Below are 55,201 nucleotides of genomic sequence, written 5' to 3'. Positions count from 1 at the left end.
TTCAGTAAGAATATGCGCCAGGGTCTGCAGGGTTTTGCCCAGGCCCATGTCATCCGCAAGAATTCCGCCGACATCCAGCTGGCGCAGTGACTGCATCCAGCTCAAGCCTTCCAGCTGATAAGGCCGCAGCGTGGCGTTCAACCCTGCAGGCGCGACGCTGGTGAAGTCCTTGATGTCGCGCAGGCGCTGGGCAAAGTTGCGGATCTTCTCACCGCCTTGCCACTGCAGCGGCAGGTCATCCAGCGGGTTGAGGCGGATCGCATCGGCCTTGGCCAGGCGCAGCGTGGTGGTGCCGGGTTCCTGCAGATAAAACTCGCCGAGGGTGGCCAGGACCGGTTTCAACCGGCCATAGGGCAATGCCACTTGCAGTGGGCCATGGCCGCCATTCGGCAAACCGGGGATATTCACCAGGATCAGTTCATCATCGCGGCGCCGCGCGAGTTTCTCCGGGTTGAGGATTTCGGTGTGGGAGCGCATCAGGTTGAGCAGGATCGGCAGCAGGCTCAGGCGCTCGCCATTGACGATGATCCCCAGTTCGAGATCGAACCAATCGCGCTCGGGGCCTTCGTCGACGGTGGCATACCAGTCGTCCACCGGGCTCAGGTCGAAGCCGAAATCCTCATCGATCTGCAGCTCCCAGCCCTCGGCGCGCAGGGTGGGCGAGGCGTTGAGGGTGAAGTTCAGCCAGGCGCTGTCATTGACCATCTCGAACAGTTCGCCGGCGCTTTCCGGCAAGGCCTTGCTCTGGCGCGTGGCGATCTTGAAGCCCAGCAGGCGCAATTGCTCGCGATAGGGCTGCTCCAGCTCGGGATGGCGCTTGATGCGCAGGCTCTGGGTTTCCTGGCGCACGATGATGTCGGCGTTCTTCTGCCCGCTGACATAGTTGCCCAGGTAATTGAACGACAGCGCCGCGCGGTGCTGGATATAGCGCTGCATTTTGCCGTTGCGCGGTTCAAACGCGCTGAACTCGACACTCGCCAGCCACAGGCGTGGCACCGGCGGCACGTCTTCCATCACCACCTGCGGTACCACCACGCGGTTATCCAGCACGGCCTGCAGCTTCTCGAGCAGCTCGGCATCCTGGGCGGCGGCCGGGTAGGCGAGGGTTTCCTGGACCTTGAGCAGTACTGCCGCGATGTGTTTGCAATTGGTGTGCACCGGGCAGGTACAGCGGCTGTCGACCAGGATCAACGTACCCTTGGCCGATTCGCGCAACGAGATGGTCTGCCGATACACGTTGCCGCCCGAGCCTTCGCAACTGGCCACGATGGTGCTGTCGCCGGACTCGACGATGCGCACGCGGTTCTCCAGCGCATAACGCCGCCCGCGCTCCAGGCTCTGCTCTTTGAAGCGGTTGGCCCACGAAGGGGCCAGGGGTTTGGTCAACGACGACGTCAGGGGCATGGCGCTGGATCAGTCCTGAATGTCGGGCGGCGGCGCGCTGGGGGGCTTGGCGGTCAGCGAGGTGATCTTGATCAGCAGCGCCAGGTGGCCGCCGTCGAGGTAGTTGAGTTGGTTGTTCTTGGTGCGTACGTCGTGCTGGCTCAGGTGTTCGCTGGCAATCACGCTGCCGTTGGCGTCGAATTGATTGATCCAGAAATCCGCGTCTATATCGGTGAAACGCCCCAGTTGCAGGTTCAGCACGCCCTCGATGGGAAACTGGCCGAACTGCTCCTGGCCGTCGCTGATCGCGATCTTCACGGGCTGCTCGCCGAGGTTCTGCTCCCAGGCCTTGTGCGCGAGCACGGTGTAGCTAGAGTCGGCGCTGAGCTTGTCGACGATATTGCCCAGGCGTGGCGGGCTCATCCGCTCACCCAGCCGCGCGGCGCCAGCATCCCAGTTTTCCGGCGCGGGGCGGCTGTTGATCACCGGCTCGGCGTTCTGTCGCACCAGGATCATTTCCACCAGGTACGGGCTGTCGGCAAACGCCGAAGGTGCGAGTACCACCAACAACAGGCTCAGAATGCGGAACAGGCGCATGGGGGCGTCCTTCAAGCAGATTTCGGGATGAGGCGCTCAAACAGCGCCTCCAGGGTATTGAAGCGTTCTTCGGCACGTTCCATCGGCACCATGAACTTGAACAGCGTAGCCCCTTCGAACTTGTAGCGGTTGGGCTGGCCCTGGATCAGCTTGATCAGTACCAGCGGGTCGACCGGCGTCTGCGCCTCGAACTCGATACGCCCGCCCTGCGGCCCGGCGTCAACCTTCTTGATACCCAACTGCTCAGCCTGCAATTTGAGCAAGGTCAGGCGCACCAGGTTCTTGGTCGGTTCGGGCAACAGGCCGAAGCGGTCGATCATCTCTACCTGCAGGTCCTTGAGGCCTTCTTCGTCGGTCGCCGAAGCGATGCGCTTGTACAGGATCAGCCGTGCATGCACATCCGGCAGGTAGTCCTCGGGAATCAGCGCCGGTAAGCGCAGGTTGATTTCCGGACCGCCGCCCAGGGGTTGGTCGAGGTTCGGTTGTTCGCCTTTGCGGATGGCTTTCACCGCGCGCTCGAGCATCTCCATATAGAGGGTGAAGCCCACGGCCTGGATCTGCCCGCTCTGGCCGTCGCCGAGCAATTCACCGGCGCCTCGGATTTCCAGGTCGTTGGTCGCGAGCACAAAGCCGGCGCCGAGGTCCTGGGTGTTGGCGATGGCTTCCAGGCGCTTTTCGGCGTCGCCGGTAATTTGCTGGCGCGGTGGCGTCAGCAAGTAGGCATAGGCCTGGTGGTGACTACGCCCGACCCGGCCGCGCAACTGGTGCAGCTGCGCCAGGCCGAACTTGTCGGCACGCTCGATGATGATGGTGTTGGCGCTCGGGACGTCGATGCCGGTCTCGATGATGGTCGAGGCAATCAGCACGTTGAAGCGCTTGTGGTAGAAGTCGCTCATCACCTGTTCGAGTTCGCGTTCGCGCATCTGCCCGTGGCCGATGGCGATACGCGCCTCGGGCACCAGTTCGGCGAGGTCGGCGGCGCATTTCTCGATGGTCTTCACGTCGTTGTGCAGGTAGTACACCTGGCCGCCGCGGAGCAATTCGCGCAGCAGTGCTTCCTTGACCGTGCTTTTGTTCTGCTCCATCACGAAGGTGCGCACCGACAGTCGGCGCGCCGGCGGCGTGGCGATGATCGACAGGTCGCGCATGCCCGACACGGCCATGTTCAGCGTGCGCGGAATCGGCGTGGCGGTGAGGGTGAGGATGTCGACTTCACTGCGCAGGGCCTTCAGCTGTTCTTTCTGGCGCACGCCGAAGCGGTGTTCTTCGTCGATGATCACCAGGCCCAGGTTCTTGATCTTCACATCGTCGGACAGCAGCTTGTGCGTTCCGATCACGATGTCGATCTTGCCTTCGGCGAGGTCGGCGACGGCGGCATTCACTTCCTTGGCGGACTTGAAGCGGCTCATCACCTCCACGGTCACCGGCCAGTCGGCAAAGCGGTCGCGGAAGCTGTTGTAGTGTTGCTGGGCGAGCAGGGTGGTCGGCACCAGGATCGCCACTTGCTTGCCGCCGTGCACCGCGATGAAGGCGGCGCGCATCGCCACTTCGGTCTTGCCGAAGCCGACGTCGCCGCACACCAGGCGGTCCATCGGCTTGGGCGCGAGCATGTCGGCGCGCACCGCTTCGATGGTGGTTTGCTGGTCCGGGGTTTCTTCGAAGGCGAAGCCGGCGCTGAAGGTGGCGTAGTCGGCCTTTGGATCGGCGAAGGCGTAGCCCTCGCGTGCGGCGCGGCGTGCATAGATGTCGAGCAACTCGGCGGCGACATCGCGCACCTGTTCGGCGGCCTTGCGCTTGGCTTTCTGCCATGTCTCGGAGCCCAGGCGGTGCAACGGCGCCAGCGCGTCGTCGCTGCCGGTGTAGCGCGCGATCAGGTGCAGGTTGGCCACCGGCACGTAGAGCTTGGCGCCCTCGGCGTATTCCAGGGTGAGGAACTCAGCTGCCTGGTTGTCGATCTCCAGCGTCTGCAGGCCCAGGTAGCGGCCGACACCGTGGTCGATATGCACCACCGGCGCGCCTTCACGCAGCTCGGTGAGGTTCTTGATCACGGCGTCGTTGTTGGCGTCGGCGCGTTTTTCACGGCGCCGACGCTGCATCACGCGCTGGCCGAACAGTGGGCTCTCGGCGATCAGTGCCAGGGCTGGGTCATCCAGCAGCAAGCCTTCATCCAGCGGGGCGATGGTGATTGCGAGGCGGTCTTTGCCGGCGACGAAGTCTGGCCAGCTGTCGACGGTTTTCGGCCGCAGTTTCAAGCGTTCCAGCAGCTCCAGCAGCACTTCGCGGCGCCCGGCGGATTCGGCGGTGAACAGCACGCGGCCGGGGAAATCACCGAGGAAGTTGGACAGCGCCTCCAGCGGTTGCGTGGCTTTGGCCTGGATCGCCAGATCCGGCAGCGTGCCTGCAGGGAAACGCTCGCGGCCACTGCCGGCGTCCACGTCCTGTTGGCTGGCGACCACACGCGGCCAGTTTTTCAGGCGCGCGAAGCAGTCTTCTACCGGCAGGAACAGTTCGGCAGGCGGTAATAAAGGACGGGAAGGGTCGACGCGACGCTCTTCATAGCGGTTGCGCACGTCGTTCCAGAAATTCTCGGCCGCCTGCTCGATGCCGGGCAGCGAGAACACTTGAGTGTCCTGGGGCAGGTAATCGAACAGGGTCGAGGTTTCGTCGAAGAACAACGGCAGGTAGTACTCGATACCCGCCGGGGTAATCCCGCTGCTCAGGTCCTGGAAGATCGGGCAGCGGCGGAAGTCGACGTCGAAGCGTTCACGAAAGCGCGCCTTGAAGCGCGTGACCGCATCTTTTTGCAACGGGAATTCACGCGCCGGCAGCAGCTTGATCGACTCGACTTTATCGATAGAGCGCTGGTTTTCCGGATCGAAGGTGCGCAGGGTTTCGATTTCGTCATCGAACAGGTCGATGCGATACGGCAACTTGCTGCCCATCGGGAACAGGTCGATCAGCGCGCCCCGCACGGCAAACTCACCGTGCTCGTACACCGTATCGACGCAGCGGTAGCCGCTGGCTTCCAGGCGCGTGCGCATCTGCTCGACATCGAGCTTCTGGCCGATATCCAGCACCAGGCTGCTGCCCAGCAGGAACTTGGTCGGCGCCAGGCGATGCAGGGCCGTGGTGATCGGCACCACCAGCACGCCGTGGGCCAGTTCCGGCAGGCGGTACAGGCTGGCGATGCGCTGGGAAATGATGTCCTGGTGCGGCGAGAACAGATCGTAGGGCAGGGTTTCCCAGTCGGGAAAATGCAGCACCGGCAAATCGGGGGCGAAGAAGCTCAGCTCCTGCTCGAGTCGCTCGGCACTTTGGCTGTCGGCGGTGAGCAGCAGGGTAAAGCGCTTGGCTGCGCTGGCAGCCTCGGCAATGGCCAGGCTCAGGGCGGCACCGGGCAGGTTGCCCCAGTGCTGTTTACCTGCCGCGGCAGGGAGAAGCGGTAGACGCAGAACGGGCACGGAAGGTTGAGCTCCAAGCGTTGCGACAAAGTCGTTAATTGTAACGGCCCGAGGTGCCGCCTGTCAGTTGCTGACTGAGCCTATTACGGTTTGTAGGAAATGTAGTGGCTAAGACAAACAATGGCGTGTTTTGACTCAATATGTAGTGCCATTTCGCGCGTATGTTTCGGAGGGTTACGGACAAGTCGGCGTTACCGGCGAATAGGTGGCCTTCTGGAACCCGCGTATTTACTGGGCTGCAGCGCGGTGTTGGTTTTTGGCAAGCACTTTTTGTTGCCGGGCGCGCATTGCTCCGAGGGCGGTCGGGCGGCATAATGTAGCCCCTTTTTTCTGCCCCTACATGTGGAAGGTTCCCGTGACTCAGAAGCCCGACCAGTGTCTTGGTGAATGGATCGACCGTGAAGCACTCGCTGAAGCGATGATTCCGCTTATCGGTCAGCTGTACCGCAATAACAATGTGGTGAGCTCGATCTATGGCCGCAGCCTGATCAACCAATCAGTCATCGCGATTCTCAAGGCGCATCGCTTTGCTCGCCATCGCTCTGCCGACGACAGCGAACTCTCCGTCCACGAAACATTCCCCCTGCTCAAGGCCATGAGCGAGCTCAAGCTCGGCGCGGCTTCGGTAGACCTGGGCAAGCTGGCCTATAAATTCCGCAAGGAAGGTGCCGGCCGCAGCGCCGAGCAGTTCGTGCGTGAAGAAATGGCCGAAGTGGTTGGCCAGCAAAACGCCGCAGCCCGCAAAGGCACCGACGTCGTGCTGTACGGCTTCGGTCGTATCGGCCGCCTGCTGGCGCGCATCCTGATCGAAAAAACCGGTGGCGGCGACGGCCTGCGCCTGCGTGCCATCGTCGTGCGCAAAGGCGCCGAGAACGACCTGACCAAGCGCGCAAGCCTGTTGCGTCGTGATTCGGTACACGGTCCGTTCAACGGCACCATCGTCATCGACGAAGAAAACAACACCATCACCGCCAACGGTAACCTGATCCAGGTGATCTACGCGAAGAACCCGTCCGAGGTGGATTACACCCAGTACGGCATCAAGGACGCCCTGCTGGTGGACAACACCGGTGTCTGGCGTGATGCCGAGGGCCTGGGCCAGCACCTGGCCTGCCCGGGTATCGATCGCGTTGTCCTGACCGCTCCGGGCAAGGGCAAGCTGAAGAACATCGTTCACGGCATCAACCACGCTGAAATCACCGCTGACGACAAGATCGTGTCCGCCGCTTCCTGCACCACCAACGCCATCGTGCCGGTGCTGAAGGCTGTGAACGACAAGTTCGGCATCGTCAACGGTCACGTCGAAACCGTTCACTCGTACACCAACGACCAGAACCTGATCGACAACTTTCACAAGGGCGATCGCCGTGGCCGTAGCGCCGCGTTGAACATGGTGATCACCGAGACCGGTGCTGCTACCGCTGCTGCCAAGGCCCTGCCTGAGCTGGCCGGCAAGCTGACCGGTAACGCGATCCGTGTGCCGACGCCGAACGTGTCGATGGCGATTCTCAACCTGAACCTTGAGAAAGCCGCCACCCGTGAAGAGATGAACGAGTACCTGCGCTACATGGCGCTGCACTCCGACCTGCATAAGCAGATCGACTTCGTCAATTCGCAGGAAGTGGTGTCCACCGACTTCGTCGGCTCGCGCCACGCCGGTGTGGTGGACGCGGAAGCGACCATTACCCAGGACAACCGCGTTGTGCTGTACGTGTGGTACGACAACGAGTTCGGCTACAGCTGCCAGGTGGTTCGCGTGATGGAAGACATGGCTGGGGTCAACCCGCCTGCATTCCCGCGCTAAGCCTGTGCGCTGAATGAAAAAGCCCCGACTGGTTCGGGGCTTTTTTGTGCCTGCGAGGGCCTCTTCGCGAGCAAGCCCGCTCGCACATTCGACCGGGTGTCTTCAGGGCGCGCGCGGTTAAATGTGAGAGCGGACTTGCTCGCGAAGGCGGTCGTTCAGCCAGCGCAAATCTTCAATTGAGCAACTGGGTACGCAAGCGCTCGGACAGCCCATTGGGCGCCAGCCAGAGGCTCAGGTAGGTCCTGGCAAGCTCATCGTCACCACTGCTGAACACCACCTGCCCATTGATCTCCAGGTTCAAGCCCCGCCCCGGACGAAAATCCAGGGCATACCGGTCGCCGCTGCGGATATCGCGAAAACTGGCGTGCAGTTTGTCTATCTCGGGCTTCAGTCGGGCGCTGGCCTGCTGGCGCTGCAGCGTGGCAGTCGCGGCTTTGATCACATCGTTGCGGTCGATGTCACGGAAGTAGTACAGCGTCAGGCGCAACGCTTTTTGTTGCGACCAAGCCTGCTTGGCGCTCAGGTCGGACGGGGCATACAGCGCCGCCGCGTAGACATCCGCCCACAGGTAGGTAAGCACCGTCTGGTTTTTCAGCGCCAGTTCATGGGATTGCGCCGCAAAATCGGCTTGCCGGAGCCGATCCGCCTCACTCGCCTGCGCCGCCAGCGAAAAAATCATCATTAAACAGAAAACGACATGCCGCATAATGGCTCGTCCTGCAAAGGTGCGTGCCAGCAGTGTAATGCCTGTTTCGTGTTTCTGTAGTAAAGGCAAGACTGGCCTACGACGCGACCAAGGGTTAATGTGCGCGGCGTTGAGCCTTATATAGACTGTGCCCCGGTTCACACACTTGAGCCAAATTGTCCTTCATGACCGCTGGCCGCGGCATGATTTAGCCAGGCGTTCAACCGTGCGCCTGGCCTGTTCTGAGGAGTACGCATGGCTGTCTACAACTACGACGTGGTGGTACTGGGTTCCGGCCCGGCTGGAGAAGGTGCGGCGATGAACGCCGCGAAGGCAGGGCGCAAGGTGGCGATGGTCGATAGCCGTCGCCAGGTCGGCGGTAACTGCACCCACCTGGGTACCATCCCGTCCAAGGCCTTGCGTCACTCGGTGCGCCAGATCATGCAGTTCAACACCAACCCGATGTTCCGGGCGATTGGTGAGCCGCGCTGGTTCTCGTTCCCGGACGTGCTGAAAAGCGCCGAGAAGGTGATCTCCAAGCAAGTGGCTTCGCGCACCGGTTACTACGCCCGCAACCGTGTCGACCTGTTCTTCGGTACCGGCAGCTTCGCCGACGAGCAAACCATCGAGGTGGTATGCCCCAACGGCGTGGTCGAGAAGCTGGTGGCCAAGCACATCATCATCGCCACCGGTTCGCGTCCGTATCGCCCGGCGGATATCGATTTCCACCACCCGCGTATCTACGATAGCGACACCATCCTCAGCCTGGGCCACACCCCGCGCAAATTGATCATCTACGGCGCCGGCGTGATCGGCTGTGAATACGCCTCGATCTTCAGCGGCCTGGGTGTACTGGTAGAGCTGGTCGACAACCGCGACCAACTGCTGAGCTTCCTCGACTCGGAAATTTCCCAGGCGTTGAGCTACCACTTCAGCAACAACAACATCACTGTGCGTCACAACGAAGAGTACGAGCGGGTCGAAGGCCTGGACAACGGGGTGATCCTGCACCTCAAGTCCGGCAAGAAGATCAAGGCCGACGCCTTGCTGTGGTGCAACGGCCGTACCGGCAACACCGACAAGCTGGGCATGGAAAACATCGGGGTCAAGGTCAACAGCCGTGGCCAGATCGAGGTGGACGAGAACTACCGTACCTGCGTGGCGAACATCTATGGCGCCGGTGACGTGATCGGCTGGCCAAGCCTGGCCAGTGCCGCGCACGACCAGGGCCGTTCGGCCGCTGGCAGCATCGTCGACAATGGCAGCTGGCGTTATGTGAACGACGTGCCGACCGGGATCTACACGATTCCCGAGATCAGCTCGATCGGCAAGAACGAACATGAGCTGACCAAGGCCAAGGTGCCTTACGAAGTGGGCAAGGCGTTCTTCAAGAGCATGGCGCGTGCGCAGATCGCCGGTGAGCCGCAAGGCATGCTGAAGATCCTGTTCCACCGCGAGACCCTTGAGGTGCTCGGCGTGCACTGCTTCGGCTATCAGGCGTCGGAGATCGTCCACATTGGCCAGGCCATCATGAACCAGCCGGGTGAACTCAATACCCTCAAGTATTTCGTCAACACCACGTTCAACTACCCGACCATGGCCGAAGCCTATCGGGTAGCGGCCTACGACGGCCTCAACCGGCTTTTTTGAGCGGCTCCGGCCGGTGGCCTGAGCCGGCCGGGGAGACCGATTTCAGTAATTCTCGAGGGTGGCAGTGGCCAAACCGGGAAAGTCTGTAATCAGGCTATCTACGCCGAAGTCGGCGAGCCTGCGCATCAGCGCGGGTTCGTTGACTGTCCACACGGACACGTGCAAGCCCTGGCGCTGGGCTTTTTCCAGACGCTCAGGGGTGCACAACGTCCAGTTCAATGCCAGAAACTCACAGCCATAGTTCTGCGCGACCTTCAGCGGGTCGAGCCAGGCGTATTCGGCGACCAGGCCGCGTGACAGGTCCGGGGTCAGTTCAACCGCTGCCTTCAGCACTTCCCGCGAGCTTGAGGTCACGGTGACCTTGTCCATCAGGCCAAAGCGCACCGCCATTTCGCGGATGGCCAGTACGGTGGTTGCGGCGCGGGTGCGCGAGGCGCTTTTGACTTCCAGTTGCCAGTGATCGAAGTCGCACTGCTCGAACAGCTCTTCCAGGCGTGGGATCGGGCACGGCTTGACCCAGCCGGGGCCGCCTTTGCGCGCGTCCATCTTCACCAGGTCCGCCGCCGAATACTCGACGACCTTGCCGCGCCGGTCAGTGGTGCGCTTGAGCGTCGGGTCGTGGATGACCATCAGCTCGCCGTCCATGGACAGGTGCAAATCCAGTTCGCAGCGGCGTACACCGTGCTTGAGGCACTCCTGGAAGCTGGTCAGGGTGTTTTCCGGTGCTTCGCCTTTGGCACCGCGGTGGCCGTAAATCAGGGTCACAGTTGCTCCTATGCGCCAGGTCTGCTGGCGGGGTGATACGAATTCAGGTGTCTTGGGCGTCGCTCTGTTCCCGCGCCAGGCGCCGTTCCTGGGCTTGTTTCTGCAGGATATAGCGCGCGAGCAGCTGGCGTTGGGCATCGGTCATGGATTCGAATTCCGTGCCCACATCAAAACCTGCGCCCTTGGGATCGCAGTGGGTGACCCGCGCGCGCAGCAACAGGCCGAGCGCCTGGGGCATCAGCACCAGCTTGACCGCCAGGTGCGCGCCGGTCGGCAGGGGCGTGGGGTGCTGGAAGTCGATGCCGCCTTCGGAAATGATCACCGGCTGCGGCGCGCCGACTTCATCCAGCAGGCCGCGCGCCATGATCTGGCTGAGCAGGTCCAGGCGTTTGTTCTGCACGCGCAGGAAGGCGGCGAGGGTGCGGTCTTTCTCGCTGAGCTGGCGTAACAGGTGCTGGGCTTCGAACTCGCTCAGGTGCAGTTCACTGAGCAGATTGAACAGCGGGGAATCATCCAGCAACACTTCTTTGCTCGCCGCTTCCGGGGCAGACAGGCTTTTGATTTGAAGTGCGATCATGTCGTCGATACGGTAGTATTCGCGGCGCTCTTCTTCATCTAATGTCGACATGGCGAACCCCAGGTAACGGTAATGGTCTGAGTGTAAAGCTGCTTACCAGACCCCGCCACCGGGACGTCTTCTTTTCCTCCGAACAAGCCCCGACATGTTCAGACCTCTCTTCGTATTTATCGGCACGCGTTATACCCGTGCAAAGCGTCGCAATCATTTTGTGTCGTTCATTTCCCTGACCTCGATGATCGGGCTCGCCTTGGGCGTGGTCGTGATGATCGTGGTGTTGTCGGTGATGAACGGCTTCGATCATGAGATGCGCACCCGCGTGCTGGGCATGGTGCCCCACGCGACCATCGAGGGCGATGCGCCCATCAGCGACTGGCAAAGCCTGGCCGCGAAGGTCAAGCAGAACCCCAAGGTGGTGGCCGTCGCGCCCTTTACCCAGATGCAGGGGCTGCTGACCAATGACGGCAAGGTGCAGAAAATCCTGCTCAATGCCATCGACCCGGTCCAGGAGCGCAACGTCTCGATCATCGACAAGTTCATGCTGCAGGGCAAACTCGACGACCTCGCGCCCGGCAGCTTCGGCATCGTCATCGGTGACAAGGCCGCGGCGAAGCTCGGCGTGGGCCTCGGGGACAAACTGACCTTCGTCGCCCCGGAAGTCACCGTGACCCCGGCCGGGATGTTCCCGCGCATGAAGCGCTTCACCGTGGTCGGCACCTTCCACGTCGGCGCCGGCGAGATCGACGGCTACCTCGGCCTGACCAACCTCACCGACCTGGCGCGCCTGCACCGCTGGCAGCCGGACCAGGTGCAGGGCCTGCGCCTGAAGTTCAACGACCTGTTCGACGCCCCGCGCGGCGCCTGGGAAATTGCCCAGCACCTGGGCGAATCCCAGTACTACGCCCGCGACTGGACTCGCACCCACGGCAACCTGTACCAGGCCATCCGCATGGAAAAAGCCATGATCGGCCTGCTGTTGCTGCTGATCGTCGCCGTCGCCGCCTTCAACATCATCTCCACGCTGGTGATGGTGGTGAATGACAAGAAAGGCGATATCGCTATCCTGCGCACCCTGGGCGCCACGCCGGGGCAGATCATGGCGATTTTCATGGTGCAGGGCACCGTGATCGGCGTGGTCGGCACCTTGATCGGCACGGCTGTGGGAATCCTGGCCGCACTGAATGTGAGTGCGGCGATCGCCGGCCTCGAAACCCTGATCGGCCACAAGTTTCTCAACGCCGACGTCTACTTCATCGATTACCTGCCGTCCCAGGTGCAAACCCAGGACGTGCTGATGGTGGGTGGCGCCGCGTTGGTCCTGAGTTTCCTTGCCACCCTGTATCCAGCCTGGCGCGCGGCACGTACCCAGCCAGCACAGGCCTTACGTTATGAGTGAATCGGGCATGAGTGAAAAAGCAATCCTGAGCTGCCGCAACCTGGGCAAATCCTATGAGGAAGGCCCGGAATCGGTGGTGGTGCTGTCCAACCTGCAACTTGAACTGCATCCGGGCGAGCGCGTGGCGATCGTCGGCAGTTCCGGCTCCGGCAAAAGTACCTTGCTCAACCTGCTGGGCGGCCTCGATACGCCGTCCCAGGGCAGCGTCTGGCTGGCCGGTGAAGAGCTGTCGGCCCTGGGTGAAAAAGCCCGTGGCCAGTTGCGCAACCGTTCGCTGGGCTTTGTGTACCAGTTTCACCACCTGTTGCCGGAATTCACTGCGCTGGAAAACGTGTGCATGCCGCTGTTGATCGGCAAGACTGCGATCCCGCAGGCGCGCGAGCGTGCCAAGGCGTTGCTGGAGCGCGTCGGCCTTGGCCATCGCCTGGAGCACAAGCCGGCCGAATTGTCCGGCGGCGAGCGCCAGCGTGTGGCGATTGCCCGTGCCCTGGTGAACAACCCGGGCCTGGTGATGCTCGATGAGCCGACCGGCAACCTCGACTCCCACACCGCCCAGGGCATCAAGGACTTGATGCTGGAACTGAGCACCCAGATGCGCACCGCGTTCCTGGTGGTGACCCATGACATGAGCATGGCCCGCCAGATGGACCGTGTGCTGCACCTGCAGGAAGGTCACTTGGTCGCCATCTGACCCGTTTCAAGCCCGGTGCCTATAGCGCCGGGTTTTTTCATTTTTTCAACGGTGCCCGCGAATGTTCAGACCGTTATCGATTTTCATCGGCACGCGCTATACCCGCGCCAAGCGCCGCAACCGTTTTGTTTCGTTTATCTCGATGACCTCGATGATCGGCCTCGCCCTGGGCGTGCTGGCAATGATTGTGGTGCTGTCGGTGATGAACGGCTTCCAGCGCGAAATGAGCTCGCGCATCCTCGGCATGGTGCCCCACGCGACCATCGTCGGCGTGAACCCGATCGATGATTGGCAGCCGGTAGCTGCGGCGGCGATGAAAAATCCAGAAGTCACCGCCGCTGTTCCGTTCACGCAGATGGACGGCATGTTCTCCTACAAGGGCGCGATGCAGCCGATCGAGATCAGCGGCGTCGATCCGGCGCAGGAAGGCAAGGTGTCGATCGTGGCCCAGCACATCGTGCAGGGCAAACTCGACGACCTGAAGCCCGGCGAGTTCGGCGTGGTCGTCGGTGAAATCACCGCGCGGCGTTTTCGCCTGAGTGTGGGCGACAAGCTGACCCTGATCGTGCCGGAAATCAGCAGCGCTCCGGGCGGTATCACCCCACGCATGCAGCGCTTGAATGTGGTCGGCATCTTCAAGGTCGGCGCCGAGCTGGATGGCTCCATGGCCCTGATCCATATGGCCGACGCTGCCGAGATACAGCATTGGCAGCCGAACCAGGTGCAGAGCGTGCGCCTGGCGGTGAAGGACCTGTACGCAGCGCCCAAGGTCTCGACGGACATCGCCGGCAGCCTCGGTGCAGCCTACAAGGCGGACGACTGGACCCACACCCAGGGCAGCCTGTTCAGCGCGATGAAGATGGAAAAGACCATGATCGGCCTGCTGTTGCTGATGATCGTCGCCGTGGCCGCGTTCAACATCATCGCGACCTTGATCATGGTGGTGAATGACAAGGGCGCAGACATCGCGATCCTGCGCACCATCGGCGCCACGCCTCGGCAGATCATGGCGATCTTCATGGTGCAGGGCACGGTGATCGGCATCGTCGGCACCTTGATCGGCGGGGTGCTGGGGGTGATTGCGGCGCTGAATGTCAGTGAGCTGGTGGGCTGGCTGGAGCGCGTGACCGGGCAGCATATCTTCAGTTCGGATGTGTATTTTGTCAGCAACCTGCCGTCGGAGCTGCAGGGTGGGGATGTGTTGTTGATTTGCTCGGCGGGGTTTGTGTTGAGCTTCTTGGCGACCATTTACCCGGCGTATCGCGCGGCGAAGATTGAGCCGGCGCATGCCCTCAGATATTCGTAGCCGTTAACACCGCTATCGCAGGCTAGCCAGCCCACATTTGAATGTATTCACAAGCTGGCTTGCCTGCGATAGGGCCCGCCAGCTTGCCTCAATCCTCCTTCGGCAACTCAATCACAAACCGCGTCCATCCTGCCTGCGACTCACAATAAATCCTTCCGCCATGCGCTCGCACGATCGACTGGGTAATCGCCAGGCCCAGCCCCGCATGCTCGCTGCTGCCTTCGCGGCGCGCCGGGTCGACTCGATAGAAGCGATCAAACAGGCGCGGTAACAGCGCCGGTGCAATACCTTCACCGTTGTTCTCTACAGTCAGCGTCACCCCGCGGGCACCTTCTGTCATCCGTACCCGCACTTCGCCACCCGCCGGGGTAAACCGCAGCGCGTTATCCAGCAGGTTCGACAAGGCCCGGCGCAGCATGCTGCGATCGCCGCGTGTATGGGCAGCGCCTGCGCACACCAGGCTGACCTGCGCGTCTTCGGCCAGCAGCGTGAAGAACTCCAGCAACGCGTCGACTTCCTCCGCCAGCGCCAGCGGTTCGCGCGTGGGCACCAGCAAGCCGTGGTCGGCCTTGGCCAGGTAGAGCATGTCGTTGACCAGTTGCGCCATCCATTGCAACTCTTCCAGGTTGCTGTGCAGCGCCTCGCGGTAGTCCTCCAGCGGGCGCGGCTGGGTGAGGATGACTTGGGTGTGGGTCAACAGGTTCGACAGCGGCGTGCGCAGTTCGTGGGCGATATCGGCGGAGAAAGCCGAAAGGCGCTGGAACGCGTCATCCAGGCGACCGAGCATCGCGTTGAAGACCTGGGCCAGTTCCGCCAGCTCTGGTGGCATGTGCTGCTCGGGCAGGCGCTGGGTCAGGGAATGCGCGGAGACGCTGGCCGCCACATCGCCCATGCGTCGCAAGGGTCGCAACCCACTGCGCGCGGCCCAGGCGCCGAGCAATGCGGTGGCCAGGGCCGAGAGGCCGACGGTCAACCAGATCAGGTGCTGCATGCGCTGCAGGAAGTGTTGGTGGTGAGTGATGTCGAGTATCAGGCTCAGTTGCGGCGAGTCCGGCTGGCTTGGCGCCAGTGGCACGTTGTACACGCGGTAGTCGGTGCCGGCGTTCTGCAGGCGGTGCAAGCCCGGTGCCTCGGGCAAGCTCATGCCCGCCGCGCCGTCAAACCAGCGCTGGCCAGCGGCGCTGATGCGCAGCGTCAGGTCGGGTTGGCGAGCGAGTTCGGTGCGCAGTTGCGCTTCGCGCTGGGCAAACAGCTGCGGTGTGTCGACGCCCTGCAAGGTACTGCGCAAGGCGACTAGTTTGCCGTCGAGCAGTTGCTGGTCCAGCTCGATAAAGTGCGTTTCGCTGGCATGATTGAACAGCACGCCTGCCAGCAGCGACACCACCGCAGTACAGCCGGCAAACAGCAAGGCCAGGCGGCTGGCCAGGGACAGGCGCGAGATCAATTGCACCGCGCCTCCAGCACATAACCCATGCCGCGCACGGTGTGGATCAGCTTGGTGGGGTAGTTGTCGTCGACTTTCAGGCGCAACCGGCGGATCGCCACTTCGATGATGTTGGTGTCGCTGTCGAAATTCATGTCCCAGACCTGGGAGGCAATCAGCGACTTGGGCAGCACTTCGCCCTGGCGGCGCAGCAACAGTTCCAGCAGCGAGAACTCCTTGGCGGTGAGGTCGATGCGCTGGCCGTCCCGTTCGACACGGCGGCGAATCAAATCCAGGCGCAGGTCGGCCAACTGCAAGGCGGTTTCCTGCGGGGCACTGCTGCCACGGCGCAACAGGCTGCGCACGCGTGCCAGCAGTTCGGAAAAGGCGAAGGGTTTGACCAGGTAGTCGTCGGCGCCGAGTTCCAGGCCGTGCACGCGGTCTTCCACGGCGTCCCGGGCGGTCAGGAACAGCACCGGAATATCCAGGCCGGCGCCGCGCACCGCTTGCAGGATTTGCCAGCCGTCGCGGCCGGGCAGCATCACGTCGAGGATCAGCAGGTCGTAGTCGCCGGTCAACGCCAGGTGCTGGCCGCTGGCGCCGTCGGCCACCCATTCGGTGGTAAAGCCAGCCTCGGCCAGGCCCTGGCGCAGGTATTGGCCGGTTTTGGCTTGGTCTTCGACAATCAACAGTTTCATGGGCAGCTCTTGGCAAACAGGGCACGACCGGCTTTATACCGTGGAGGCCGGGGTAAGGGCGCAACCTGACAAAGTTGTAATCTAGCAGTCAGCTGGCTGGCAGCGGCGTCATCTTAGAGTGCTGATCCTACGGTTTACATAGTTTCGGAGAAGAGAGATGGCGTTGCGTACTCCCCTGATGTTGGCAGGCTGCCTGTTGGCGCTGAGTTTCGGTGCGGCGGCTGACACGGCTCACACATACGCGTTCGGCCAGCCGGCGCCGGCGAACCAGGCCACGCGCACCGTGCAAGTCACGCTGCAGGACATTTCCTTTTCACCCAAGTCCTTGGACGTCAAGGCTGGTGAGACGGTGCGCTTTGTACTCGTCAACAAAGGCCAGTTGCTCCATGAATTCAACCTGGGTGACGCGGCGATGCATGCCGAGCACCAGAAGGAAATGTTGCAGATGCAAGCGAGCGGCATGCTTACCGCCACCGGTATGGGCAAGATGGACCACAGTGCGATGGGCCATGGCGACATGGGCGGCATGAAGCACGACGACCCCAACAGTGTGCTGGTGGGGCCGGGCAAAACCGCCGAGCTGACCTGGACCTTTACCAAGGCCACCGGGCTTGAGTTCGCATGCAACCTGCCGGGGCATTACCAGGCGGGGATGGTCGGCAAGCTGACCGTCGAGTAAGGCGGTTCTTAGAGGCGCGATCAAAGGCTGGTAGACTGGCGGGGTTTATTTAGCCAGGTTTCCGCCATGCATCCCGCAGCCGAACATTCGCCGCTGGGCAAGTCCAGTGAATACATCTCCACCTACACCCCCTCGTTGTTGTTCCCGATTCCGCGCGCCGCCAAATGGGCCGAGCTGGGCCTGAGCGCCGAGACCCTGCCTTATAAAGGCGTGGATTTCTGGAATTGCTTCGAATTGTCCTGGTTGTTGCCATCGGGCAAGCCGGTGGTGGCCATCGGTGAATTCAGCATTCCGGCCGATTCGCCGAACATCATCGAATCCAAGTCATTCAAGCTGTACCTCAATTCGCTCAACCAGAGCGCGTTTGCCGACGTACACAGTCTGGAAGCCACCCTGCGCACCGACCTCAGCGCGGCTGCCGGCAAGCCTGTGAGCGTGCGCGTGCGCAGTCTGGCCGAGGTTGAAGCCGAAGGCGTGCAGGCTTTGCCGGGTGTGTGCATCGACGATCTGGATATCAGCGTCAGCAACTACGAACACCCGCGCCCCGAACTCTTGCGCTGCGATGCTTCGCGTGTGGTCGAGGAGAGCGTGCACAGCCACTTGCTCAAATCCAACTGCCCGGTGACCAGCCAGCCAGACTGGGGCAGCGTGGTGGTGGACTATCGCGGGGCGGCACTCGATCACGTCAGTTTGCTCGAATACCTGGTGAGCTTTCGCCAGCATTCGGACTTCCATGAGCAGTGCGTGGAGCGCATCTTCCTCGACCTGCAGCGCTTGCTCAAGCCAGAGACACTGACGGTGTATGCGCGGTATGTGCGGCGTGGCGGGCTGGATATCAACCCGTACCGCAGCACCGAGGATGTGGCGTTCCAGAACGTGCGCCTGGCTCGCCAGTAGCTATCACGCAAATCAAATGTGGGAGCTGGCTTGCCTGCGACGGCGGTGTATCAGTCACCTGATGGATGACTGAATGATCGCGATCGCAGGCAAGCCAGCTCCCACATGGGTTTCTGCGCTTGCCTTGGGGCTTGGTTCAGATCCCGATGTTGCCCAGGGTGATCATGATATTGCGCAATGTGCCGGAAATGACCGGATGATCGGCATCGAACTCTATGGCCGCTTGGTTCACATCATCGGAAATACTCGGCGTCTGAGTCGCCGGTTCAAGTTCAAGTTGTAATTCAAACTTGGCAATCAAGGCTTCCAGCGCTTCGCGTTTTTCTTCCGGCAGCGGCGGTTCCTGTTCCAACTGCCCGCGCAGGATCTCGACCTGTTCTTCCAGTTTTTTGCGATCAGGCATGACGTGGTTCCTTTTATCGATAGGCACTGGCATAGACCACGGCACGCCGAGAAAGGTCTACGAGCTGACCTGTAGATTAATCCACTGGCGCCCTCCGTGCATGATCTCGATCAGGGCTTCTCGCCCTTGAGCTGGCGCAGACTGATGTCGGCCAGGCAACTGCCGAGCTCGCCCAGGTGGTCGATCACCGAGTGCACGCCCAGGCCATACAGGGCGACGGTGGCCTTGCCGCGCTTGTACTCGCGCTCCTGCTCGCTCAGCGCCTGCCATTGCTCGGGGGCCATGCCGCACAGCGAGCCGCACGAGGCCAGGCCGATAGTCCACAGGCCGGCGTTCAGCCCCGATTGCAGCAAGCGCGGCTCGCCGCTGACCAGCACGCAGCCTTCCAGGCGTTCGATATTCAGTTCCATCAAGGCTTGCCAGCACGCGTGAGGTGCAGGCCAGCGGATGGAGGAGGGCGATGCAGCCTTGAGCCACTCGGGGAGTGAGGCCGACAGCGCGGTGGTCACCGGGGGTGGCAATTCATCCAGCCAGGCACAGGGCACGCCTTGATCCTTCAGGCTGCGCAGGATTTTCAGGGCGCCGGGTGTGGCATGGGAGCCCAGCGTGGGGGAATCGGTGCGTGCCCGGGAACCGAAGTCCACCAGGCAGCCACTCAGGCCAAACAGAACTGCAGTCAAGGCAGGCGCGCTGGCGATGGCAATCTCGGCGTGAGGCATTTCAACATCCCTGAAATAGCCCTGACGCTAACGGGGCACGATGACAAGCCGATGACAGCAGGGTTAATTGTAGGAATTTTGTGCATTTCCCGTATGTCGTTTCCTGCATGCTGCCTAATTGGACACTTCCGTCATATACTGGCCGTCTTATTCAGGGCATAGCGCCCATGACAGACCATTCAAGGAGCAAAAGCTATGCGCTGGAGCCACTACTTCGCTCAGCTGTCGGTGTGTGCCACTGTGCTGCTGGCGCCGTTCGCCGCACAGGCCGCGTCCGAAGACGATCCATGGGAAAGCGTCAACCGCCCGATCTTCACCTTCAACGACACCGTTGATACCTACGCGCTCAAGCCGTTGGCCCAGGGCTATCAGTTTGTGACTCCGCAATTCGTGCAGGACGGTGTGCACAACTTCTTCCGCAACATCGGCGATGTCGGCAACCTGGCCAACAACGTGCTGCAGCTCAAGCCGCATGCGGCGGGTGTGGACACGGCTCGCCTGCTGATGAACACCACCTTCGGTGTGCTGGGCTTTATCGACGTCGGCACCAAAATGGGGCTGCAGCGCAGTGACGAAGACTTCGGCCAGACCCTCGGCTACTGGGGCGTCGGCAGCGGGCCTTACGTGATGCTGCCGTTGCTGGGCCCGAGCACCTTGCGTGACGCGCCGTCCAAGTACGTGGACAGCTACACCCAACCGTACCGCTACATGAACGATATCGGCTGGCGCAACAGCACCTTCGGCCTGAATATCGTGGACACCCGTGCCAGCCTGCTCGACAGCGAGAAGCTGATCACCGGCGACAAATACACGTTTATCCGCAACGCCTACCTGCAGAACCGTGAGTTCAAGGTCAAGGATGGCAAGGTCGTCGACGACTTCTAAGCCGTGACGTTTTGAAATGAAAAAAGGCGACCCTGGCGGTCGCCTTTTTTTGTGCGCACTTTTCAGTGCATTTTCAAGATCTTGAGGCCCAGTTGCTGCTGCTCACCGGTGGTCTTGGTCCAGACCACTTCGGTGTCCGCCTCCAACCCCTTGAGTGCGGCGTGCTCCGATTCGATGCGCACCGTCAGGTGGTCGCCTGCGTTGAAATGGCGAGGCGCCTGGACCTGCATTCCGGAGCTTGAAAGGTCCACGCACACCCCGGCAATCTCCTGCCCGGCGTGGATAAGAGACACATCGGCATCCACGCGCATGCGGATGAAATCGCGTTTTTCGGCGTAGTCGCGCTCGTGTTCGCTCATGGGTTCCATCCTTACTTTGTGTTGTGGTCGTGCCCGTTCTTATAACTCCCGGTGATTTGCGGTGTAAAGACGCCCGGCGACCATCGGCATGAGCTTGAAACCCCTGGCGGATGGGAGTACCGTCTGCGCCTTAGAAGGGCACCTCTGCTTTACCGTTGTGCGTGGGCTAAAATCCCGTATGTTGTAGGACAGAGAGGCTAGAAAGCGAATCCAGTACGTGCGCCCGGCCATTGCCGAGCCACCTACGCCAACCTAATTCTGGCGCCGTTTGCCCACATGCAAAAAACCAGTGCCACGCTGCTGATAATCGATGACGACGAAGTAGTGCGCGCGAGCCTCGCGGCCTATTTGGAAGACAGTGGCTTCAGCGTCCTGCAGGCCAGCAATGGCCAACAGGGTCTCCAAGTGTTCGAGCGCGACAAGCCCGACCTCGTGATCTGCGACCTGCGCATGCCCCAGATGGGCGGCCTCGAGCTGATTCGCCAGGTGACCGAGCTTGCCCCGCAGACGCCGGTGATTGTCGTGTCCGGTGCCGGGGTGATGAACGATGCCGTCGAGGCCTTGCGCCTGGGCGCTGCCGACTACCTGATCAAGCCCTTGGAAGACCTGGCGGTGCTGGAGCACTCGGTACGACGTGCCCTGGACCGTGCACGCCTGTTGTTGGAAAACCAGCGTTACCGCGAAAAGCTCGAAACCGCCAACCGCGAACTCGAAGCCAGCCTGAACCTGCTCCAGGAAGACCAGAACGCCGGTCGCCAGGTGCAGATGAACATGTTGCCGGTCAGCCCGTGGACCATCGACGAATTCCAGTTCGCTCACCAGATCATCCCGTCGTTGTACCTGTCGGGTGATTTCGTCGATTACTTCCGTGTTGATGAGCGGCGTGTCGCGTTTTACCTGGCCGATGTTTCCGGCCATGGCGCATCCTCTGCTTTTGTAACCGTGTTGTTGAAGTTCATGACCACACGGCTGTTGTTCGAATCCAAGCGCAATGGCACCTTGCCGGAGTTCACCCCCTCCGAGGTGTTGGGCCACATCAACCGGGGCTTGATCAGTTGCAAGCTGGGCAAGCACGTGACGATGGTAGGCGGCGTGATTGATGAAGAAACCGGTCTTTTGACCTACAGCATCGGCGGTCACCTGCCGATGCCGGTTTTGTACACTCCCGACAGTGTGCGCTACCTGGAAGGGCGTGGCCTGCCCGTAGGCTTGTTCAATGAAGCGACCTACGAAGACCACATCCTGGAGCTGCCACCGACGTTCAGCCTGACGCTGATGTCCGATGGCATCCTGGACCTGCTTCCAGAGCCTACACTCAAAGAGAAAGAAGCTGCCTTGCCCCAAAAGGTCAAGTCGGCGGGCGGCAGCCTGGATGGCCTGCGGCAGGTTTTTGGATTGGCCACGCTAGGGGAGATGCCGGATGATATCGCCCTATTGGTGTTGAGCAGGAATCTTTGATGAGTACCGGAAGAATCCAATTCGCCGAGCAAGACGGGACCTTCGTCCTGAAATTTGTCGGTGAAGTGCGCCTGACCTTGTGTTCGGCGCTGGATGCGACGATTGAGCGGATTTTCACAGCGTTGAATTTTTCGGCGATCGTGATCGATCTGACCGAAACCCGCAGCATCGATAGCACCACCCTTGGGTTGTTGGCCAAGTTGTCCATTCTGTCTCGGCAGAAGGTCGGCCTGTTGCCGACGGTCGTCACCACCCATGAAGACATCACCCGTCTGCTGCAGTCCATGGGCTTCGACCAGGTGTTCAACATCGTTGATCGCCCGATCCCATGCCCTGAATGCCTGACCGACCTGCCTTCCCAGGATCAGTCCGAGGAAGTGGTGCGGGTCAAGGTGCTGGAAGCGCACAAGATCCTGATGGGCCTGAACGAGTCCAATCGCGAAGCGTTCCACGATCTCGTGAATGCCCTCGAACGCCACTGACCTGGATTCCAACGGTAGGCGCTGGCTTGCCAGCGATGGCGGCGTGTCGATCACCTTATCCGTTGCTGCCGCACCCGTGAGCAAGCGTGCGCCTGCAACTTGAACGGTGGCCAGCTCAAGATCGATGAAACACAAAAAAGGGCGGTACCCGCGAGGGTGCCGCCCTTTTTGCTACCGCCGCTTTTACAGCTTGGCAGTCAGCAACGCCTCCAGTTTCTCCTGGTCGCGAGCAAACTGACGAATACCCTCGGCCAGTTTCTCGGTGGCCATCGCATCCTCGTTGGACTCCCAACGGAACTGCGCTTCTGTCAGATGCACACGGGCTTCGCCGGCATGGCCTGGCGAAAGCTTGCGCTCCAGCTTGCCTTCATCGGCTGCCAGCTTCTCCAGCAGATCCGGGCTGATGGTCAGGCGATCACACCCGGCCAGCTCTTCGATCTGGCTCAGATTACGGAAGCTCGCCCCCATCACCACGGTCTTGTAGCCATTGGCCTTGTAGTAGTTGTAGATGCGCGTTACCGACTGCACACCTGGGTCTTCGGCGCCGGTGTAGTCATTGCCATTGGCCTTCTTGTACCAGTCATAGATACGGCCCACGAACGGCGAGATCAGGAACACGCCGGCTTCTGCGCACGCTACGGCCTGGGCGAAGGAGAACAGCAGCGTCAGGTTGGTCTGGATGCCTTCTTTCTCGAGCTTCTCCGCCGCGCGGATACCTTCCCAGGTGGAGGCGATCTTGATCAGCACGCGATCACGGCCAACACCAGCCTTGTCGTACAGGTCGATCAGGCGGTGCGCACGCTTGAGCACGGCGTCGGTATCGAATGACAGGCGCGCATCCACTTCGGTGGAGATGCGCCCAGGCACCACTTTCAGGATCTCCTGGCCGACGGCCACTGCAAACCGGTCGCTGGCCAGGCCGACATCACCGTTGCAGTCCTTCACACACTCATCCAGCAGCTTGGCATAGCCTGGAATCGAGGCGGCCTTGAGCAGCAGGGAAGGGTTGGTGGTGGCGTCTTGCGGCTTGAGCTTGGCGAGGGTTGAGAAATCGCCGGTATCGGCTACGACAGTGGTGAATTGCTTGAGTTGTTCCAGCTTGGAAGTCATGGGCGTGCTCTGTCCTATGGGTCTGATGACATTACCCGAGCGCTGGCAGGCGCTCAAGGGCGCAAATGCGTTCGATCGTTTGCGAGGGCAACAACCTGAAAACAGCCGTTTGAATGACTGATCTTGCTGTTAAATAGGAGGGCAAAACGGCCGGCAGGTTCAACCCAACTGCCCTGCGGGCAGCGCAGTCCCGTGGAAGCCGTCTCCCTGTGGCGAGCAGGCTTGCCCTGCGTTGGGTCGCGCAGCGGCCCTGAAACCTATCAACGCGTTCCAACTGAAAAATCGCACCAGTCCTACTGGGGGCGCTTCGCACCCCAACGCAGGGCAAGCCTGCTCGCCACAACAGCCCAGCCACTCAACATTTCCCTGACACGCAGCCCATCAGCGCCCCTCCAACAACTCCCCAGCCTGGTCCAGCAACGCCAAAGGGTCCGTGGCTTTATGAATGTCCACCGACAACAACTGCCGAAACTTGCGCGCCCCGGGGAAGCCCGTGCCGAGTCCCAGCACATGCCGTGTGATGTGATGCATCGAGCCGCCCGTGGCCAAGTGCTGCGCAATATAAGGCCGCAACTGCGCCAGCGCCTCAGCCCGGCTGATCACCGGCTGCGAGCTGCCATACAACTGCTGATCCACCTCTGCCAGCAAATACGGGTTGTGATAGGCCTCGCGGCCGAGCATTACGCCGTCAAATGTCTGCAAGTGCTCGTGGCACTGCTCCAGCGTCTTGATCCCGCCATTGAGGATAATCTCCAGCTCAGCAAAATCCTGCTTCAACTGCGCCGCCACGTCATAACGCAACGGTGGAATGTCCCGATTCTCCTTGGGCGACAACCCCTCCAGAATCGCGATCCGTGCATGCACGGTAAAACTGGTGCAGCCCGCGTCCTTGACCTGCCCGACGAAATCACACAGCTCGGCGTAACTGTCCCGGCCGTTGATCCCGATACGATGCTTCACCGTCACCGGAATCGACACTGCATCGCGCATCGCCTTCACACAATCGGCCACCAGGGCCGGGTGACCCATCAAGCACGCGCCAATCATGTTGTTCTGCACGCGGTCGCTGGGGCAACCCACGTTCAGGTTCACCTCGTCATACCCCGCAGCTTCGGCCATGCGCGCGCACGCAGCCAGATCCGCCGGCACACTGCCGCCCAACTGCAACGCAAGCGGGTGCTCGGCTTCGTTGTGACGCAGGAAGCGTTCGTGATCGCCGTGCAGGATTGCGCCGGTGGTGACCATCTCGGTGTAGAGCAGGGCGTGCTTGGAGAGCAGGCGCAGGAAGTACCGGCAGTGGCGGTCGGTCCAATCCATCATCGGGGCGACGGAAAAGCGGCGGGACAAGGGTTGCGATAAAGCGCTGGTCAGGGACATTGGACAATCTGAGTGGGTAAGGCAGAGGGGGCGAGTTTATCAGGAATCAAGGGCAGGATTCGTGCGCTGCCTGCCCTGGTCCAGGATGCCCGGCTTCAATCATTGCGTCATGACATTCCCTTGATGAAAAATCTTGCGCTTGGCGAGGCGGCTGGTGGTTGCAAGCCTGCATGCCAGACGACCGAAAAGAGGGGGGGGGGCTCCTCGCCCGCGCGCGCAAAAAACACTGTGAATAAAGAGTGGCGCAGTGCGATAATGGCTCCAGGCCATCACCTGCTTTCTTATAAGTACTATTAATGAAAACGACATTTTCTGCGAAATTGTTTATTTTTTTTGTTGCATCGCTGTTGGTCTGCACTATCTATTTTCTGGTTGAAGCATTTCTATAGCGCACTTCACGTCCGACGGGCGTGTTGGTGTTGCTGTATGAGAAATCTACTGATCACGAACAAGCTGCCTAATATCAAGCCTAAAAAGCCACCTAGAAAGGTGAATTTTTTTGAGGGTCTGGTATTGGCGGCTTTTACGTCGTCGAGGGCGTTGAACGCGCGCACGTTATTATCAGAAGCCAAGGCGGGTAAGTTCAGCGCGATGGCGTCCGTGTTCGCTGTATCCAGGGCGGATTTGAGTTGCGATCGCGCCAGCGCTTCAGTGGTCGCGGTGGCCGATGCGATATACAGGATAGCCTCGTTTTTACCTGTCTTCGGCGCAGTTTCCTTCACGTTAACCGACTGCGCCGCCATCACGCCCATGGCCGTATAGAACATGTCGTTTTGTATGGAGCTGTAGAGCTCGGTTTCCTGCGGTGGTGTATTCGCTTGGGCGCTTGCATCGTTGTCTTTAACTGCTTTATATAAACTATAGAGCGACGACTTGGTGATGTAAGTACTGGCAGTCCATTGTTCGGGAGCCGTCGCATTGATTGCAAATGAGACAGCCGCGCCCGCGACGGTGGTGGCTATTACGGTTTTCTTACTTGACCACAAGGCGAGGAGAAGTGGAATAAGGTCTATTTCATCATCAGTGGAACGCGGTTTTGAATTCGTTGAAATGCTCACGAAAAATTCCTTTCTTTACGTTCCCGGAGTGTAGAGAAAAAACCGCCATATGCCATGTATTCATCTCATTGCCAATAAATGCGAATAATTCCTGTTTGTTCTGGTGGGTGTTGTTTCAAACGACTGCCCGCATATTGATTGCAGCCTGAACCGCAGCTGTCACGTAGAGAAACTTCATGATGCCTGGCAACCCACAGGCATAGGATCATCCGCACGACACAATCGTTCACGCTTGAGCCGCCAGGGATCTGAAAAATGCGCTTGAACCTGATAAAAACCATGCTTATTGCCGGTGTTGTGCTGCTCAGTGGTTGCGCGGGCGTCAGCACCAGTACATGCCTTTCCGAAGGCTGTCAGTCGTTCGATGGCCATGGCGCCGCAAATGCGACCAAGGTGAACGTTGGCGGGAGCGGGTTGGGCAGTAGTTTCAGCCAGTACAGCTCAGGCTTGCTGCACGATTAAACCCGTGATCGGGGCAGGGTTGCCTGCCCCTTTTTCGTTCAATGACCGCCTCGCATCCGTCGTGCCATCAGGTAAACGCCCAGCCCGACCAGCGCCGTGGCCGCGCCGATATACCCGGTGCTGGTCCAACCCAGCCCCGCTGTAATCGCCATGCCGCCAAACCACGGGCCCAGCGCGTTGGCCAGGTTGAACGCAGCATGGTTGGACGCGGCCGCCAGGCTCGGTGCTTCGTGCGCGATGTCCATCAGGCGGATTTGCAGCGGTGCGGCCAGTGACACCATGGTGCCGACCAGGCCGATGCCCAGCAGCACGCCCCAGAGCGACCCGGCGGCGAATGGGAAGAACAGCAGCACCGCCATCGACCACACCAGAATCAAACCCACCGCCCGAAATTGCAGGCGATCAAACAGCTTGCCGCCGGCAATGTTGCCGATAATCCCGCCGACGCCAAATGCGGCCAGCCCGAACGGAATCCATTGCGGTGACACCTTGGTGACTTCAAGCATCGTCGGCGCCAGGTAGCTGAACACGCAGAACATCCCGGCAAAGCCGATGGCGCCAATGGCCAGGGCCATCCACACCTGGGGTTTGGTGAAGGCGCGCAGTTCCTTGCGCGGGTCGCTGCGCGGTTCATCGCGGCGATCGGGGACGTAGCGCCAGACCAGCGCAATCGTGCACACGGCGATGGCACTGACCAGTGCAAATGCCGAACGCCAGCCCAGATACTGGCCGAGGAAGGTGGCAATCGGGTTGCCCAGCAGCATCGCCAGGGTCAGCCCCATCATTACCCGCGCGACGGCGCCGGCGCGTTTGTCGGTGGGCACCATGCTGGAGGCGACAACGGCAGCGATGCCAAAGTAGGCGCCATGGGGCAGGCCACTGATAAAGCGGAAAGCCACCAGTGAACCAAAGGTCGGGGTGAACGCCGTGGCCAGGTTGCCCAAGGCATACAGCCCCATCAACAGCAGCAACATATGTTTGCGCAGCAGTTTGGCGCCGAGGATTGCCAGCAGTGGCGCGCCGACCATCACGCCCAGGGCATAGGCACTGATGGCGTGGCCGACCTGGGGTTCGCTGAGGTTGAGGTTGTGGGCAATGTCGGGCATCAGGCCCATGATGGCGAATTCGCCGGTACCGATAGCGAAAGCGCCCACGGCCATGGCCGCTTCCATTTTGGCGGCACTGCGCGCGGGCAGCACGTGCCCGGGAGTTTGGTGGATAGACATGGATCGCTCTGTTTGGATGAATGGCACGAAGGAGAGCCGCCGATGCTACGCAAGCAGCGACGAAGGTGTCTAGAACAGCCTTTTTCGGCAGAGTTCCATCGCCCTGGCCACCCTGTGACCCCACGTCGCGCCCATCGGGCTTGACAGTAAAGCGTTAAAACCCGCGATTCAGAGCTGTCAATTGGCCAAACAGCGCATAACCGCTGTTTGGCGTGATATTCTGCGCGCCGTCTTGGTCTAGTCTTTCTCCGGTGCGTACACCCGTATACGTCCCGGTGATTGGCTGTCGCCCAGGTAGCTGAAGCCAATAATGATAAGAAGTCAGCGCAGAAGGGACATAAAAGTGAGGTCGACACGTCGGCCTTGTGTGCCCACCCTGCGGTCCCCGAATGAATGTGCACACCCCGCGATGCGTTGCCTGGCGCAGCGTGATTGAGGGGTGCCCATGATCCGGATCGGCAGGGCGGATGGCGTTTTATCATAGGTGCTACTGATGTTTAAAAAAGTAAACACTGCCCTGCTGGGGCTGGCTTTGTCGCTGGGGATAACGTCCGTTCACGCGGAAGAGGCAAAGAAAGTCGATGTGCTGCTGATCGGCGGCGGCATCATGAGTGCGACCCTGGGTGTATGGCTCAATGAGCTGCAGCCGGACTGGTCGATGGAAATGGTCGAGCGCCTCGACGGCGTGGCCGAAGAAAGCTCCAACGGCTGGAACAACGCCGGTACCGGTCACTCGGCCCTGGCTGAGCTGAACTACACCCCCGAAGACAAGAACGGCAACGTTGAGATCCCTAAAGCGGTCGAAATCAACGAAGCGTTCCAGATCTCCCGTCAGTTCTGGTCTTGGCAGGTCCAGCAGGGCGTGCTGAAGAACCCGCGTTCGTTCATCAACTCCACGCCGCACATGAGCTTTGTGTGGGGCGATGACAACATCAAGTTCCTCAAGAAGCGTTACGAAGCACTGAAAGCCAGCCCGCTGTTTGCCGGCATGCAGTACTCCGAAGACCCGGCGCAGATCGCCAAGTGGGTTCCGCTGATGATGGAAGGGCGTGACCCGAACCAGAAAATCGCGGCCACCTGGACCCCGATCGGCACCGACGTGAACTTCGGCGAGATCACCCGCCAGTTCGTCGCTCACCTGCAAACCACGCCGAAGTTTGATCTGAAACTGTCGAGCGAAGTGCAGGACATCACCAAGAACGCCGACGGTTCGTGGCGCGTCAGCTACAAAAACCTGAAAGACGGCACCAAGACTGAAACCGACGCCAAGTTCGTGTTCATCGGCGCTGGCGGCGGTGCCTTGCACCTGCTGCAGAAGTCGGGCATCCCGGAAGCCAAGGAATACGCCGGCTTCCCAGTGGGTGGTTCGTTCCTGGTGACTGATAACCCAGCCATCGCCGAACAGCACCTGGCCAAGGCCTACGGCAAGGCTTCGGTTGGCGCGCCACCGATGTCGGTTCCGCACCTGGACACCCGCGTGCTTGATGGCAAGCGCGTAATCCTGTTTGGCCCATTCGCGACCTTCTCGACCAAGTTCCTGAAAGAAGGCTCGTATCTGGACCTGCTGACCAGCACCACCACCCACAACATCTGGCCAATGACCAAAGTCGGTATTCGTGAATACCCACTGGTCGAGTACCTTGCCGGCCAACTGATGCTGTCGGATGACGACCGCTACAACGCGCTGAAAGAGTACTTCCCGAACGCCAAGAAAGAAGACTGGCGCCTGTGGCAAGCCGGTCAGCGCGTGCAGATCATCAAGCGTGACGAAGAGCAGGGCGGCGTCCTGAAACTCGGTACCGAAGTGGTCAGCTCCGCCGACAACACCATCGCAGGCCTGTTGGGTGCATCGCCAGGCGCGTCCACCGCGGCTCCGATCATGCTGACCGTGCTGCAGAAAGTGTTCAAGGACAAGGTCGCGACCCCTGAGTGGCAGGAAAAACTGCACCAGATCGTACCGAGCTACGGCACCAAGCTGAACGACAGTCCTGAGGCTGTTGCCAAGGAATGGGCGTACACCGCCGGTATCCTGCAACTGACCCCACCGCCTGCGATTCCGCAGCTCACCGCTCCAACGGCAACCGAGGCTGCCAAGCCTGCGGCTGAGCCGAGCAAGCCGGCTTCTGACCTGGCGCTGTAAGCCAAGTACCGAGCCTGTGTAAAAAGCCCGCTGAACCGGTAACGGTCAGCGGGCTTTTTTGTGCGCAGTGTCTACACCTTGAAGTGCCTGACCTGCTCGTGCAGGTGCAACGCCAATGCATTGCCGGTATCGCAGAGGAGGTACAAGTGCTGCGCCGACAACGGCGGCAGTTCCGTCATGTGTTTCAGCCCTTCGCCCATGCGACTTTTTTCCATCAGGCCTACCGCCACGCCACTGCGCACACAGGCTTCAACCGCTGATGAGTTGGGGCTCTCCAGCAACACACGGTGGTAAACCCCGTGATCCTTCAACGCCTGCAAGGCCGCCGCGCGGTAGGGGCAGCCGGCGACAGGCACGGTGATCGGCAGTGCCGCATTCGACGCACAGCTAAAGCCCTCGGCCGCAACCCACAACGGTTGAACCGACCCCAGGCGTTCGCCCTGTGCCAGCGGTTGTGCGCTCACGGTAATGGTCAGGTCCAGTTGGTTTGCCATGAATAAATTCAGCAATTCACCACTGGTACGTGCTTCTACTTCCAGTTCGAGCAGCGGGTTGTCGGCGATCAAGTCGGGCAGGAATTCCTGCATGAATGCCGGCGCGTAGGTGTCGGGAATGCCCAGGCGGATTTTGCCCTGCATGCGCTGGGGCATCAGCGTGATCAGCAGGCGGTCGTGGCTCTTGAGAAATTCGGTGGTTTCGCCGAGGAGTTTCAGGCCGTACAGCGTCAGCTCCACACCCTGGTTGCTGCGGCTGAACAGGCGTTGGCCGACTTGGTCTTCGAGTTTTTGAATCTGCGTGGTCACGGTCGACGCGCTGCGGTGCACATGCTCGGCCGCCTCGTTGAAGCGCCGAAAGCGCGCCACGGCGTGGAAGGTGCGTAACAAGTCGATATTCAATTGTCTGGCCATGATTCCACTATTACGGATTGGTAGTGCGGGTTATTCAAATATACAGAATCATGCGTGGCCCTTAGCCTTTCAGTCAACGTGTACTGACCGGAGGCTTCATGACGCGATCAACCTTAAAGCGGCTGCTGTTGCAGGTGGCGTTCGTGCTGTCGTGGAGTTCAGGCTATATCGGCGCCAAATTGGGCACGCAGGGTAGTGGTGCGTTCAACTTGCTGTTCTGGCGTTTCCTGTTGGTCTCGGTGTGCCTGGGACTGTTCCTCAATGTGAGGTTGTTGCGGGTCTCGTGGGCACAGGTTCGCCATTACGCCGTGATCGGGTTTCTCTCGCAGTTCCTGTATCTGAGTTGTCTCTATGTCGCGATCCAGAATGGCTTGCCGCCCGGCATCGCGGCGATCATCGCCGCGTTGCAGCCGTTGATGACGGCGGCATTGTCGACCGGCAGCGCTACCGAGCGCAGTGGGGGCTGGCAGTGGATCGGCCTGATGATCAGCTTCGCTGGCGTTTCCATTGTGATAGCTGGGCAGCATGGCAGTGATGCGGGCAGCGTCGGCTGGGTCATGTACGTGTTGCCACTCGCCGCGGCACTGGGGCTGACGCTGGCGACCCTGTATGAGCGCCGCACGGTGCAAAAAACCGACGCTGGGTTGGTGTTGCCGCTGTTCATCCAGTCGCTGCTGACCTTGATCGGCTTTACCGGCGCCGTGCTCTACACCGACACGCTGAGTATTCCCCACGACCCTGACGTGTTGATCTCAATCGTCTGGCTCACCGTGTTCTCGACCTTCGTCGCCTATTTGAGCCTGTGGATGCTGCTGCGCGTGATGACCGCGACCCACGTGGCCGCGCTGGTCTATCTGGAGCCACCGGTCACCCTGGTGTGGGCGGCACTGATGTTTGGCGACGTGATCCATGCGCCGACCTACGCCGGCATTGCTGTGGTCGCCGCCGGGCTGCTTTTGGTGCGCCTGAAACGACCGACCGTCGCGTGCAGCGCTTGAGGGCTGTGGGTTCAGCAAGCTGACAGACACCTCCTGTTAAAAAGTACCCAGGGCCAAGCAGGAGCGTGGCTGCAACAAGGGGGCATTTTTCAGCGATGCAGGTACTGGGCGCCAGCGCCCGAGGATTGTTTATGTGGCTACGTTATGCGGCACTGGCGGCCATGGTCGTCGCGGCATCCGGGTGTGTGCAAGAACGCGTTGTGCATGAGCGCAGGCCGGTGCAACGTGAGTATGTCGAAGTCGTCGCGCCGCAACCGCCGCCGGTGCAAGTGATTGAAGTCGAGCCGCCGGTTCGCTACGGCTACATCTGGTCACGCGGTTACTGGCGTTGGGAAGGTGGGCGCTACGTCGCGGTGCACGGCCATTGGGAGCCGGTGCGCGAAGGTTATCGCTATGTGCATCCGCATTGGGTGCAGCGCAATGATGGGTATCACTGGCAGGCGGGTGGTTGGGTTCGCTGACCCCGGCTGAATCGGTAGCGTTTTTGCAGGCGCAAGCTTGCGCCTGCAAAAAACCTTAAATCGGCTTCTGGGTACCCAGCAGCCGAACTTCCCGCAACAGCGCCGCGCCCAATTGATCGGTGCCCAACTCCCTATAACCCACCGCCTTGACCTCGCCATTCTCCTCTGCCTGGATGAGGATCACCGGGGTTTCCTTGCCGGTGGCTTCGTCCACATGCATGGCGTACTGGGGAATATCCAGCTTGATCGGTGTACCCGCCGCCTGGCCTTTCACGTTGATCAGGAAGGCGGCGCAACCGGTATCGACATCCATGCTGGTGGCGGAGCGGCCGCTGACAAAGCAGCTCTTCGGCAGGTCGGGCCAGGTGATGGTGTCGGCCAGGACGAGGGTCGGGGCGATGGCCAGGGCGGCGAGTAGAAACGTGCGCACGTCAGTCTTTCTCTCGATCAAGGTTAGAAACGGTTTTTACCAAAGCCCGCCCGTAGTCGCAACGCTGCGGTTCAGCCCAGGCGTTTCATGCCCGTTGTCTTGATCGCGTTGAGGTCGAAGGTGGCCGTGTACTTGCAACCGGCGGCATGGGCGCAGCGTTCGATCAGGCAGTCTGCAAAGTCGGCCTTGTTCGCCACAAACTTGCGCAGTGCCTGCCAGATGATCTCCCCATGCTCCACGGTCAATTCGCGGGTGCGTAGCAGGGTTTCCAGTACCGTCACCACATCGCTCTTGGCCGACTGGTAGCAGCTTTGCAGTACCCACACCAATTCCACGATCGACACCATGCTGACAAAGCCGGGCGAGGCGGTGGTCAGCGATTCGATCAGCTCGGATGCCTTGGCGGATTGAACCGGATCATCCTGGGTGACGTAGCGCACCAGCACATTGGTATCCAGTCCGATCATCCGGCTTTTGCCCCCTGTGCTGCGATGGCCTGGTTCATCTCCTCGATGGAAACGGCCTTGGCAGGTTTGCGGATCAAGCCCTTGAGGTCCTGAACCCTGTGGCTCGCGGCAATGATGGAAAACTGCCCGTTTTCCATTTCAACAAACTCGACCCGGTCGCCTGTTTCCAGGCCAAGGGCTGTCCTGACTTGGACAGGAATGGTGATTTGACCTTTCGAGGTCAGTGTGGCGGTCGCCATAGTGAAGATCTCCATCGTTATATTCCTTACCTTAGGGTAAGGAGTGACAGAGGACAATATCCGTTGGTCCATAGGTCGCTCATCTGGTGTGGGTTAGTCGGAACAGGTAAAACACTAGTCCGAACTGTTCCCGCCCACAGGGTTTAAAGAGATACAAACCATGACCGACCGCTTTCTCATCATTCCCCCTTCCATGCACCCCATCGTCGAGCGCGCCGGCTACGTGCCGGCGGTCAAGGTCGGCAAGACGTTGTACTGCGCAGGCCAGGTCGGGCGGACGGCTGCATTGGCGGTGATCGAGGACCCCGAGGCGCAGTTCGTCGCGGCCTGGGAGAATCTGCGGGAGGTTCTGGAGGAGGGCGGCTGCACCTTCGACGACGTGGTGGACATGACCACCTACCACGTCAACATGAGCCAGCACATGGCGGTTTTTCGCGAGGTGAAAAACCGTCTGTTCCCACGCGGGCATTGCGCCTGGACCACGATCGGAGTGTCGGAACTGGCACACCCCGGTCTGCTGGTGGAAATCAAATGTGTGGCGGTACAGCGCTAACTCATTGCACCACGCGGTAGCACGGTACGTACGCCGCGCCGCCCGGTAGCTTCATGCGGTGCTGGGCGACGAAAGCCTGCAACAGCTCGTCCAGCGGTTTCATGATGGCCGGGTCGCCGTGGATTTCATACGGACCATGCTGCTCGATCAGGCGGATGCCCTTGTCCTTGACGTTGCCTGCCACGATCCCCGAGAACGCGCGGCGCAAGTTGGCGGCGAGTTCGTGGGGCGGCAGCGCGTGGCTCAGTTGCAGGCTGGCCATGTTGGCGTGGGTCGGGTCGAACGGGCGCTGGAAACCTTCGTCGATTTTCAGCAGCCAGTTGAAATGGAACGCGTCATTGCGCTCGCGACGGAACTGTTTCACCGCCTTGAGACCCGCGGTCATCTGCCGCGCCACTTCGGCCGGGTCGTCGATGATGATCTGGTAGTGCGCCTGTGCGGCCTCGCCCAATGTAGCGCCGACGAAGGCATGCAGCTGTTGCAGGTACGGCGCGGCGTGCTTCGGCCCGGTGAGGATGACCGGGAACGGCAGGTCGCGGTTGTCCGGGTGCATGAGGATGCCCAGCAGGTACAGGAACTCTTCGGCCGTGCCGGCGCCGCCCGGGAAGATGATGATGCCGTGGCCGACACGCACGAACGCTTCCAGGCGCTTCTCGATGTCCGGCAGGATCACCAGTTCATTGACGATCGGGTTCGGCGCTTCGGCGGCGATGATGCCCGGCTCGGTCAGGCCCAGGTAGCGGCCGCCGGTAATTCGTTGTTTGGCGTGGGAAATGGTCGCGCCTTTCATCGGACCTTTCATCACGCCAGGGCCGCAACCGGTGCACACGTCCAGGCTGCGCAGGCCGAGTTCGTGGCCGACTTTCTTGGTGTATTTGTATTCTTCGGTATTGATCGAGTGCCCGCCCCAGCACACCACGATTTTCGGCTCGACACCCGGGCGCAGCGTGCGCGCATTGCGCAGCAGGTGGAACACGTAGTCGGTGATGCCCTGGGAGTTGCTCAGGTCGATGCGCTGGCTGTCCAGCTCGTTCTCGGTGTAGACGATGTCGCGCAGGGCGCTGAACAGCATCTCGCGGGTACTGGCGATCATCTCGCCATCGACGAAAGCGTCGGCCGGTGCGTTCAGCAGCTCCAGGCGCACGCCGCGATCCTGCTGGTGGATGCGCACTTCAAAATCTTTGTAGGCGTCGAGGATGGTCTTGGCGTTGTCGATATGCGCGCCGGTGTTGAGGATCGCCAGGGCGCATTGGCGAAAGAGGGTGTAGATGCTGCCGGTACCGGCTTCGCTCAGTTGCTGGACTTCACGTTGCGACAGGGTTTCGAGGCTGCCCTTGGGGCTGACGGAGGCATTGATGACTTGACGTTGGGGCATTCTGATTCCTTGAAAGCACAGCCACCGCGCCCGATAGAACTACGCGATGGCTTGAGAATGATGGGCGCCGAAAACGGTCGCACGAGACGATTATTTACCTCAGGCATGCCGCCGAGTGCAAACACCGTCCAGCACCATCATGCCGCAGAAGTTACTGAATCAGCTTCCAGTTTTTGTAGAAAACCCGACGCAGGGTAAAGACCAGCCCGGCAAACCCTGCGATCACGGCGTTCAATACTGAAGGCAGCGGAGTCGGCCGTACGATATCGATAAACAGGCAGTAGCGTTTTGCATCATTCTTGTTGAAGGACGCGTGCATCAGCGTGTCATCGAAGATAAACAGCGGGTCGTCGTGCCAGTAGTGCTTGTGCTTGCCCACCTGGATGTAGACGCCGTCGTGATGGGGCGCCGGTGCCATGTTGTAGAGCACGCGAAACATCATGCGCAGCGGGCCGAAGTGGAAGGAGGTCGAACGGTTTTCGTTGAACACCGATACGCCGATAGTCTTCACGAACGGCAGCTTCTCCCGCAGTTGCGGAATGTTCAGCGTGGTTTCGATCGGCCGTCCGTACCATTGGAAAAACAGCATGCCGCGCTTCTTCTCGGCCATGCGTTCATCCAGGTAACCGATGATTTCATCCTTGTGAGCCATGGCATCACTGATCACCTGCTGCAGGTCTGCGCGCCAGGCGGGCGGCAGGTCGTCCATCGTATACACGTGACGGTTGCGCGAACTCAGCAGGTCGAACAGCGTGTTGAACGGCGCCAGCAGCCAGGTGTTACGACCGCTGCCGATAAAGTATTTCTTGATGGTGGGCGCGTCATACAAGCCATTGCGCAGGAAATCGTAAATGCCGCAGACCAGCACCAGGCCGAGAAACACCAGGGTGGTTTCGGGGAAGACCGCAATAATCAGCAATACGCCCAATACCCAGGCGATCGATACGGCCTTTTTATGCAACGCAGACTTGTTCATGACACTCAGCTCCAGCAGGACGCCATTCGACAGGTCCGGATCCGTGGCCGCGAGTGGTGGGGGTTTGAAACATATTGAAACAACTACGTCATGATAAGGCGTTCAGTGCCGGAGAGGCGTTTTAAATCGTGCAAAATTGTGAAGGCTCTACACCGTTTTTAACCGTTGCCCCGCGTGAGTGGATTGGATTTTGTAAACGGAAGATTTGCGACTATCGTGACGCTTCGGTTTTTCAGGCGTCATAGACCGGTACGATTGAAGTTGAATGGCCACCATTGGCCTTCGGCACCTTGGAAGAGGCAGAAATTTTATGATCATCAAACCGCGGGTTCGTGGCTTTATCTGTGTGACCGCTCACCCTGTTGGCTGTGAGGCGAACGTCAAGGAACAGATCGACTACGTCACCCAACACGGCGCCATCGAAGGCGGCCCGAAGAAGGTGCTGGTCCTCGGCGCTTCCACCGGCTACGGCCTGGCCGCGCGCATCAGTGCTGCGTTTGGCTGCGGCGCCGACACCCTGGGCGTGTTTTTTGAAAAAGAAGGCGAAGAAGGCAAGCTCAGCTCTGCCGGCTGGTACAACAGCGCCGCATTCGAGAAGTTTGCCGTCGAAAAAGGCCTGTACGCCAAGAGCATCAATGGCGATGCGTTCTCCGACGAGATCAAGCGCCTGACCATCGAAACCATCAAGAAAGACCTGGGCAAGATCGACCTGGTCGTCTACAGCCTGGCGGCGCCACGTCGCACCGACCCGCAGGGCGTGGTGCACAACTCCACCCTCAAGCCGATCGGCAAGGCCGTGACCCTGCGCGGGATCAACACCGACAAGGGCGTTGTGGTCGACACCACGCTTGAGCCGGCGACCCAGGAAGAAATCGACGGCACCGTCAAAGTCATGGGTGGCGAAGACTGGCAGCTGTGGATCGACGCCCTGCGTGACGCCGACGTGCTGGCCGAAGGCGCCAAGACCACCGCGTTCACCTACCTTGGCGAGAAGCTGACCCAGGATATCTACTGGAACGGCTCCATCGGCGAAGCCAAGAAAGACCTCGACAAGAAAGTCCTGACCCTGCGCGACAACCTCGCCGCACTGAAGGGCGACGCCCGTGTCTCGGTGCTCAAGGCCGTGGTCACCCAGGCCAGTTCCGCGATCCCGATCATGCCGCTGTACCTGTCGTTGCTGTTCAAGGTGATGAAAGAGCAGGGCACCCACGAAGGCTGCATCGAGCAGGTCTACGGCCTGTTCAAGGACAGCCTGTACGGCGCCGAGCCTAAGCTGGACGCCGACGGTCGCCTGCGTGCCGACCTGGCCGAGTTGGAGCCAAAGGTCCAAGACGCGGTAGCAGCCCTGTGGAACCAGGTTACCGACGACAATGTCAACGAGATCAGCGATTTTGCCGGCTACAAGGCTGAATTCCTGCGCTTGTTCGGCTTCGAGATCGATGGCGTGGACTACGACGCTGATGTAAACCCTACCGTGAAGATCAACGGCCTCATTAACGCGTAAGCGCAGTGAGTAGCAGCCTCGATCATCTGAATATCGAGGCTGCCGCCTGGCGCTCAGCTCCGGTCAAAGGCTCGCGCCAGGCGCGCCTGCGCTTGGATGAAGCCTGGGCGTTTGACACTGATCACTTCTTTTTCCCACAGCGGATTCAGGGGCACGTGATAGCCGCTGTCTTTCGCGGTCCTTACCAGTTCTGCCATTTCCTTGCTGTTATTGATCAGGCAGATTTCGTCGAATTGGCCCAACTTGGCCGGCAGAAAAAAAGTCGCCGGATAGTTGGTCGCCACATCTGCAGCGGGGCTGCCTGAATCCGCGTTGTGGTGGACCACTCGCTCTGCATCGCCCACCAGCTTTTGGTTGATGAGCTCGATCATGTGCTTGATGCGCGGCGTGGCGTTACCGAGGTCGGGATCTTCTTTGCTATAAAAGTGGCCTGCGCTGTCAAAATCCGCGCGCAACGCTTCTGGCACTTGATAGTTGTCGACATCGGCGTGGCGATGCTTGTAGCTGTTGATGCGATCTGTGTAAACACTATGAGCGATATCGGGTACGGGGAGTCTGTCCTGGCGGCCGTAGTCGCTGATATGAGGCGCGATCGTGTGCAGGTCATAGTCTGCCGTCAATGCCTTGCCCTCCGGACTTTTCGCCAGCACGTGCACGGGCTTGCCCTCTTGGCTGATGACATAGCGCTCGTCTGAAGACGAAGCGCGCTTGCCTTCGAATACATACTGCTGCTGGCTGGGCCCCAGGGCCTTGAGGTGGATAGTGCCGTCGTCGTCGGGCAGCGTCAGCTCAGAGAGCTTGCCCAGGCCGAGCAATTCATCCAGGCGGGCGCGGGAGATCTCCAGTGGGACGCTTACTGCATGGCCATCGCGAATGCATGCCTGTATTTGCTCGTTGGCGCGTGCGACTTTCTCCGGCGCCAGTGTTGCAGACTTCTCGAGCTTGCTAAGTGCCTGGTCCGCGCAGATCAGACCCGCCTGCGGCCCCCAGTCAGCGCTTTTTCCTTTGATATGGAAGTCCTTGGTGGGGTGTCCTTCCCGTATCAATCCGGTGGCGACGGATTCCACCGGGCGGATACCAATGATGGTGTTGGTCTGTGTTGCGAGGCTTTGCAAGGGAATCAGGTGGTCCGACAGGATTCCGGTTCTGTCCTGGGCACGTGCTGCCGCCGCTTCCACTGAATTCAACGCCGATTGCGCGTGACTCTGCGGACTGGAAGGGCGGGGCTCCAAGGGCGCCTGATTGCGGCTGGACGCAGAGCGATGGGCGTTGATCACGTTTGTCATGGGGAGCTCCAACTCAGGTTTCAGCATACCGTTGGATAATCCTTTCCAGGCTGTGGCATTCCCTCCTTTGCACGTCGGACCCTAAACAGATCGGTTGGCCTGGGCTAAATAAAAAATATGACTACTTGTATGCCCTACACTCGCGCGAGGGAGTTCAAGGCGCGATTGCCGGGGATGCAGGCGCAGTTTATCTGTAGGTAAGCTGCGAAATTCCCAGAAGATTCCTACGTTTCTTTGTTCTTCTAGAAGCATGCCAGCATGCCAGACTGGTGTGCCTGTCACGCCACACTAAAGGGGAGGCCCCATGACCATTCGTGCAGTAGTCTTTGATTTCGGCGGTGTCCTGTTCGACTGGAACCCGCAGCACCTCTACCGTCAGCTGATTGCCGATGATCACGAGCGGCAACACTTTCTCGACACTGTCTGCACCCAGGCCTGGAACACCGAGCAGGACGCCGGCCGCAGCCTGGCAGAAGGCACTCGCCATCTGGTCGAGCAATACCCCGAACACGAACCCTTGATCCAGGCCTATTACGCCCGTTGGCACGAGATGCTGCGTGGCTCGTTGCCAGAAGGCGTGGCGATTCTCGAAGCGCTGCATGCCGCCGATATGCCGCTGTTCGGGCTCACCAACTGGTCCGCCGAGACCTTCCCTTATGCGCGGGCCAACTATCCGTTCCTGCAACGCCTGCGCGATATCGTGGTGTCGGGAGAGCTGAAGCTGATCAAGCCGGATGCGGCCATTTATCACGCGAGCCTCGCCCAGGTGCGGGCGCATCTGCCGGATATCCAGCCCGGTGAAGTGGTGTTTATCGACGATGTTGCCGGCAATATCGACGCTGCGGTCGCCTTGGGCTGGCAGGGTATTCACCATGTGTCGGCCGAGCGCACAGCAGCGCGCCTGCGCGAGTTGGGCGTGAGCTTCTAGCGCGCCCATTTTTCCATGGCGAAGTCCACAAAGGCGCGCAGCTTGGGCAGGCGGTAGCGATCCTGTCTGTAGAGCAGGTGCATAGGGCGCGAGGGCAGTTGGTAGCCGGGTAACAGGGCCACCAGCTTGCCGCTCTCCAGGTCCGGTTGTACCAGCGCGTCGGCCAGCATGATGATGCCCATGCCGTTGACGGCGGCCTGGCGCAAGCCTTGCGAGCTGTTGATGGTCAACGAGCCGGACACCGGCACCTCCACCTCGCCTTCCGCGCCGGTCATGCGCCAGAGTTTGTCGGTGTCTCGCCAGTTGTCGCTGGCCGGGTAGGCGAACGCCAGGCAGTCGTGCTGCTGCAGGTCTTCGGGTGTCTGCGGCGTGCCGCGACGCGCCAGGTACGCAGGTGATGCACACAGCGTGAGGGTGTAGGCCTGCAGGGGCCTGGCGATCAGGCTGGAAGTCTCCAGCTCGCCGAGGCGGATCGCCACGTCGAAGCCGCTGTCGACCAGGTCCATGCGCTCGTTGCTCAGCACCACGTACAGGTTGATCTGCGGGTAACGTTGGGCAAACTCGCTCAGGGCGGGCGTCAGGCGTTCGGTGCCGAACACCGGTGGCGCAGTGATGCGCAGGCTGCCTTTGGGGATTTCGCTGTGGGCCTGCTCCGCCAGTAGCTCGGAGTCGGCTACCAGGCCCAGCACCTCCAGGCAGCGCTGGTAATACTGGCCGCCAAATTCCGTGAGGCTTTGCTTGCGGGTGGTGCGCTTGAGCAGGCTGACGCCCAGCCGCTGCTCGAGGGCGCGCAGGTGATTGCCGACCATGGTAGTCGACATCCCGCATTCGTGCGCGGCGGCCGTCATGCTGCCGGTCTCCACCACTTTCACGTACACCGACATTGCCTGGAACAGATCCATTATCAAGCCCTGGTTTAAAGTTATTGCAGAGTTGCGCAGTTTATCCAGCTCAGATGGCTAACGATACTGCAGGCATCCCAACGATGCACTGGAGCCCGCCACCATGACTGCCGCCTGCCTGATGACTACCTACCAACCCATGGCCCTGAGTTTTACCCGCGGCCTGGACACGCGCCTGTGGGACCAGCAGGGCCGCGAATACCTGGACGCGGTGGCGGGTGTGGCAGTGACCAATGTCGGGCATTCCCACCCCAGGTTGGTGGCGGCCATCAGCGAGCAGGCCGGTTTGCTCTTACACACTTCCAACCTCTACAGCATCGACTGGCAGCAACGCCTGGCCGAGCGCCTGACCCAGCTGTCGGGTCTGGATCGCGCGTTCTTCAACAACTCCGGCGCCGAAGCCAACGAGACAGCGCTGAAGCTGGCGCGGTTGCACGGGTGGAAAAAAGGCATTGAAGAGCCGCTGGTGGTGGTGATGGAGAACGCTTTTCACGGCCGTACGCTGGGGACCATGGCCGCGAGCGATGGTCCGTCGGTGCGCTTGGGTTTCCAGCGTTTACCGGGGGATTTTCTCAAGGTGGGCTTTGGGGATCTGGCGGCGCTGGAGGCCATCACCCGGACGTTTGGGGCGCGTATCGCGGCGGTCCTGCTCGAGCCGATCCAGGGCGAAAGTGGCGTACTGCCGGCTCCCGCCGGCTATCTGCAAGCCCTGCGTGATCACTGCACACGCCATGGCTGGCTGATGATGCTCGACGAAATCCAGACCGGCATCGGCCGCACTGGTGCCTGGTTTGCGTTCCAGCATGAAGGCATCGTGCCCGATGTCATGACCCTGGCCAAAGGTCTCGGCAACGGAGTGCCCATCGGCGCCTGCCTGGCCCGCACCGCAGTGGCCCAGCTGTTTACCCCGGGCAGTCACGGCAGCACGTTTGGTGGCAATCCACTGGCCTGCCGGGTGGGCTGCACTGTGCTGGACATCATCGAAGAGCAGGGGTTGCTGCAGAACGCTGCGCTTCAGGGCGAACGCTTGCTGGCGCGGTTGCGCGTGGAGTTGAGTGAACACCCGCAGGTGCTGGCAATTCGTGGGCAGGGCTTGATGATCGGGATCGAATTGGCGACCCCGTATCGCGACCTGTCGCAGCGGGCGGCCCAAGAGCATGGCCTGCTGATCAATGTCACGCGGGGCAAGGTCATTCGCCTGCTGCCGCCGCTGACGCTGGACGCCAAGGAGGTCGAGATGATCGTGCGTGCCATTAGCCGCCTATTGGATTGAAACGAGATCCGCCCTTGTAGGAACGGGCTTGTCCGCTCCTACGAGGGATCTTCATCATCCTCAGAGGTCGTTTCCGTTCAGCCACTCCTGGTTCATCGTTTCGGTATCTCCCAGGTATTCCAGCAACCAGGCCATGGCCGGCGACAGCTTGCCCTGTGCCCAGGCCACGCACGACGGGCTGGCCGGGAAGGGCCGCGACAGGTGCAGCGCCACCAATTCACCCCGTTCGATCCACGGCAGTACCTGATGGGCGGGTGCCATGCCGACGCAGAGGCCGTCGCGCAGGCAATCAATGGCGGAGGCCCAGTTGGGCACCACCAGGCGGCGTTGGTTATCCAGGGTCCAGGTGTCGCGCTTGGGCAGGTTGCGAGAAGTGTCGGTCATGCACAACGAGGCGAATGGGCGCAGTTGGTCGTCATTGAGCAACCCTTGCATGGCCGCCAATGGATGTTTCGCGCTGACCACACACAGCCAGTTCAACAAGCCCATGTCGCGAAAGGTGAAGTGGCTGGCCACCGGCACGGCGCTGGTGGCACCGATGACGATATCGGTGCGCTCATCCGCCAGGGCATCCCACACGCCGTTGTACACCTCGTACTCCAGCAGCAATTCCACTTCAGGAAACTGCCGGTAGAAGTCCAGTACCAGTTGCCGACAACGCTGGGGTTTGACGATGGAGTCCACGGCCACCTTCAGCTGGCCGCTCCAGCCATTGGCAACCTGCTGGCACAAACGCCGGGTGCCGAGCATTTTTTTCATCACGCCGCGAGCTTCGTCGATAAACAGGCGGCCGGCTGGGGTCAGCTCGACGTCACGGTGGCGCCGTACAAACAATGGAACCGCCAGCCACTCCTCAAGCTGACGCACCGTATAGCTGATGGCCGACGGCACGCGGTGCAGTTCCTGGGCAGCGGCGCTGAAGCTGCCGTGGCGCGCCACGGCATCGACCACATCCAGGGAATATTCGGACCACATGACGGTTGCCTTCAAAAATATTGATAAGAGTATCCAATTATTATCGCTTCACACAAAAACTGTCAGCCTCATAATGGGCGCCAGTCAGCAAATAGTTTGATGGCAGGATCTACAAGGCTTCAATGAAAAATTCTTTTGGTTTTACCGGGTATCTGGCGGGGCTGAGCATGCTCGGCTATCTGGCCATGGACATGTACCTGCCGGCGTTCGGCGCCATGGGCGAGCAGCTGCAGATCAGCGCAGGCGCGGTCGGCGCCAGCTTGAGTATTTTCCTCGCGGGCTTTGCGCTGGGGCAATTGTTGTGGGGGCCGTTGTCCGATCGGCTGGGGCGCAAGCCGATCCTGCTCGCGGGCCTGAGCCTGTTCGTGCTCGGCTGTGCGGGAATGTTCTGGGTCGAAACGGCGCCGCAGTTGCTGGCCTTGCGGTTTATGCAAGCGGTGGGTGTGTGTGCCGCTGCCGTCAGTTGGCAGGCGCTGGTGATCGACCGCTACCCGGCCGACAAGGCTCACCGCGTGTTTGCCAGCATCATGCCGCTGATGTCGCTGTCGCCGGCCCTGGCGCCGTTGCTGGGCGCGATGGTACTGAATCACTTGGGGTGGCAGGCCATTTTCGGCGTATTGCTGGGGGTGTCGGTGTTGTTGCTGGTGCCGACCTTGTTCCTGCGCAGCCTGCCGAAACGTCCGATAGAAGAGGGCGAACCTACGCGTCTGGGTTATGGGCAATTGCTCACGTCCCGCGTGTTTACCGGCAATGTGATGATCTTTGCCGCGTGCTCGGCCAGCTTCTTCGCCTGGTTGACCGCTTCGCCGTTCATCCTTGGGGGCATGGGCTACAGCCCGAACGATATCGGCCTGAGCTACGTGCTGCCGACCCTCGCGTTCCTGATCGGCGGCTACAGCTGCCGCAGCGCCTTGCAGCGCTTCCAGGGCAAAACGCTGTTGCCGTGGCTGCTGCTGGCTTATTGCATCAGCATGGTCGCGTTGTACCTGGTCGCGACATTCACCGTGCCGACTCTCACCACGTTGCTGATTCCATTCTGCCTGATGGCGCTGGTCAACGGTGCCAGCTACCCGATTGTGGTAGCGAATGCACTGATGCCGTTTGCGGAAAACTCCGGCAAGGCGGCGGCCCTGCAAAACACCCTGCAACTGGGCCTGTGCTTTCTCAGCAGCCTGCTGGTGTCGTCGATGATCGATGAGCCGCTGATGATCACCGTGATCGTGATGCTGGCGACCGCACCGTTGGCGGTGCTGGGTTACTGGCTGGCGCGGCCGAAAACCGTCCATTCAGCGCTGGCGCCGGATCTGGAGTGACACCCCGGTCAAGCTGTAGGCGCTGGCTTGCCTGCAATGCGGACGACTGGGTGTATCAGGTACACCGAACCGATGCGGTCGCAGGCAGGCCAGCGCCTGCCGTCAGAAGGTGATTTCCAGGTTCACCGTCGGCGTTGACGTGCGGCTGCCCCGGCCGCCGTCCACGCCGAACTTGTTATGCCAGTACTCGTAACCCACCCCGAGGTACAGGTTCGGCTTCACGCTTTTACCCGGTCGCACCGCCACCATCAGTGCAGTGCGCATCAGCGCTTCCGGGGCCGTGTCACGGCCATGGTAGTCCTCGCCTTTTTCCCCGACGTAATTGATGAACCCCTGGAATTTCGCCGCGTGGTTGGCGATCTCGAAAGGACGCATCCACGTCAGGTTGAGCATGTAGGTGTCATCGAAGGTGTGGTTGGACTCCTGCGCGCCGGGGATGCCGGTGTGATTGCGTTCCTTGTAGTACATCAGGCTCAGGTCCAGCACCCCCACGGTGTTGAATTTCAGGGTCGGGCCGATCACCAGCGCACGCTTTTTTGCCGACGCGAAGTTGTTGTTGCGGTTGGCGTCGAAGCCCAGGGTCAGTGCGTAGTCCTTGATCAGGCCAGTGCCCAGCGGCCTATCGAACACCCGTGATGCATACAACTGGTGCCGGTACACGGCGTACACCTCGCTGCCCCCGTGGTCGGTGCCCTTGCGCGGGTCGCGGCTGTCGGACAGGAACACATCCAGGTTGAGAAAATTACTGCCGTATTTGTAGCCGCTGGCATGGGTAAAGCTGTAGATGCGCTTGCTGAATTCGTCGGGGTTATTCGGGTTGGTGAACTGCTGGCCGTAGCGAAATCCTACGCTGTTGTTCATCCATTCCACCGCGACAGCCTCCCCGCCGCCGAGGAGGGTGAGTGCGACGGTTGCTCCCTGTAGGGCTTTTTTCATTGTTATCGGTCCTTGGGCGTTCTGGTTCATCACGGCCGGATTATTTTTGTAACGCCGATGGAGGGTATCTTGTTCGGCGGATTGTATACAACTCTATGGACATCCACTCCAAAGATTGCATACAGTGTCCGCACAACAAAAACAGAGAACCCCTCACCATGACTATCCCGAAGGCGTCACCGCAGCGGCCAGAAGATGAGAATCTCGGCGTCGCCGCCAACATGGCTTACGGCCTGCAGCATGTGCTCACCATGTACGGCGGCATCGTCGCGGTACCGTTGATCGTCGGCCAGGCAGCCGGGTTGTCGCCGGCAGATATCGGTCTGTTGATCGCTGCATCACTGTTTGCCGGCGGCCTCGCAACGCTGCTGCAAACCCTGGGCCTGCCGTTTTTTGGCTGTCAGTTGCCGCTGGTGCAGGGCGTGTCGTTTGCTGGCGTGGCAACCATGGTTGCGATTGTCGGCAGCGACGGCGCCGGCGGGGTGCCGGCGATTCTCGGCGCGGTGATGGCCGCGTCATTCATAGGCCTGCTGATCACCCCGGTGTTCTCGCGGATCACCCAGTTTTTCCCGCCACTGGTCACAGGCATCGTGATCACCACCATCGGCTTGACGCTGATGCCGGTGGCGGCGCGCTGGGCCATGGGCGGTAACAGCCGCGCGGCGGATTTCGGCAGCATGCCCAATATCGGCCTGGCGGCACTGACATTGGTGCTGGTGTTGTTGCTGAGCAAAATCGGCAGCGCGACTATCTCGCGCCTGTCGATCCTGCTGGCGATGGTGATCGGCACCGTGATTGCGGTGTTCCTCGGCATGGCCGACTTCTCCGGTGTTACCCAGGGGCCGATGTTCGGCTTCCCCACGCCTTTCCATTTCGGCATGCCGACGTTCCATGTGGCCGCGATCATTTCGATGTGCATCGTGGTGATGGTGACCCTGGTGGAAACCTCGGCAGATATCCTGGCGGTGGGTGAGATCATCGACACCAAGGTCGACTCCAAGCGCCTGGGCAACGGCCTGCGCGCCGACATGCTGTCGAGCATGTTTGCGCCGATCTTCGGTTCGTTCACCCAGAGCGCGTTTGCCCAGAATGTCGGCCTGGTGGCGGTCACCGGGGTAAAAAGCCGCTTTGTAGTGGCCACCGGCGGGCTGTTCCTGGTGATCCTCGGCCTGCTGCCCTTCATGGGGCGGGTGATCGCCGCGGTGCCGACTTCAGTGCTGGGCGGTGCCGGGATTGTGCTGTTCGGCACGGTGGCGGCCAGCGGCATTCGCACCCTGTCGAAGGTTGATTACCGCAACAATATGAACCTGATCATCGTCGCCACGAGCATCGGTTTCGGCATGATCCCGATTGCCGCGCCGAGTTTCTACGATCACTTCCCCACCTGGTTCGCGACCATTTTTCACTCAGGCATCAGTTCGTCGGCAATCATGGCGATCTTGCTGAACCTGGCGTTCAACCATTTCACCGCAGGCAACTCCGACCAGCAGTCGGTGTTCGTCGCGGGGACTGAGCGCAGCCTGTGTTTCCACGACGTGGCGGCCTTGCGCGAGGGGGATTACTTCAGCGGCGGCAAGTTGTTCGATGCCGAGGGCAAGGAGATTCCGATGGTGGCGGATGTGCCGAGGAAAATGACAAAGCCCGAAACCAGCGACGTTTAACCCTGTGGAAGCGGGCTTGCTCGCGAATGCGGTGGATCAGTCGAAACATAGGCCGGCTGACAGACCGCGTTCGCGTGCAAGCCCGCTCTCACATGGAGATTCAACTGGCCTTGAGCACTTGGTGCGAACACACCTCATCCAGAAACTTCACCACCGTGCCCATGCACGCCTGGCGCTCTTCCACATGGGGCATGTGGCTGGAGTCTTCAAACAGCGCCCAGCGCACATCGGCGATTTCATCCAGGAACGGCTTGACCACCAGCGGGGTGGCCTCGTCATGCCGGCCGGAAATCACCAGGGTCGGGACATTGATTGCCGACAGGCGGCCGATCGACTTCCAGTCCTTCAAACTGCCGATCACGTGGAATTCAGTCGGGCCGCTCATGGCGTGGTACACCGTGGGGTCCGAATCGACTTGGGCGAAGGTGCGCGCGACTTCTTCCGGCCATGGGTTGACCCGGCAGACGTGGTGGTCATAGAACACCCGCGAGGCGGCGAGGTATTCCGGGTCCTGATAAGTGCCGGCGGCTTCATGCTTGAGCAGGGTTTCATGCACACCTTCGGGCAACAGCTTGCGCAGGCGGTTGGCCTCGCTGACCCAGGTGCGCATGCACGTCGGTGAGTTGGCCGGGATAAACGCCCGCAGGCCCTTGGGTTGCAGGATCGCGTGTTCACTGCCGAGCATGCCGCCCCAGGACTGGCCGAGGATCGCGTAGTCGTCGCTGATCTGCAGGTGGTCCAAGAGGTTATTCAGCTCTGCGAGAAACAGGTCGACCGTCCAGAAAGAGCGGGCTTTGTCGGGCAGGTGGGTCGAGCGGCCGTTACCCAGTTGGTCGTAGTGGATGACGGCGTGGCCGCTGGCGGCGACATCCTTGAACGCGTCTACGTAGTCATGGGTGCAGCCGGGACCGCCGTGAATGACCACCAGCGGGGTGAGGCCGCTGGAGAGGTCGCCGGTGACGCGGTACCAGGTCTGGTAGGCACCAAACGCCGCATAGCCTTCGCGGATTTTTTCGATGAATTCCATTTCGTACCCTGCTCTCTTTGAAAAAGGATCAGGGACACGATAATGCGTGCGCGAAATTTAAGTAACTAGCAAAACAGCTAGGTTTTGCCCAGGGATCAATCTTCGAGCAGGCGATAATGGGTGGCACGCACCACCGCCTGCACACGGTTCTTGGCCCCCAGCTTGTGCATCGCCGAGGCCAGGTGCAGGGTAACCACGGCCAGTGAGCGGCTCAGTTGCGTGGCGATTTCGGCGGCGGTCAGGCCTTCGGCTGCCCATTTGAGGCACTCGCGCTCGCGCTTGGTCAGGTGAATATGCGGGTAAGTGCGCAGTTCCTTGCTGAACAACGGGTAGGCCGCTTCCTGCAATGCGTGGGAAATCAGGCTGAAGTCCGACAGGGTCTGCTGCGCATCCTGCAACACGGAATGTGCTGTGCCGGTCCGCAGGCCTGTGAGCGAAGCGAAGCCGCCACGGGGCAGGTGGATCGGCACGCTGACACCGCAGGTCAGTTGCTGGTCGTGCAGGTAGGACGAAACGGGGGCGTGGCAGGGGTCGATGATGGTTTGCAGGGCGGTGTCGGCCTTGGCTTCGTAGGACCACACGAACGCCGACACCGTGCGCAAGGCCAGGTGTTGCACCGGGTCGATCTGGTAAAACCCTTTGCTGCACCACAACGCATGCCAGTCGGGCGGAGTGTTGCGCAGTTCCAGCACCGAGGGGGTGATCAGTGCACCATCCTGGTCAATCGGCACCGGGGTGTAGTCATACACCAGCGCGTCGAAACCCAACTGTTGGGCGAGGATAAAAGTGTTGTCCATCTGCTCGTCCAGGCTCCTGCCCGGCATCAGACGCTGATTGAAGGCAGTTAGCTTGGCCAGCATCCGTTCTGCTCCCGAATTCATTTGAATCTCGACTTGCTGCAAGTAGAATGCCACGCCCCGGCGAAGGACAGCCAGGCCAAACCTATAAGAAATGCTAGGTTATGGACGCGCGGCATCCTCGGTAGTGTTGGCCCGACAAAAGGCCGCTACCTGCCAGGCCGACACAACACAAGGAATGTATGCATGTGGCGTGAAATTGCCCCCGACCAGCAGTACAACGTGCAAGTCGACGGCCATAACCTCGTGGCCTACAGCTTTGGCGAAGGCGATGAGGTGCTGCTGTGCCTCAATGGCGGCCCGGGCCTGCCGTGTGACTACTTGCGCGACGCCCATGGCTGGCTCAAGGAGCAAGGCCTGCGAGTGGTTGCATTCGACCAGCTTGGCACGGGCGCATCAGCCAGACCGACCGATGTTTCGCTGTGGGAAATCCGCCGTTATGTCGAAGAAGTTGAAACCGTGCGCCAAGCCCTGGGGCTGGGACGCGTGCACCTGCTCGGGCACTCCTGGGGCGGCTGGCTCGGTATCGAATACGCCATCCATTACCCCGACGCCCTGAAAAGCCTGATCCTCGAGAACACCGTCGGCGACATTCCCCACCTGTCCCAGGAACTCGAACGCCTGCGCGGCGCGCTCGGCAGCGAAACCGTGGCCATGATGCAGCGCCATGAGGCCATGGGCACCCTTGACCACCCGCAGTACCAGGCCGCGATCACCTTGCTCAACTACCGCCACGTCTGCCGCCTGGACGAGTGGCCCGAGCCGGTCAAGCGCTCCCTGGGCGACTGGAACATGGGGCCCTACGAAACCATGCAGGGGCCCAACGAATTCCTCTACATCGGCAACCTCAAGGACTGGAACCGCCTTCCTGAAATGGCCGCGTTCAAGATGCCGATCCTGATTACCACCGGCCAGCACGACGAACTCACCCCGGCCTGCGCCATGCGCATGAAAATGGCGGCCCGGCACGCCGAATTGCACGTATTCCCCAACAGCAGCCATATGCCATTTTATGAGGAGCCCCAAGCGTATTTCCCCGTGCTGCTGGACTTCCTCGCTCGCCATCGAGGTTGACGGATGAACCTGGCGCGCTACCGTTTTGTGCTGTCCCGGCCGCTGCAATTGCTGCCGGTGCTGTTTGGCATCAGCCTGATTACCTTCGTGCTGGTGCGCTCGATTCCGGGCGACCCGGCGCGCGCCTTGCTGGGGTCGCGCAGCACACCCGATGCGTTGCTGAAGATCCGCGCCCAGTACGGCCTCGACCAGCCGCTGTGGCTGCAATATTTCTACTTCCTGAAAAACCTGCTCAAGGGCGACCTCGGCCAATCGCTGCTGTACAAGGTCGACGCCTTGAAACTGATCGTCACCCGCATCGAGCCGACCCTGGTACTGGTGCTCGGCAGTGTGGTGCTGGCGCTGCTGATTGCGCTGCCGCTGGCAAGCTGGGCCGCGCGTAACAAGGGCGGTTGGGTGGATAACCTGATCCGCGTGTTTACCACCGTGGGCCTGGGCATGCCGGCGTTCTGGCTGGGCTTGATGCTGATCCTGCTGCTCAGCGTGCAATGGGGCTTGTTCCCGGTGTCCGGCTACGGGCGGACCTGGCTGGACAAGGCCCACCATATGGTTTTGCCGTGCCTGACCATCGCCCTGGCATTGTCGGCGGTGCTGGTGCGCAACCTGCGGGCGAGCATGTTGATGGAGTTGCAGGCCGACCACGTCACCGCCGCCCGAGCGCGCGGGCTATCGGAAGCGGCGGTGTTTCGCCGCCATGTGTTGCCCAACTCCCTGGTACCGGCGGTCAACCTGCTGGCGGTGAACATTGGTTGGCTGATCAGTGGTACGGTGGTGATCGAAAGCCTGTTCGCGATTCCCGGTATCGGCCAACTGCTGGTGCGCGGCATTTTCACCCGCGACTACATGGTGGTGCAGGGCGTGGCCATGGTGCTGGCGTGCGCGACGGTGCTGGTCAACTTTGTCGCGGACGTGGTGACGGTGGCCCTCGACCCACGGGTAAAAATGCAATGAGCAGCCGCCCGTTGATTGCCCTGTGGCGCTTGCGTCTGCGTTTGGGTTTGCGCAATGGCCGGCTGACGGCCGCGTGGGGGCTGCTGGTGCTGCTGCTGTGGTTTGCCCTGGCGGTGTTTGCGCCGTGGATTGCGCCGTATGACCCGATTGCGCAGAACACCGATATCAGCTTGCTCAGCCCAAGCCTGGCCCATCCATTTGGCACGGACAACTATGGCAGGGATATCCTTTCGAGGGTGATCTGGGGCGCGCGTATCGACCTGCAACTGGCGATCATCGGCGTGATCTTCCCGTTCATGATCGGCACCTTTGTCGGTGCGGTGTCCGGTTACATCGGCGGGCGCTTCGACAGCGTGTGCATGCGCGTGATCGACGTGATTCTGGCGTTCCCGTTTCTGGTGTTGATGCTGGCAATCATGGCCATCCTGGGGCCCGGCCTGAAGAGTTTCTATATCGCCATGGCATTGGTGGGCTGGGTGTCGTACGCGCGGCTGATCCGCTCGCAGATCCTGGTGCTCAAGGAAAGCGACTTCGCCCTGGCCGCCAAGAGCCTGGGCTTTGGCCATGGGCGCATTCTGTTTAGGCATTTGCTGCCCAATGCGCTGTTTGGCTCGATCGTGTTTTCCATGTCCGATGCCGTGTTGGTGCTGCTCAACGGCGCCGCCGTGAGCTACCTGGGCCTGGGGGTGCAGCCCCCGACCGCCGAGTGGGGCACGATGGTCGCCGAAGGCCAGGCGTTTATCACCACGGCCTGGTGGATCTGCACCTTTCCCGGCCTGGCCATCGTCACCCTGGCCATGGGCTTCAGCCTGCTGGCCGATGGGGTGGCGCAAGTGTTGGGGGATCGCGCATGAGCCTGTTGCAGGTGCGTGACTTGAGTGTGATCGCCAACAACGCCGGGCACGATGTGACCCTGGTGGACCGGGTGTCCTTCGACCTCGCCGAAGGTGAAGTCCTGGGCCTGGTGGGCGAGAGTGGGTCGGGCAAGACCATGGCCTGCCGTGGCCTGATGCGCCTGTTGCCGTCGCCCAGCCTGCGCGTGCAAGGCGGTGCCGTGCATCTGGTTGGTCGTGATCTGCTGCAACTCGACGATGCCGGCATGCGCGCCGTGCGGGGTGGGCAACTGGGCATGATCTTCCAGAACCCCAGCAGCCACCTCGACCCCTTGATGCGCATCGGCGCGCAGATCGCCGAGGGCGTGCGCCTGCATCAAGGCGCATCGAAAAAAGACGCGCACCGCCAAGCCATCGAGGTGTTGCGCCAGGTCGGTATTCCCGATCCCCAGGCACGGGTCGACAACTATCCCCACGAATTTTCCGGCGGCATGCGCCAGCGCGCGATGATCGCCGTGGCCTTGGGTTGCAACCCGAGAGTGCTGATCGCCGACGAGCCGACCACTGCCCTGGATGTGACGGTACAGGCGCAGATCCTGCGGCTGTTGCTCGACCTGCGCGACCAGCGCGGCCTGTCGATCATCATGATCACCCATGACCTCGGCGTGGTGGCGCAGACCTGCGATTCCATCGCGGTGATGTACGCCGGGCGCCTGTGCGAGCACGGCAGCAAATACGCGCTGCTGGCGCATCCGCAACACCCGTACACCGCCGGCCTGATCGACTGCCAGCCGGTCCACAGCAGCGGACATGCCTTGTTGCGCACCATTCCCGGCCAGCCGCCGTTGCTGGATGCGCTGCCGGCGGGCTGCCGGTTCAACCCGCGCTGTCCACAGGCCGGCGCCCTGTGTACCGAAGTGTTGCCCGAAGGTGCGCGGGTGGCGTGTCACTATCCGTTGGGAGTTCGCCCATGAGCCTGTTGCAGATCAAGGATCTGGAGGTGCGCTTTGCGGCGTCGGGCACGGGGGTGTTCGGCCTGAACAAGCAGTGGGTGAGGGCGGTGAACGGTGTGTCGCTGAACCTGGCGGCGGGCGAGACCCTGGGGCTGGTAGGTGAGTCCGGCAGCGGCAAGAGCACGCTGGGGCGGGCGATCCTGCACCTCAACCCGATCAGCGCCGGGCAGGTGTTGTTCGATGGCGTCGACATGGCCCACGGCAGTGCGATCGACATCGCCCGGCTGCGTCACGAAACCGCGATGATCTTCCAGGATCCGTATGCCGCGCTGAACCCGCGCCACACCATCGGCGAGACCATCGCCGAGGTCTTGCGGGTACAGCGCAAGGTCACGCCGGCGCGGATTCCCGACCGCGTCGCCGAGTTGCTCGAACTGGTCGGCCTGCGCCCCGAACTGGCCGGCCGTAAACCCGCCTCCCTCAGCGGTGGCCAGTGCCAGCGCGTGGGGATTGCCCGGGCGCTGGCGGTGGAACCGCGCCTGATCATCGCCGATGAATGCGTGGCGGCGCTGGACGTGTCGATCCAGGGCCAGATCATCAATCTGTTGCTGGAACTGCAACAGCGCATGAACCTGGCGATCCTGTTTATCGCCCACGACCTTGCCATCGTGCGCCGCCTGTGCGACCGCGTGGCGGTGATGTACCTGGGCAAGATTGTCGAGGAAGGCCCGGTGGAAGCGGTGTTTACCACGCCGCGTCATCCCTACACGGCGGCCTTGATCCAGGCGATTCCGGAGATCGACCCGTATCGGCCATTGCCTGCCGAGCCGTTGCCCGGCGAACCCCCGAGCCCGCTGAATTTGCCTGCGGGCTGCGCCTTTCACCCGCGTTGTCGGTATGCCCGGGCCATGTGTTCCGTGGTGTTGCCGCCGACTCATTTCCTGCACGAGCATCGGTACAGTTGCGTGCTTGAAGAACCGTTGACCCTTCCTGCCCATCATGAACAAGGAGTTATGACATGCAATCGCGCCACTTGAAGTTGCTTGCCGCCGCCACGCTGACGGCGTGGTCGCTGACCGCCGGTTTCGTCCAGGCCGCCGGCGTCCTGACCATCGGCTGCCGTGAAGACAGCACCACGTTCGACCCGATCAAAAGCGCGCAAAACCGCGACACCTGGGTGTTCGCCAACGTTTACGACACCCTGGTGCGCGTGGATAACCTGGGCACCAAGATGGAACCTGGGCTGGCAGAAAGCTGGGACATCTCCAAGGACGGCCTGACCTACACCTTCAAGCTGCGCGATGCGAAATTCTCCGATGGCTCGCCGATCACCGCCGACGACGCCGCGTTCAGCCTGCTGCGCATCCGCGACAACAAAGCCTCGCTGTGGGCAGACCCTTTCAACCTGATCAACACGGCCAAGGCGGCTGACGCGAAAACCCTGGTGGTCACGCTGAAGACCCCGGCGGTGGCGTTTCTCTCGCAACTGGCGTCGCCGACGGTGTCGATCCTGTCGGAAAAGGCCATGACCAAAATGGGCGAGGACGCCTACTCGGAGAATCCAGTGACCTCCGGTGCGTTCACCGTCGACGAGTGGCGCAAGGGTGACCGGGTGATTCTGAAAAAGAACCCGAACTTCTGGCAGGCCGGGAAGGTGAGCCTGGACGGTGTGGAATGGGTGTCGGTGACCGATGACAACACGCGCATGCGCATGGTGCAGAACAACGAACTGGACACAGCGATCTTCGTGCCGTTCTCGCGGGTGGAAGAGCTGAAGAAAGACCAGAACGTGGTGATCCACGCCGACCCGTCCACCCGTGAAGATCACCTGCTGATCAACCACGAGCACGGCCTGCTGGCCAAGCCGCAAGTGCGTCAGGCGTTGGACATGGCGATCGACAAGCAATCGCTGGTCAAGACCGCCACTTACGGTCAGGGCACCGTGGCTTATTCCTACATCCCGAAAGGCTCGCTGTACCACTACGCCAACAACCTGCAGCGCCCGTATGACCCGACCGCCGCCAGGAAACTGCTGGACGAGGCAGGGGCCAAGGACTTGAAACTCAACTACGTGGTCAACGCCGGCAACGAAGCCGACGAGCAGATTGCGGTGATCATCAAGGATCAACTGGCCAAGGTCGGCGTCACCGCCAACCTGCAGAAGGTCGACCCGACCCAAAGCTGGCAGATGCTGGTGGACGGTGACTACGATATTTCGGTGATGTACTGGACCAACGACATTCTCGACCCGGACCAGAAGACCACCTTTGTCCTGGGTCACGACACCAACCAGAACTACATGACCCGCTACAAGAACGACCAGGTCAAGGCACTGGTGGCGGCAGCGCGGATCGAGGCCGATCCGGCCAAGCGTGAGCAGATGTATATCGACCTGCAGAAACTGGCGAAACAGGATGTGAACTGGATCGACCTGTACTACAGCCCTTACATCAACATCTCACGCAAGAATGTGAGCAACTTCCTGCAAAATCCGCTGGGTCGCTTCACCCTTGAGGAAGTGGTGAAGAACTAAGTTCCAGAGAGCACTGCAATGCAAATGTGGGAGCGGGCTTGCTCGCGAAGGCGGAGTGTCAGTCAACAGAAATATCGACTGATCCACCGCTTTCGCG

Annotated in this window: 53 protein-coding genes (1 of these 53 cut by a window edge); 26 read left to right on the top strand and 27 right to left on the bottom strand. The window is 61.0% G+C overall.

What is annotated here, in order from left to right:
- The 3 genes in view from QMX97_RS12465 to mfd are tightly spaced (at most 11 nt apart) and all read right to left on the bottom strand, a layout consistent with a single transcriptional unit that may run on beyond the window.
- Window positions 1-1,404: the 5' portion of a DEAD/DEAH box helicase gene (locus QMX97_RS12465; RefSeq protein ID WP_120447900.1), read on the bottom strand. Its footprint begins 1,290 nt before the window's first position; the window shows 1,404 of its 2,694 coding nt (coding positions 1-1,404); its start codon is at window positions 1,402-1,404; its stop codon lies off the left edge, out of view.
- 9 nt (window positions 1,405-1,413) lie between these two features.
- Window positions 1,414-1,980, bottom strand: a complete 567-nt coding sequence (locus QMX97_RS12460; protein WP_065901998.1) for a CsiV family protein — start codon at window positions 1,978-1,980, stop codon at window positions 1,414-1,416.
- Between the two features lie 11 nt (window positions 1,981-1,991).
- Window positions 1,992-5,441: a transcription-repair coupling factor gene (gene mfd, locus QMX97_RS12455; RefSeq protein WP_106804813.1), complete on the bottom strand. Its 3,450-nt coding sequence runs from the start codon at window positions 5,439-5,441 to the stop codon at window positions 1,992-1,994.
- 340 nt (window positions 5,442-5,781) lie between these two features.
- Between mfd and QMX97_RS12450 the strand changes: the two genes are divergently transcribed.
- Window positions 5,782-7,245, top strand: coding sequence for a glyceraldehyde-3-phosphate dehydrogenase (locus QMX97_RS12450; protein ID WP_106804812.1), 1,464 nt, complete (start codon window positions 5,782-5,784; stop codon window positions 7,243-7,245).
- Between the two features lie 172 nt (window positions 7,246-7,417).
- Here QMX97_RS12450 and QMX97_RS12445 read toward each other — a convergent pair whose 3' ends face one another.
- Entirely contained in the window at window positions 7,418-7,951 is a 534-nt protein-coding gene (locus tag QMX97_RS12445; protein WP_106804811.1) for a chalcone isomerase family protein, read from the bottom strand.
- Between the two features lie 234 nt (window positions 7,952-8,185).
- Here QMX97_RS12445 and sthA point away from each other — a divergent pair, with 234 nt between their 5' ends.
- Window positions 8,186-9,580 (top strand): Si-specific NAD(P)(+) transhydrogenase, encoded by a 1,395-nt coding sequence (gene sthA, locus QMX97_RS12440; protein ID WP_016975273.1) that lies wholly within the window; start codon window positions 8,186-8,188, stop codon window positions 9,578-9,580.
- A 42-nt stretch (window positions 9,581-9,622) separates the two neighbouring features.
- Here the strand turns inward: sthA and QMX97_RS12435 are convergent, their stop codons facing one another.
- Both QMX97_RS12435 and QMX97_RS12430 read right to left on the bottom strand, forming a co-directional pair.
- On the bottom strand, window positions 9,623-10,345 hold the full coding sequence (locus QMX97_RS12435; protein WP_065901990.1) for a glycerophosphodiester phosphodiesterase family protein: 723 nt from the start codon (window positions 10,343-10,345) through the stop codon (window positions 9,623-9,625).
- Window positions 10,346-10,388: 43 nt separating this feature from the next.
- Window positions 10,389-10,973: a PilZ domain-containing protein gene (locus QMX97_RS12430; protein WP_065901988.1), complete on the bottom strand. Its 585-nt coding sequence runs from the start codon at window positions 10,971-10,973 to the stop codon at window positions 10,389-10,391.
- Between the two features lie 94 nt (window positions 10,974-11,067).
- Between QMX97_RS12430 and QMX97_RS12425 the strand changes: the two genes are divergently transcribed.
- From QMX97_RS12425 to QMX97_RS12415, 3 genes are all read left to right on the top strand, one after another.
- The gene (locus QMX97_RS12425; RefSeq protein ID WP_065901986.1) at window positions 11,068-12,318 is read left to right on the top strand and encodes a lipoprotein-releasing ABC transporter permease subunit; all 1,251 of its coding nucleotides are present in this window, start codon (window positions 11,068-11,070) and stop codon (window positions 12,316-12,318) included.
- 7 nt (window positions 12,319-12,325) lie between these two features.
- Window positions 12,326-13,009, top strand: a complete 684-nt coding sequence (gene lolD, locus QMX97_RS12420; RefSeq protein ID WP_162946070.1) for a lipoprotein-releasing ABC transporter ATP-binding protein LolD — start codon at window positions 12,326-12,328, stop codon at window positions 13,007-13,009.
- Between the two features lie 61 nt (window positions 13,010-13,070).
- The gene (locus tag QMX97_RS12415; protein ID WP_065901983.1) at window positions 13,071-14,315 is read left to right on the top strand and encodes a lipoprotein-releasing ABC transporter permease subunit; all 1,245 of its coding nucleotides are present in this window, start codon (window positions 13,071-13,073) and stop codon (window positions 14,313-14,315) included.
- Between the two features lie 88 nt (window positions 14,316-14,403).
- Here the strand turns inward: QMX97_RS12415 and QMX97_RS12410 are convergent, their stop codons facing one another.
- Both QMX97_RS12410 and QMX97_RS12405 read right to left on the bottom strand, forming a co-directional pair.
- Complete coding sequence (locus QMX97_RS12410) at window positions 14,404-15,759, bottom strand: heavy metal sensor histidine kinase (protein WP_282397025.1); 1,356 nt, start codon at window positions 15,757-15,759, stop codon at window positions 14,404-14,406.
- The gene (locus tag QMX97_RS12405) at window positions 15,756-16,436 is read right to left on the bottom strand and encodes a heavy metal response regulator transcription factor (RefSeq protein WP_065901979.1); all 681 of its coding nucleotides are present in this window, start codon (window positions 16,434-16,436) and stop codon (window positions 15,756-15,758) included. Before QMX97_RS12405 ends, QMX97_RS12410 begins: the two co-directional genes overlap by 4 nt.
- A 157-nt stretch (window positions 16,437-16,593) precedes the next feature.
- On the opposite strand from QMX97_RS12405, the gene QMX97_RS12400 reads away from it, so the two are divergent.
- Both QMX97_RS12400 and queF read left to right on the top strand, forming a co-directional pair.
- Window positions 16,594-17,115, top strand: coding sequence for a cupredoxin family protein (locus tag QMX97_RS12400; protein ID WP_282397024.1), 522 nt, complete (start codon window positions 16,594-16,596; stop codon window positions 17,113-17,115).
- Window positions 17,116-17,181: 66 nt separating this feature from the next.
- A complete protein-coding gene (gene queF, locus QMX97_RS12395) occupies window positions 17,182-18,012 on the top strand; it encodes an NADPH-dependent 7-cyano-7-deazaguanine reductase QueF (RefSeq protein ID WP_282397023.1) in 831 nt (276 codons plus the stop codon).
- 136 nt (window positions 18,013-18,148) lie between these two features.
- Here queF and QMX97_RS12390 read toward each other — a convergent pair whose 3' ends face one another.
- Together QMX97_RS12390 and QMX97_RS12385 are read right to left on the bottom strand one after the other, a co-directional pair.
- The gene (locus tag QMX97_RS12390) at window positions 18,149-18,415 is read right to left on the bottom strand and encodes a DUF4404 family protein (protein WP_065901972.1); all 267 of its coding nucleotides are present in this window, start codon (window positions 18,413-18,415) and stop codon (window positions 18,149-18,151) included.
- Between the two features lie 110 nt (window positions 18,416-18,525).
- Entirely contained in the window at window positions 18,526-19,134 is a 609-nt protein-coding gene (locus QMX97_RS12385) for a phosphatase (protein WP_106804808.1), read from the bottom strand.
- Between the two features lie 195 nt (window positions 19,135-19,329).
- On the opposite strand from QMX97_RS12385, the gene QMX97_RS12380 reads away from it, so the two are divergent.
- A complete protein-coding gene (locus tag QMX97_RS12380; RefSeq protein ID WP_065901968.1) occupies window positions 19,330-20,019 on the top strand; it encodes a VacJ family lipoprotein in 690 nt (229 codons plus the stop codon).
- 62 nt (window positions 20,020-20,081) lie between these two features.
- Here QMX97_RS12380 and QMX97_RS12375 read toward each other — a convergent pair whose 3' ends face one another.
- Window positions 20,082-20,378 (bottom strand): PilZ domain-containing protein, encoded by a 297-nt coding sequence (locus tag QMX97_RS12375; protein WP_282397022.1) that lies wholly within the window; start codon window positions 20,376-20,378, stop codon window positions 20,082-20,084.
- Between the two features lie 276 nt (window positions 20,379-20,654).
- On the opposite strand from QMX97_RS12375, the gene rssB reads away from it, so the two are divergent.
- Together rssB and rssC are read left to right on the top strand one after the other, a co-directional pair.
- Window positions 20,655-21,836 (top strand): two-component system response regulator RssB, encoded by a 1,182-nt coding sequence (gene rssB, locus QMX97_RS12370; RefSeq protein ID WP_017737359.1) that lies wholly within the window; start codon window positions 20,655-20,657, stop codon window positions 21,834-21,836.
- Window positions 21,836-22,318, top strand: a complete 483-nt coding sequence (rssC, locus tag QMX97_RS12365) for an anti-sigma factor antagonist RssC (protein WP_003172602.1) — start codon at window positions 21,836-21,838, stop codon at window positions 22,316-22,318. Before rssB ends, rssC begins: the two co-directional genes overlap by 1 nt.
- A 183-nt stretch (window positions 22,319-22,501) precedes the next feature.
- On the opposite strand, the gene tal is transcribed toward rssC, so the two are convergent.
- The 3 genes from tal to QMX97_RS12350 form a co-directional block, all read right to left on the bottom strand.
- Window positions 22,502-23,428, bottom strand: a complete 927-nt coding sequence (tal, locus tag QMX97_RS12360) for a transaldolase (protein WP_065901958.1) — start codon at window positions 23,426-23,428, stop codon at window positions 22,502-22,504.
- A 381-nt stretch (window positions 23,429-23,809) separates the two neighbouring features.
- The gene (gene dusA / locus QMX97_RS12355; protein ID WP_201143751.1) at window positions 23,810-24,805 is read right to left on the bottom strand and encodes a tRNA dihydrouridine(20/20a) synthase DusA; all 996 of its coding nucleotides are present in this window, start codon (window positions 24,803-24,805) and stop codon (window positions 23,810-23,812) included.
- Window positions 24,806-25,200: 395 nt separating this feature from the next.
- Entirely contained in the window at window positions 25,201-25,863 is a 663-nt protein-coding gene (locus QMX97_RS12350) for a Wzz/FepE/Etk N-terminal domain-containing protein (protein ID WP_106804804.1), read from the bottom strand.
- 255 nt (window positions 25,864-26,118) lie between these two features.
- On the opposite strand from QMX97_RS12350, the gene QMX97_RS12345 reads away from it, so the two are divergent.
- Complete coding sequence (locus QMX97_RS12345; RefSeq protein WP_065901909.1) at window positions 26,119-26,325, top strand: hypothetical protein; 207 nt, start codon at window positions 26,119-26,121, stop codon at window positions 26,323-26,325.
- A 38-nt stretch (window positions 26,326-26,363) separates the two neighbouring features.
- Here QMX97_RS12345 and QMX97_RS12340 read toward each other — a convergent pair whose 3' ends face one another.
- Window positions 26,364-27,551 (bottom strand): MFS transporter, encoded by a 1,188-nt coding sequence (locus QMX97_RS12340; protein WP_282397021.1) that lies wholly within the window; start codon window positions 27,549-27,551, stop codon window positions 26,364-26,366.
- 493 nt (window positions 27,552-28,044) lie between these two features.
- Here QMX97_RS12340 and mqo point away from each other — a divergent pair, with 493 nt between their 5' ends.
- Window positions 28,045-29,691 (top strand): malate dehydrogenase (quinone), encoded by a 1,647-nt coding sequence (gene mqo / locus QMX97_RS12335; protein WP_201143752.1) that lies wholly within the window; start codon window positions 28,045-28,047, stop codon window positions 29,689-29,691.
- Between the two features lie 71 nt (window positions 29,692-29,762).
- Here the strand turns inward: mqo and QMX97_RS12330 are convergent, their stop codons facing one another.
- Window positions 29,763-30,599: a LysR substrate-binding domain-containing protein gene (locus QMX97_RS12330; RefSeq protein WP_282397020.1), complete on the bottom strand. Its 837-nt coding sequence runs from the start codon at window positions 30,597-30,599 to the stop codon at window positions 29,763-29,765.
- 98 nt (window positions 30,600-30,697) lie between these two features.
- Here QMX97_RS12330 and QMX97_RS12325 point away from each other — a divergent pair, with 98 nt between their 5' ends.
- Complete coding sequence (locus tag QMX97_RS12325) at window positions 30,698-31,597, top strand: DMT family transporter (protein ID WP_262134642.1); 900 nt, start codon at window positions 30,698-30,700, stop codon at window positions 31,595-31,597.
- A 131-nt stretch (window positions 31,598-31,728) separates the two neighbouring features.
- Window positions 31,729-32,058 (top strand): YXWGXW repeat-containing protein, encoded by a 330-nt coding sequence (locus QMX97_RS12320; RefSeq protein ID WP_157955096.1) that lies wholly within the window; start codon window positions 31,729-31,731, stop codon window positions 32,056-32,058.
- A gap of 55 nt (window positions 32,059-32,113) precedes the next feature.
- Here QMX97_RS12320 and QMX97_RS12315 read toward each other — a convergent pair whose 3' ends face one another.
- From QMX97_RS12315 to QMX97_RS12305, 3 genes are all read right to left on the bottom strand, one after another.
- A complete protein-coding gene (locus tag QMX97_RS12315) occupies window positions 32,114-32,488 on the bottom strand; it encodes a hypothetical protein (protein ID WP_106804800.1) in 375 nt (124 codons plus the stop codon).
- Window positions 32,489-32,559: 71 nt separating this feature from the next.
- Complete coding sequence (locus QMX97_RS12310; protein WP_065901895.1) at window positions 32,560-32,955, bottom strand: type II toxin-antitoxin system VapC family toxin; 396 nt, start codon at window positions 32,953-32,955, stop codon at window positions 32,560-32,562.
- Window positions 32,952-33,209, bottom strand: a complete 258-nt coding sequence (locus tag QMX97_RS12305) for an AbrB/MazE/SpoVT family DNA-binding domain-containing protein (RefSeq protein WP_065901893.1) — start codon at window positions 33,207-33,209, stop codon at window positions 32,952-32,954. The genes QMX97_RS12310 and QMX97_RS12305 overlap by 4 nt, the downstream gene beginning before the upstream one ends.
- 145 nt (window positions 33,210-33,354) lie before the next feature.
- On the opposite strand from QMX97_RS12305, the gene QMX97_RS12300 reads away from it, so the two are divergent.
- Window positions 33,355-33,747, top strand: coding sequence for a RidA family protein (locus QMX97_RS12300; protein ID WP_065901888.1), 393 nt, complete (start codon window positions 33,355-33,357; stop codon window positions 33,745-33,747).
- Window position 33,748: 1 nt separating this feature from the next.
- Here QMX97_RS12300 and ppnN read toward each other — a convergent pair whose 3' ends face one another.
- The gene (gene ppnN / locus QMX97_RS12295; protein ID WP_065901886.1) at window positions 33,749-35,122 is read right to left on the bottom strand and encodes a nucleotide 5'-monophosphate nucleosidase PpnN; all 1,374 of its coding nucleotides are present in this window, start codon (window positions 35,120-35,122) and stop codon (window positions 33,749-33,751) included.
- A 151-nt stretch (window positions 35,123-35,273) separates the two neighbouring features.
- On the bottom strand, window positions 35,274-36,098 hold the full coding sequence (locus tag QMX97_RS12290) for an aspartyl/asparaginyl beta-hydroxylase domain-containing protein (RefSeq protein ID WP_065901884.1): 825 nt from the start codon (window positions 36,096-36,098) through the stop codon (window positions 35,274-35,276).
- 310 nt (window positions 36,099-36,408) lie between these two features.
- Here QMX97_RS12290 and fabV point away from each other — a divergent pair, with 310 nt between their 5' ends.
- The gene (gene fabV, locus QMX97_RS12285; RefSeq protein WP_120447914.1) at window positions 36,409-37,602 is read left to right on the top strand and encodes an enoyl-ACP reductase FabV; all 1,194 of its coding nucleotides are present in this window, start codon (window positions 36,409-36,411) and stop codon (window positions 37,600-37,602) included.
- A gap of 53 nt (window positions 37,603-37,655) precedes the next feature.
- Here fabV and QMX97_RS12280 read toward each other — a convergent pair whose 3' ends face one another.
- Window positions 37,656-38,888, bottom strand: coding sequence for an anthrax toxin-like adenylyl cyclase domain-containing protein (locus QMX97_RS12280; protein WP_282397019.1), 1,233 nt, complete (start codon window positions 38,886-38,888; stop codon window positions 37,656-37,658).
- A gap of 304 nt (window positions 38,889-39,192) precedes the next feature.
- Here QMX97_RS12280 and QMX97_RS12275 point away from each other — a divergent pair, with 304 nt between their 5' ends.
- Entirely contained in the window at window positions 39,193-39,816 is a 624-nt protein-coding gene (locus QMX97_RS12275; RefSeq protein ID WP_065901880.1) for an HAD family phosphatase, read from the top strand.
- On the opposite strand, the gene QMX97_RS12270 is transcribed toward QMX97_RS12275, so the two are convergent.
- A complete protein-coding gene (locus QMX97_RS12270) occupies window positions 39,813-40,718 on the bottom strand; it encodes a LysR family transcriptional regulator (RefSeq protein WP_201143758.1) in 906 nt (301 codons plus the stop codon). The two genes, QMX97_RS12275 and QMX97_RS12270, sit on opposite strands and share 4 nt — an antisense overlap.
- A gap of 103 nt (window positions 40,719-40,821) precedes the next feature.
- On the opposite strand from QMX97_RS12270, the gene QMX97_RS12265 reads away from it, so the two are divergent.
- The gene (locus QMX97_RS12265) at window positions 40,822-41,991 is read left to right on the top strand and encodes an aspartate aminotransferase family protein (RefSeq protein WP_282397018.1); all 1,170 of its coding nucleotides are present in this window, start codon (window positions 40,822-40,824) and stop codon (window positions 41,989-41,991) included.
- A 60-nt stretch (window positions 41,992-42,051) separates the two neighbouring features.
- Here the strand turns inward: QMX97_RS12265 and punR are convergent, their stop codons facing one another.
- Window positions 42,052-42,966, bottom strand: coding sequence for a DNA-binding transcriptional activator PunR (punR, locus tag QMX97_RS12260; RefSeq protein ID WP_065901871.1), 915 nt, complete (start codon window positions 42,964-42,966; stop codon window positions 42,052-42,054).
- Between the two features lie 122 nt (window positions 42,967-43,088).
- On the opposite strand from punR, the gene punC reads away from it, so the two are divergent.
- Entirely contained in the window at window positions 43,089-44,279 is a 1,191-nt protein-coding gene (gene punC / locus QMX97_RS12255) for a purine nucleoside transporter PunC (RefSeq protein ID WP_201143760.1), read from the top strand.
- Window positions 44,280-44,381: 102 nt separating this feature from the next.
- On the opposite strand, the gene QMX97_RS12250 is transcribed toward punC, so the two are convergent.
- Window positions 44,382-45,215, bottom strand: a complete 834-nt coding sequence (locus tag QMX97_RS12250) for a nucleoside-binding protein (protein WP_106804793.1) — start codon at window positions 45,213-45,215, stop codon at window positions 44,382-44,384.
- A 158-nt stretch (window positions 45,216-45,373) separates the two neighbouring features.
- Between QMX97_RS12250 and QMX97_RS12245 the strand changes: the two genes are divergently transcribed.
- Window positions 45,374-46,876: a nucleobase:cation symporter-2 family protein gene (locus QMX97_RS12245; protein ID WP_282397017.1), complete on the top strand. Its 1,503-nt coding sequence runs from the start codon at window positions 45,374-45,376 to the stop codon at window positions 46,874-46,876.
- A 100-nt stretch (window positions 46,877-46,976) separates the two neighbouring features.
- Here the strand turns inward: QMX97_RS12245 and QMX97_RS12240 are convergent, their stop codons facing one another.
- Together QMX97_RS12240 and QMX97_RS12235 are read right to left on the bottom strand one after the other, a co-directional pair.
- Window positions 46,977-47,903 (bottom strand): proline iminopeptidase-family hydrolase, encoded by a 927-nt coding sequence (locus QMX97_RS12240; RefSeq protein WP_106804792.1) that lies wholly within the window; start codon window positions 47,901-47,903, stop codon window positions 46,977-46,979.
- Between the two features lie 95 nt (window positions 47,904-47,998).
- Window positions 47,999-48,763 (bottom strand): LuxR family transcriptional regulator, encoded by a 765-nt coding sequence (locus QMX97_RS12235; RefSeq protein ID WP_065901861.1) that lies wholly within the window; start codon window positions 48,761-48,763, stop codon window positions 47,999-48,001.
- Window positions 48,764-48,946: 183 nt separating this feature from the next.
- On the opposite strand from QMX97_RS12235, the gene QMX97_RS12230 reads away from it, so the two are divergent.
- From QMX97_RS12230 to QMX97_RS12205, 6 genes are read left to right on the top strand one after another with little or no spacing between them, the layout of a single operon-like run.
- Window positions 48,947-49,834 carry a proline iminopeptidase-family hydrolase gene (locus QMX97_RS12230; protein WP_120447919.1) on the top strand — a complete coding sequence of 296 codons (888 nt, stop codon included), beginning with the start codon at window positions 48,947-48,949 and terminating at the stop codon, window positions 49,832-49,834.
- A 3-nt stretch (window positions 49,835-49,837) separates the two neighbouring features.
- A complete protein-coding gene (locus tag QMX97_RS12225; protein ID WP_065901852.1) occupies window positions 49,838-50,785 on the top strand; it encodes an ABC transporter permease in 948 nt (315 codons plus the stop codon).
- On the top strand, window positions 50,782-51,639 hold the full coding sequence (locus QMX97_RS12220; protein WP_282397016.1) for an ABC transporter permease: 858 nt from the start codon (window positions 50,782-50,784) through the stop codon (window positions 51,637-51,639). The genes QMX97_RS12225 and QMX97_RS12220 overlap by 4 nt, the downstream gene beginning before the upstream one ends.
- Window positions 51,636-52,592 (top strand): ABC transporter ATP-binding protein, encoded by a 957-nt coding sequence (locus QMX97_RS12215; protein ID WP_282397015.1) that lies wholly within the window; start codon window positions 51,636-51,638, stop codon window positions 52,590-52,592. Before QMX97_RS12220 ends, QMX97_RS12215 begins: the two co-directional genes overlap by 4 nt.
- Complete coding sequence (locus QMX97_RS12210) at window positions 52,589-53,608, top strand: ABC transporter ATP-binding protein (RefSeq protein ID WP_065901846.1); 1,020 nt, start codon at window positions 52,589-52,591, stop codon at window positions 53,606-53,608. The genes QMX97_RS12215 and QMX97_RS12210 overlap by 4 nt, the downstream gene beginning before the upstream one ends.
- The gene (locus QMX97_RS12205) at window positions 53,590-55,104 is read left to right on the top strand and encodes an ABC transporter substrate-binding protein (RefSeq protein WP_282397014.1); all 1,515 of its coding nucleotides are present in this window, start codon (window positions 53,590-53,592) and stop codon (window positions 55,102-55,104) included. The genes QMX97_RS12210 and QMX97_RS12205 overlap by 19 nt, the downstream gene beginning before the upstream one ends.
- The last annotated feature ends 97 nt before the right edge of the window (window positions 55,105-55,201 follow it).

Origin of the sequence: Pseudomonas sp. PS01298 (assembly GCF_029959745.1) — a bacterium.
Classification (GTDB): domain Bacteria; phylum Pseudomonadota; class Gammaproteobacteria; order Pseudomonadales; family Pseudomonadaceae; genus Aquipseudomonas; species Aquipseudomonas aylmerensis.
This window is presented reverse-complemented; position numbering and strand designations above follow the sequence as displayed.

What these genes read in the sequence shown, in the direction of transcription:
- rssC (WP_003172602.1), top strand. Translation starts at nt 21,836, where the DNA reads ATGAGTACCGGAAGAATCCAATTCGCCGAGCAAGACGGGACCTTCGTC.
- QMX97_RS12205 (WP_282397014.1), top strand. Translation starts at nt 53,590, where the DNA reads ATGCAATCGCGCCACTTGAAGTTGCTTGCCGCCGCCACGCTGACGGCG.
- QMX97_RS12265 (WP_282397018.1), top strand. Translation starts at nt 40,822, where the DNA reads ATGACTGCCGCCTGCCTGATGACTACCTACCAACCCATGGCCCTGAGT.
- QMX97_RS12305 (WP_065901893.1), bottom strand. Translation starts at nt 33,209, where the DNA reads ATGGAGATCTTCACTATGGCGACCGCCACACTGACCTCGAAAGGTCAA.
- QMX97_RS12310 (WP_065901895.1), bottom strand. Translation starts at nt 32,955, where the DNA reads ATGATCGGACTGGATACCAATGTGCTGGTGCGCTACGTCACCCAGGAT.
- QMX97_RS12415 (WP_065901983.1), top strand. Translation starts at nt 13,071, where the DNA reads ATGTTCAGACCGTTATCGATTTTCATCGGCACGCGCTATACCCGCGCC.
- QMX97_RS12330 (WP_282397020.1), bottom strand. Translation starts at nt 30,599, where the DNA reads ATGGCCAGACAATTGAATATCGACTTGTTACGCACCTTCCACGCCGTG.
- QMX97_RS12390 (WP_065901972.1), bottom strand. Translation starts at nt 18,415, where the DNA reads ATGCCTGATCGCAAAAAACTGGAAGAACAGGTCGAGATCCTGCGCGGG.
- QMX97_RS12340 (WP_282397021.1), bottom strand. Translation starts at nt 27,551, where the DNA reads ATGTCTATCCACCAAACTCCCGGGCACGTGCTGCCCGCGCGCAGTGCC.
- QMX97_RS12375 (WP_282397022.1), bottom strand. Translation starts at nt 20,378, where the DNA reads ATGAGCGAACACGAGCGCGACTACGCCGAAAAACGCGATTTCATCCGC.
- mqo (WP_201143752.1), top strand. Translation starts at nt 28,045, where the DNA reads ATGTTTAAAAAAGTAAACACTGCCCTGCTGGGGCTGGCTTTGTCGCTG.
- QMX97_RS12220 (WP_282397016.1), top strand. Translation starts at nt 50,782, where the DNA reads ATGAGCAGCCGCCCGTTGATTGCCCTGTGGCGCTTGCGTCTGCGTTTG.
- QMX97_RS12290 (WP_065901884.1), bottom strand. Translation starts at nt 36,098, where the DNA reads ATGAACAAGTCTGCGTTGCATAAAAAGGCCGTATCGATCGCCTGGGTA.
- rssB (WP_017737359.1), top strand. Translation starts at nt 20,655, where the DNA reads ATGCAAAAAACCAGTGCCACGCTGCTGATAATCGATGACGACGAAGTA.
- QMX97_RS12230 (WP_120447919.1), top strand. Translation starts at nt 48,947, where the DNA reads ATGTGGCGTGAAATTGCCCCCGACCAGCAGTACAACGTGCAAGTCGAC.
- QMX97_RS12320 (WP_157955096.1), top strand. Translation starts at nt 31,729, where the DNA reads ATGTGGCTACGTTATGCGGCACTGGCGGCCATGGTCGTCGCGGCATCC.
- QMX97_RS12385 (WP_106804808.1), bottom strand. Translation starts at nt 19,134, where the DNA reads ATGCCTCACGCCGAGATTGCCATCGCCAGCGCGCCTGCCTTGACTGCA.
- QMX97_RS12210 (WP_065901846.1), top strand. Translation starts at nt 52,589, where the DNA reads ATGAGCCTGTTGCAGATCAAGGATCTGGAGGTGCGCTTTGCGGCGTCG.
- QMX97_RS12325 (WP_262134642.1), top strand. Translation starts at nt 30,698, where the DNA reads ATGACGCGATCAACCTTAAAGCGGCTGCTGTTGCAGGTGGCGTTCGTG.
- punR (WP_065901871.1), bottom strand. Translation starts at nt 42,966, where the DNA reads ATGTGGTCCGAATATTCCCTGGATGTGGTCGATGCCGTGGCGCGCCAC.
- QMX97_RS12300 (WP_065901888.1), top strand. Translation starts at nt 33,355, where the DNA reads ATGACCGACCGCTTTCTCATCATTCCCCCTTCCATGCACCCCATCGTC.
- sthA (WP_016975273.1), top strand. Translation starts at nt 8,186, where the DNA reads ATGGCTGTCTACAACTACGACGTGGTGGTACTGGGTTCCGGCCCGGCT.
- QMX97_RS12450 (WP_106804812.1), top strand. Translation starts at nt 5,782, where the DNA reads ATGTGGAAGGTTCCCGTGACTCAGAAGCCCGACCAGTGTCTTGGTGAA.
- QMX97_RS12400 (WP_282397024.1), top strand. Translation starts at nt 16,594, where the DNA reads ATGGCGTTGCGTACTCCCCTGATGTTGGCAGGCTGCCTGTTGGCGCTG.
- queF (WP_282397023.1), top strand. Translation starts at nt 17,182, where the DNA reads ATGCATCCCGCAGCCGAACATTCGCCGCTGGGCAAGTCCAGTGAATAC.
- fabV (WP_120447914.1), top strand. Translation starts at nt 36,409, where the DNA reads ATGATCATCAAACCGCGGGTTCGTGGCTTTATCTGTGTGACCGCTCAC.
- QMX97_RS12425 (WP_065901986.1), top strand. Translation starts at nt 11,068, where the DNA reads ATGTTCAGACCTCTCTTCGTATTTATCGGCACGCGTTATACCCGTGCA.
- lolD (WP_162946070.1), top strand. Translation starts at nt 12,326, where the DNA reads ATGAGTGAAAAAGCAATCCTGAGCTGCCGCAACCTGGGCAAATCCTAT.
- QMX97_RS12225 (WP_065901852.1), top strand. Translation starts at nt 49,838, where the DNA reads ATGAACCTGGCGCGCTACCGTTTTGTGCTGTCCCGGCCGCTGCAATTG.
- QMX97_RS12280 (WP_282397019.1), bottom strand. Translation starts at nt 38,888, where the DNA reads ATGACAAACGTGATCAACGCCCATCGCTCTGCGTCCAGCCGCAATCAG.
- QMX97_RS12250 (WP_106804793.1), bottom strand. Translation starts at nt 45,215, where the DNA reads ATGAAAAAAGCCCTACAGGGAGCAACCGTCGCACTCACCCTCCTCGGC.
- QMX97_RS12445 (WP_106804811.1), bottom strand. Translation starts at nt 7,951, where the DNA reads ATGCGGCATGTCGTTTTCTGTTTAATGATGATTTTTTCGCTGGCGGCG.
- dusA (WP_201143751.1), bottom strand. Translation starts at nt 24,805, where the DNA reads ATGTCCCTGACCAGCGCTTTATCGCAACCCTTGTCCCGCCGCTTTTCC.
- QMX97_RS12215 (WP_282397015.1), top strand. Translation starts at nt 51,636, where the DNA reads ATGAGCCTGTTGCAGGTGCGTGACTTGAGTGTGATCGCCAACAACGCC.
- tal (WP_065901958.1), bottom strand. Translation starts at nt 23,428, where the DNA reads ATGACTTCCAAGCTGGAACAACTCAAGCAATTCACCACTGTCGTAGCC.
- QMX97_RS12460 (WP_065901998.1), bottom strand. Translation starts at nt 1,980, where the DNA reads ATGCGCCTGTTCCGCATTCTGAGCCTGTTGTTGGTGGTACTCGCACCT.
- QMX97_RS12345 (WP_065901909.1), top strand. Translation starts at nt 26,119, where the DNA reads ATGCGCTTGAACCTGATAAAAACCATGCTTATTGCCGGTGTTGTGCTG.
- QMX97_RS12405 (WP_065901979.1), bottom strand. Translation starts at nt 16,436, where the DNA reads ATGAAACTGTTGATTGTCGAAGACCAAGCCAAAACCGGCCAATACCTG.
- QMX97_RS12380 (WP_065901968.1), top strand. Translation starts at nt 19,330, where the DNA reads ATGCGCTGGAGCCACTACTTCGCTCAGCTGTCGGTGTGTGCCACTGTG.
- QMX97_RS12240 (WP_106804792.1), bottom strand. Translation starts at nt 47,903, where the DNA reads ATGGAATTCATCGAAAAAATCCGCGAAGGCTATGCGGCGTTTGGTGCC.
- QMX97_RS12270 (WP_201143758.1), bottom strand. Translation starts at nt 40,718, where the DNA reads ATGGATCTGTTCCAGGCAATGTCGGTGTACGTGAAAGTGGTGGAGACC.
- QMX97_RS12430 (WP_065901988.1), bottom strand. Translation starts at nt 10,973, where the DNA reads ATGTCGACATTAGATGAAGAAGAGCGCCGCGAATACTACCGTATCGAC.
- ppnN (WP_065901886.1), bottom strand. Translation starts at nt 35,122, where the DNA reads ATGCCCCAACGTCAAGTCATCAATGCCTCCGTCAGCCCCAAGGGCAGC.
- QMX97_RS12245 (WP_282397017.1), top strand. Translation starts at nt 45,374, where the DNA reads ATGACTATCCCGAAGGCGTCACCGCAGCGGCCAGAAGATGAGAATCTC.
- QMX97_RS12275 (WP_065901880.1), top strand. Translation starts at nt 39,193, where the DNA reads ATGACCATTCGTGCAGTAGTCTTTGATTTCGGCGGTGTCCTGTTCGAC.
- punC (WP_201143760.1), top strand. Translation starts at nt 43,089, where the DNA reads ATGAAAAATTCTTTTGGTTTTACCGGGTATCTGGCGGGGCTGAGCATG.
- QMX97_RS12235 (WP_065901861.1), bottom strand. Translation starts at nt 48,763, where the DNA reads ATGCTGGCCAAGCTAACTGCCTTCAATCAGCGTCTGATGCCGGGCAGG.